This is a genomic window from Imperialibacter sp. EC-SDR9 (assembly GCF_902498805.1).
GTDB lineage: Bacteria > Bacteroidota > Bacteroidia > Cytophagales > Cyclobacteriaceae > Imperialibacter.
On the sequence record NZ_LR701574.1, the window covers coordinates 288358 to 346028 of the forward strand.

Annotated in this window: 41 protein-coding genes (2 of these 41 only partly in view); 13 read left to right on the forward strand and 28 right to left on the reverse strand. The window is 47.0% G+C overall.

What is annotated here, in order from left to right:
- Nucleotides 1-515, forward strand: the 3' portion of a protein-coding gene (locus tag GC130_RS02565) for a Maf family nucleotide pyrophosphatase (protein ID WP_370455729.1). It extends 40 nt beyond the left edge of the window; the window shows 515 of its 555 coding nt (coding positions 41-555); its start codon lies beyond the left edge, outside the window; the stop codon is at nucleotides 513-515.
- Nucleotides 516-531: 16 nt separating this feature from the next.
- Here the strand turns inward: GC130_RS02565 and GC130_RS02570 are convergent, their stop codons facing one another.
- The gene (locus tag GC130_RS02570) at nucleotides 532-1986 is read right to left on the reverse strand and encodes a gluconokinase (protein ID WP_151996689.1); all 1455 of its coding nucleotides are present in this window, start codon (nucleotides 1984-1986) and stop codon (nucleotides 532-534) included.
- Nucleotides 1987-2081: 95 nt separating this feature from the next.
- Here GC130_RS02570 and GC130_RS02575 point away from each other — a divergent pair, with 95 nt between their 5' ends.
- Nucleotides 2082-2657 (forward strand): 2'-5' RNA ligase family protein, encoded by a 576-nt coding sequence (locus GC130_RS02575; RefSeq protein WP_151996690.1) that lies wholly within the window; start codon nucleotides 2082-2084, stop codon nucleotides 2655-2657.
- A gap of 30 nt (nucleotides 2658-2687) precedes the next feature.
- On the opposite strand, the gene GC130_RS02580 is transcribed toward GC130_RS02575, so the two are convergent.
- Nucleotides 2688-3638, reverse strand: a complete 951-nt coding sequence (locus GC130_RS02580; protein ID WP_151996691.1) for a nitrilase family protein — start codon at nucleotides 3636-3638, stop codon at nucleotides 2688-2690.
- Nucleotides 3639-3669: 31 nt separating this feature from the next.
- Nucleotides 3670-5634: a glucosamine-6-phosphate deaminase gene (gene nagB, locus GC130_RS02585; protein ID WP_151996692.1), complete on the reverse strand. Its 1965-nt coding sequence runs from the start codon at nucleotides 5632-5634 to the stop codon at nucleotides 3670-3672.
- Between the two features lie 294 nt (nucleotides 5635-5928).
- Between nagB and GC130_RS02590 the strand changes: the two genes are divergently transcribed.
- Nucleotides 5929-7101, forward strand: a complete 1173-nt coding sequence (locus GC130_RS02590) for a cation:proton antiporter (protein ID WP_151996693.1) — start codon at nucleotides 5929-5931, stop codon at nucleotides 7099-7101.
- Nucleotides 7098-7349, forward strand: coding sequence for a glutaredoxin family protein (locus GC130_RS02595; RefSeq protein ID WP_151996694.1), 252 nt, complete (start codon nucleotides 7098-7100; stop codon nucleotides 7347-7349). The genes GC130_RS02590 and GC130_RS02595 overlap by 4 nt, the downstream gene beginning before the upstream one ends.
- Nucleotides 7350-7369: 20 nt before the next feature.
- Here GC130_RS02595 and GC130_RS02600 read toward each other — a convergent pair whose 3' ends face one another.
- Together GC130_RS02600 and GC130_RS02605 are read right to left on the reverse strand one after the other, a co-directional pair.
- A complete protein-coding gene (locus tag GC130_RS02600) occupies nucleotides 7370-10030 on the reverse strand; it encodes an ABC transporter permease (RefSeq protein WP_151996695.1) in 2661 nt (886 codons plus the stop codon).
- Nucleotides 10027-10359, reverse strand: coding sequence for a PadR family transcriptional regulator (locus GC130_RS02605; protein ID WP_151996696.1), 333 nt, complete (start codon nucleotides 10357-10359; stop codon nucleotides 10027-10029). The genes GC130_RS02600 and GC130_RS02605 overlap by 4 nt, the downstream gene beginning before the upstream one ends.
- A gap of 129 nt (nucleotides 10360-10488) precedes the next feature.
- Here GC130_RS02605 and ppgK point away from each other — a divergent pair, with 129 nt between their 5' ends.
- On the forward strand, nucleotides 10489-11229 hold the full coding sequence (gene ppgK, locus GC130_RS02610) for a polyphosphate--glucose phosphotransferase (protein ID WP_151996697.1): 741 nt from the start codon (nucleotides 10489-10491) through the stop codon (nucleotides 11227-11229).
- A gap of 111 nt (nucleotides 11230-11340) precedes the next feature.
- Nucleotides 11341-11505: a hypothetical protein gene (locus GC130_RS28510; protein ID WP_193217739.1), complete on the forward strand. Its 165-nt coding sequence runs from the start codon at nucleotides 11341-11343 to the stop codon at nucleotides 11503-11505.
- Between the two features lie 58 nt (nucleotides 11506-11563).
- On the opposite strand, the gene GC130_RS02615 is transcribed toward GC130_RS28510, so the two are convergent.
- Nucleotides 11564-12760: a C40 family peptidase gene (locus GC130_RS02615; protein WP_151996698.1), complete on the reverse strand. Its 1197-nt coding sequence runs from the start codon at nucleotides 12758-12760 to the stop codon at nucleotides 11564-11566.
- 135 nt (nucleotides 12761-12895) lie between these two features.
- Here GC130_RS02615 and GC130_RS02620 point away from each other — a divergent pair, with 135 nt between their 5' ends.
- The gene (locus GC130_RS02620; protein WP_151996699.1) at nucleotides 12896-14383 is read left to right on the forward strand and encodes a Na+/H+ antiporter NhaC family protein; all 1488 of its coding nucleotides are present in this window, start codon (nucleotides 12896-12898) and stop codon (nucleotides 14381-14383) included.
- A 194-nt stretch (nucleotides 14384-14577) separates the two neighbouring features.
- Here GC130_RS02620 and GC130_RS02625 read toward each other — a convergent pair whose 3' ends face one another.
- The 12 genes from GC130_RS02625 to GC130_RS02680 form a co-directional block, all read right to left on the reverse strand.
- Complete coding sequence (locus tag GC130_RS02625; protein ID WP_151996700.1) at nucleotides 14578-18747, reverse strand: hybrid sensor histidine kinase/response regulator; 4170 nt, start codon at nucleotides 18745-18747, stop codon at nucleotides 14578-14580.
- A gap of 51 nt (nucleotides 18748-18798) precedes the next feature.
- The gene (locus tag GC130_RS02630; protein ID WP_151996701.1) at nucleotides 18799-19164 is read right to left on the reverse strand and encodes a hypothetical protein; all 366 of its coding nucleotides are present in this window, start codon (nucleotides 19162-19164) and stop codon (nucleotides 18799-18801) included.
- A 392-nt stretch (nucleotides 19165-19556) separates the two neighbouring features.
- Nucleotides 19557-21059, reverse strand: coding sequence for a S10 family peptidase (locus GC130_RS02635; RefSeq protein ID WP_151996760.1), 1503 nt, complete (start codon nucleotides 21057-21059; stop codon nucleotides 19557-19559).
- Between the two features lie 214 nt (nucleotides 21060-21273).
- A complete protein-coding gene (locus GC130_RS02640; RefSeq protein ID WP_151996702.1) occupies nucleotides 21274-24321 on the reverse strand; it encodes a hypothetical protein in 3048 nt (1015 codons plus the stop codon).
- A gap of 110 nt (nucleotides 24322-24431) precedes the next feature.
- A complete protein-coding gene (locus GC130_RS02645) occupies nucleotides 24432-27317 on the reverse strand; it encodes a triple tyrosine motif-containing protein (protein ID WP_151996703.1) in 2886 nt (961 codons plus the stop codon).
- 109 nt (nucleotides 27318-27426) lie between these two features.
- A complete protein-coding gene (locus GC130_RS02650; protein ID WP_151996704.1) occupies nucleotides 27427-28371 on the reverse strand; it encodes a CPBP family intramembrane glutamic endopeptidase in 945 nt (314 codons plus the stop codon).
- 1 nt (nucleotide 28372) lies between these two features.
- Nucleotides 28373-29341, reverse strand: coding sequence for a lipid A deacylase LpxR family protein (locus GC130_RS02655; protein ID WP_151996705.1), 969 nt, complete (start codon nucleotides 29339-29341; stop codon nucleotides 28373-28375).
- A gap of 374 nt (nucleotides 29342-29715) precedes the next feature.
- Nucleotides 29716-32844 carry a glycosyl hydrolase gene (locus GC130_RS02660; protein ID WP_151996706.1) on the reverse strand — a complete coding sequence of 1043 codons (3129 nt, stop codon included), beginning with the start codon at nucleotides 32842-32844 and terminating at the stop codon, nucleotides 29716-29718.
- A 104-nt stretch (nucleotides 32845-32948) separates the two neighbouring features.
- Nucleotides 32949-33992, reverse strand: coding sequence for a polysaccharide deacetylase family protein (locus GC130_RS02665; RefSeq protein WP_193217740.1), 1044 nt, complete (start codon nucleotides 33990-33992; stop codon nucleotides 32949-32951).
- A complete protein-coding gene (locus GC130_RS02670; RefSeq protein WP_151996708.1) occupies nucleotides 33937-34827 on the reverse strand; it encodes a glucosaminidase domain-containing protein in 891 nt (296 codons plus the stop codon). The genes GC130_RS02665 and GC130_RS02670 overlap by 56 nt, the downstream gene beginning before the upstream one ends.
- Nucleotides 34828-34849: 22 nt before the next feature.
- Entirely contained in the window at nucleotides 34850-37864 is a 3015-nt protein-coding gene (locus GC130_RS02675) for a PVC-type heme-binding CxxCH protein (RefSeq protein WP_151996709.1), read from the reverse strand.
- A gap of 73 nt (nucleotides 37865-37937) precedes the next feature.
- A complete protein-coding gene (locus GC130_RS02680; RefSeq protein ID WP_151996710.1) occupies nucleotides 37938-38402 on the reverse strand; it encodes a nucleoside triphosphate pyrophosphohydrolase family protein in 465 nt (154 codons plus the stop codon).
- Nucleotides 38403-38470: 68 nt separating this feature from the next.
- On the opposite strand from GC130_RS02680, the gene GC130_RS02685 reads away from it, so the two are divergent.
- Nucleotides 38471-39232 (forward strand): pseudouridine synthase, encoded by a 762-nt coding sequence (locus GC130_RS02685; RefSeq protein WP_151996711.1) that lies wholly within the window; start codon nucleotides 38471-38473, stop codon nucleotides 39230-39232.
- A gap of 149 nt (nucleotides 39233-39381) precedes the next feature.
- Nucleotides 39382-39519 (forward strand): hypothetical protein, encoded by a 138-nt coding sequence (locus GC130_RS28515; protein WP_193217741.1) that lies wholly within the window; start codon nucleotides 39382-39384, stop codon nucleotides 39517-39519.
- Between the two features lie 117 nt (nucleotides 39520-39636).
- On the opposite strand, the gene GC130_RS02690 is transcribed toward GC130_RS28515, so the two are convergent.
- The 3 genes from GC130_RS02690 to GC130_RS02700 form a co-directional block, all read right to left on the reverse strand.
- The gene (locus GC130_RS02690; RefSeq protein WP_151996712.1) at nucleotides 39637-40782 is read right to left on the reverse strand and encodes a lactonase family protein; all 1146 of its coding nucleotides are present in this window, start codon (nucleotides 40780-40782) and stop codon (nucleotides 39637-39639) included.
- A gap of 85 nt (nucleotides 40783-40867) precedes the next feature.
- Nucleotides 40868-42019, reverse strand: a complete 1152-nt coding sequence (gene corA, locus GC130_RS02695; RefSeq protein ID WP_151996713.1) for a magnesium/cobalt transporter CorA — start codon at nucleotides 42017-42019, stop codon at nucleotides 40868-40870.
- A gap of 106 nt (nucleotides 42020-42125) precedes the next feature.
- Nucleotides 42126-42587 carry a hypothetical protein gene (locus GC130_RS02700; RefSeq protein WP_151996714.1) on the reverse strand — a complete coding sequence of 154 codons (462 nt, stop codon included), beginning with the start codon at nucleotides 42585-42587 and terminating at the stop codon, nucleotides 42126-42128.
- Between the two features lie 90 nt (nucleotides 42588-42677).
- Between GC130_RS02700 and GC130_RS02705 the strand changes: the two genes are divergently transcribed.
- Nucleotides 42678-43100 carry a winged helix-turn-helix domain-containing protein gene (locus GC130_RS02705; RefSeq protein ID WP_151996715.1) on the forward strand — a complete coding sequence of 141 codons (423 nt, stop codon included), beginning with the start codon at nucleotides 42678-42680 and terminating at the stop codon, nucleotides 43098-43100.
- A gap of 88 nt (nucleotides 43101-43188) precedes the next feature.
- On the opposite strand, the gene GC130_RS02710 is transcribed toward GC130_RS02705, so the two are convergent.
- Entirely contained in the window at nucleotides 43189-43380 is a 192-nt protein-coding gene (locus GC130_RS02710; RefSeq protein WP_151996716.1) for a cold-shock protein, read from the reverse strand.
- A gap of 430 nt (nucleotides 43381-43810) precedes the next feature.
- On the opposite strand from GC130_RS02710, the gene GC130_RS02715 reads away from it, so the two are divergent.
- The gene (locus GC130_RS02715) at nucleotides 43811-44686 is read left to right on the forward strand and encodes a cupin-like domain-containing protein (RefSeq protein ID WP_151996717.1); all 876 of its coding nucleotides are present in this window, start codon (nucleotides 43811-43813) and stop codon (nucleotides 44684-44686) included.
- Between the two features lie 100 nt (nucleotides 44687-44786).
- On the opposite strand, the gene GC130_RS02720 is transcribed toward GC130_RS02715, so the two are convergent.
- From GC130_RS02720 to GC130_RS02730, 3 genes are read right to left on the reverse strand one after another with little or no spacing between them, the layout of a single operon-like run.
- Nucleotides 44787-47201, reverse strand: a complete 2415-nt coding sequence (locus GC130_RS02720) for an FtsX-like permease family protein (RefSeq protein WP_151996718.1) — start codon at nucleotides 47199-47201, stop codon at nucleotides 44787-44789.
- Nucleotides 47202-47217: 16 nt separating this feature from the next.
- Nucleotides 47218-49656 carry an FtsX-like permease family protein gene (locus tag GC130_RS02725; RefSeq protein WP_151996719.1) on the reverse strand — a complete coding sequence of 813 codons (2439 nt, stop codon included), beginning with the start codon at nucleotides 49654-49656 and terminating at the stop codon, nucleotides 47218-47220.
- Between the two features lie 30 nt (nucleotides 49657-49686).
- A complete protein-coding gene (locus GC130_RS02730; protein WP_151996720.1) occupies nucleotides 49687-52131 on the reverse strand; it encodes an FtsX-like permease family protein in 2445 nt (814 codons plus the stop codon).
- Between the two features lie 265 nt (nucleotides 52132-52396).
- On the opposite strand from GC130_RS02730, the gene GC130_RS02735 reads away from it, so the two are divergent.
- Together GC130_RS02735 and GC130_RS02740 are read left to right on the forward strand one after the other, a co-directional pair.
- Nucleotides 52397-53770 carry a sigma-54 dependent transcriptional regulator gene (locus GC130_RS02735; RefSeq protein ID WP_151996721.1) on the forward strand — a complete coding sequence of 458 codons (1374 nt, stop codon included), beginning with the start codon at nucleotides 52397-52399 and terminating at the stop codon, nucleotides 53768-53770.
- Complete coding sequence (locus GC130_RS02740; RefSeq protein WP_151996722.1) at nucleotides 53757-55118, forward strand: PAS domain-containing sensor histidine kinase; 1362 nt, start codon at nucleotides 53757-53759, stop codon at nucleotides 55116-55118. The genes GC130_RS02735 and GC130_RS02740 overlap by 14 nt, the downstream gene beginning before the upstream one ends.
- A 539-nt stretch (nucleotides 55119-55657) precedes the next feature.
- On the opposite strand, the gene GC130_RS02745 is transcribed toward GC130_RS02740, so the two are convergent.
- From GC130_RS02745 to GC130_RS02755, 3 genes are all read right to left on the reverse strand, one after another.
- Nucleotides 55658-56116, reverse strand: coding sequence for a hypothetical protein (locus GC130_RS02745; RefSeq protein WP_151996723.1), 459 nt, complete (start codon nucleotides 56114-56116; stop codon nucleotides 55658-55660).
- Nucleotides 56117-56372: 256 nt separating this feature from the next.
- On the reverse strand, nucleotides 56373-57539 hold the full coding sequence (locus GC130_RS02750; protein ID WP_151996724.1) for a TlpA disulfide reductase family protein: 1167 nt from the start codon (nucleotides 57537-57539) through the stop codon (nucleotides 56373-56375).
- 114 nt (nucleotides 57540-57653) lie between these two features.
- On the reverse strand, nucleotides 57654-57671 hold the 3' portion of the coding sequence (locus GC130_RS02755; RefSeq protein ID WP_151996725.1) for a hypothetical protein. It continues 375 nt past the right edge of the window; the window shows 18 of its 393 coding nt (coding positions 376-393); its start codon lies off the right edge, out of view — the gene reads right to left on this strand; its stop codon occupies nucleotides 57654-57656.

Consider the following 57671-nt stretch of genomic DNA (forward strand, 5'->3'; position numbering starts at 1 on the left):
TGAGAGAAGCCGACTTTAGTTTTGAAGTCTACACCGAGCAGGTGGATGAAAGCTATCCGGATAGCATCGAAAAAACCGGTGTGGGTGAATACCTGGCCAGGAAAAAAAGTGCCTTTTACGGCAAAAAACTTTCCAATGCCATCATTGTCACAGCCGACACGACGGTTGTGCTGGATAACAAGCTTTTGGAAAAACCAGCCGACGAAAAAGAGGCTTTTGAAATGCTTACCAGGCTATCGGGCCGGTCACATGATGTAATTACTGGCGTCTGTATTGCTGCACCGGACGGCCTTGATTCTTTCTCGGTATCAACCCGGGTAACCTTCAAAGAGTTGGCCAATGATGAGATTGATTATTATATCAGTAACTATAAACCGTTCGACAAGGCAGGTGCCTATGGCATCCAGGAGTGGATTGGCATGATAGGTATCACGGGCATAGAAGGTTCTTATTTTAATGTGGTGGGCTTGCCCATTCAGGAAGTATACCGAAGGCTACTAAAGTACCGTTTGTGAGCGGCCCATTTGCACTTTAGTTGAACTCGTCTTTCAGACTGCTATAGATTCTCTTCGATTTTTCCAGGCCATTCCTGTACACCTCTGCCTCCGCTGGGTCGGGCAAAAACTCCTTTTCGAAATGCACCAGCCTTGACGCATCTTTCAAATCCTTCAGTTCACCGATGGAATGCATGCCAAGAATAGCGGCTCCAAATGCTGAACTTTCGGCAGAGTTGCATAGCCAGCAAGGCTTTTGAAGCACATTGGAAAGGGTTTGAATCAGGTAATCTGACTTGGCAAAGCCGCCGCTAACTACTACTTTTTCCACCTCTCCGGTTACCTGGTCAACAGTTTCTGCAATATGGTGAGCAGCCTGGAAAACACCTTCCCACACCGCCTTATAGAAATGATTTTTCGTGTGGTTCATCTGTACGCCGAAAAACACTCCCTTTGACTCCGGATCCCAAATTGGCGCTCTTTCGCCAAGCAGGTAAGGGAGAAAAATCAAACCATCGCTCCCGGGCCTTACAGATCGCAGCGCCTGTTCGTCAAACTCACCATCGCCAAATTCCTTTTCAAACCACTGGGCCACCACACCACCGTTGTTAGATGGCCCGCCAACAACGTACAAGTCACTTGTCAGGATGTAGTTGAATACACTTTGCTTTTCATCTCTGACAAATTTGTCTATTGTCTTGCGGTAGGCGCTGCTGGTACCAATAGTGAGCGAGGCGGTGGTTGCATCAAGCACTCCGGATCCCAGGTTGGCCAGGCAGCCATCACTGGCCCCGATAATCACCGGAGTATCCACTTCGACACCAAGCTGCTGAGCGATGCCAGCTTTGAGTTTCGGGAGAATTGTCGTTGTTGGAACTACAACCGGCAACTGCGCTTCCTTTATCCCGGCCACTTGCAATGCCAGGTCATTCCACTTTGTCTGCTCGTTATTGTATAAGCCGGTAGCTGAGGCCAGCGACTGATCTAGCAGGTACTCCCCTGTCCATCTGTGAATTATGTACTCTTTTATTGAGACAAACTTCTCGGCTCGCTGCATCAGGTCCGGGCGGTTCTTTTGCAGCCATAGCAGTTTGCACAGCGGCGACATGGGGTGAATGGGTGTGCCTGACGCAAAATAGATGGCAGCCCCCTCTTCACTGGCCTTTAGCTGTCTGGCTTCTTTGTCGCTTCTATTGTCGGCCCAGATAATAAGATTAGTGATAGGTTCCCCAATTTTGCCTATCAGCATTAGCCCGTGCATGGCCGACGAGATGCTTACAGCCATCGGTTTTTCACCCAACTGTTCAACAAGCGTTTTGAGCGCAGCTTCCGACGCATTGACAATTTGCCCTGGATCTTGTTCAAACCAACCTTCCTGCGGAGAAATAAGAGGGTAATTATTATTGACTACTTTGAGCTGCCTGCCATCAACGCCAAATGCTACTGCCTTTGTGCTGGTAGTGCCAATGTCTAAACCTACGAGGTACTGCATCCAATTGTGTTCGAAAAACTATGATCTGTAAACTTATGGCGAATTAAATCGTTTCTTTTTACTAATATGAAATCCAGGACTAAAATTTGATCCAGATGAGCGAAAGTTCTTCCTTATTCCCAGCCCAAAGGAGTCAGCAATTATTTGAGTACTTGTTTCTGATCCACTTGAAGGAAATAGAAAAAGATGTTGTTGAATTAAAGGAAAGGCTTTTTAATACCATGGGAAGCAGGTATGCCGGACACCACTCCACACCTCATATTTCACTTTTTAACATTTCCACTACCGATCAAATGGACCACATGCTGGAACTAATGAATATTAGCTGGATGCCGTCGTTTGAGGTAAACGTAAATGGCTTCGACTATTATTCACATGGCCAAAAAAGCAGAACGCTTTACGTGAATATTGAGAAAAAAGACAGCATTGTTTACCTGCAAAAATGGCTGGCCAATTTTTTCAAGCTGAGAAGGCACAGCTACGACCCACATATTACGCTGGGAAGGACAATTCCTGTCGATTTGTTTGAAAAGGCCTGGGACGACATAAAGAGCCTGCGTTTCCAAAAATCGTTTACCTGCGACCGGCTGGTTGTTCTGAAAAGAAAACAACAAAAGGAAGACCCTTTGAAATGGGGACCCTACCGGGAAATCATGCTGGCAAGCAATTAAAAACAGTCAGCTAGTCAGAGCCCGGCAATATTATGGTTTCAACCAGGTTGGCTGAGTGCTCGATTCGTGCTCTCTCCCAATAATGTCTTTATACAGTGCGGGCCTTCTTGCCTTTCTATAGCGGTAGCCACCAGCTAATGTCAGTTTTTCTGGGGTAATGGTAGCCACAGTTACCTCATCGTCAAAGCTTTTTATTTCTGTCAGAATTTCTCCATAAGGATCAAGAATAAGGGAATTGCCATTTTTCAGGTGCTCCCCGTCGTAGCCAATAGGGTTTGTGAAAACGTAGTACACACCATTGTCATAAGCCCTTGCCGGTAGCCAGCGGAGCAGCCAGGCCCTTCCTTTCGGACCATCAAACTCCATGCGAAGCGGCACAGGATCGGTGTCTCTCTTTTGCCATAGAGCGTCGTCAACATAGCCCCGGCCGGGCATAGCCGACGGTGTACACATAGTTACGTGTGGCGCAAAGATGATTTCAGCCCCCAGCAGTGCCGTGGCTCTCACATTCTCGACCACATTGTTGTCGTAGCAAATCAAAATGCCACATTTCCAGCCCAGCAGGTCGAAAACAACATATTCGTTGCCGGGACTCAGGTACTCACTAATAAATGGATGAAGCTTACGGAACCTGGCTATCACACCATCTTTTGTTGCACACACATAGGTGTTGTATACTTTGTCTCCGTCTAGCTCCACAAGGCCAGCCAACACTGCTATATTGTGTTTTCTGGAGATGCTTATCAACTGCTGACAGGCCGGGCCATCTGGAACCGACTCAGCCAGGGCAAATACGTCATCCTTTGAAAGGTTCTTGAAAAATGTGTAGGCTGTCACCGACATTTCATGAAAGCTGATGACGTCAGCACCCCTGTTGGCGGCTGCTTTGGCGAGCTTGTCAATGACCGAGAGGTTGTAAGCTTTGTCGCCATCCTTAGGTTGGAATTGGGCAACTGCAATCTTAATTGGCTTCTTTTCCATAAAAAATAAAGGGGCTTAGCGCCCCCTTTCGTTAAAAATAATACCTTCTGAATGCTTCAATGGCTTCATACTCAGCCAGGCCAAGTAAGTCGTAAATCCTGGCGGTGTCGTGGTTTCTGTCTTCAGCCCGTTGCCAAAACTCTCTGGCGTCGTTGCCAGGGAACACGGCAGCGTCCTTCTGCGACTGGTGTTTGAAGATGGCCTTTCGCTTCCTCATGAGTTCGTCAGGGCTAATAGGCACAGCCATGTCGATGTTCTCAATCTCCCATTCCTGCCACGCACCTCTGTAGAGCCAAACCCTGCAGTCATCCATCCATTTCTCACCCTTCATTCTGTCAACGGCCTGAATGATGGCATCAAGACATACCCTGTGTGTGCCGTGTGGATCCGACAAGTCACCCGCTGCGTAGATCTGGTGAGGCTTCACCTTTTCAAGCAAGTCCATGATGAGCTTAATGTCGTCTTCGCCAATGGGTTTCTTTCTTACTTTACCTGTTTCGTAGAACGGCATGTCCAGAAAGTGCATTTGCTCATCAGGAATGCCAACATACCTGGCACCCGCTTTGGCCTCTGAGCGCCTGATCAAAGCCTTTATCTTCATTACCTCAGCGGTGTCTACTTCCCCTGGCTTCTTTTTCTTCAACGCCTCCTTCACACCTTTGTAAAGATCTGTTTCCTGAGGGTTGGTGTAGCCAAATTCCTTCCTCAAGTCACGGAAGAAGTCGGCAAAACGAACCACATCATCGTCGAACACAGCAATATTGCCGGATGTCTGGTAAGCTACATGAACCTCATGTCCCTGGTCGACCAGCCTGATAAACGTACCGCCCATGCTGATTACATCATCGTCGGGGTGAGGACTGAAGATAATGGCACGTTTGGTAGCTGGCGTTGCCCTTTCCGGACGATGTGTATCGTCGGCATTGGGCTTGCCGCCCGGCCACCCTGTAATAGTGTGCTGCAGCTCGTTGAACAACCTGATGTTGATCTGGTAGGCGGGGCCATGCTCCGTGACCAGATCGCTCATGCCATGTTCTGCATAATCTCTGTCGGTGAGCTTGAGTACCGGCTTTTCCATCTTCTGGCAAAGCCAGATAATGGCCTTCTTCGATAAGTAATCATCCCAGGTGACCTCACCCACCAGCCATGGGGTTTTCACTCTTGTGAGCTCTGCTGAAGCAGAAATGTCGAGATAAAATTGGGTGTTTGAATGACGCTGGAGGTAAGTAGCAGGTACCTGCTCCGAAACTTCGCCCTCAATTGTTCTTGCTATAACTTTGGCTTTCCCTTCGCCCCAGGCCATCAGAATAATCTTTTTGGCTTTCATGATAGTGCCTACACCCATGGTGATGGCGTGGCGTGGAACGTTTTCCTGCGCAAAAAAGTCACTTGCAGCATCCACCCTTGTGATGTGGTCAAGGGTGATCATTCTTGTTGGAGAGGTTATTGAAGAACCTGGCTCGTTGAAACCGATGTGACCTGTGCGGCCAATGCCCAAAAGCTGAAGGTCAATGCCCCCTACGCTGTCAATTTTCGCCTCATAGTTCCGGCAGTATTCGTAAACGTTTTCTTTGGCTACGGTGCCGTCAGGTATATTTACGTTGGCCATGTCTATGTCCACATGGTCAAACAGGTACTCCTTCATGAACCGCACATAGCTCTGCAACTCATTTGGTTGCATAGGAAAGTACTCATCCAGGTTGAATGTGATCACATTTTTGAAGCTGAGCCCCTCTTCCTTATGCATTCTTACCAACTGGTTGTATACCTGCGTTGGTGTGGAACCGGTGGCAAGTCCCAGCGCACACTTTTCTCCTTTGGCAGCTTTGGACTTGATCAGCTCAGCAATTTCCCTGGCCACGGTCAGCGAAGCCAGCTGACTGGTAGGCAAAATCTCTGTGGGAATCCTCTCAAAACGTGTCAGTTCCTTTTTATCTACTGTTCTGATGTCAGGCACAGCGACGAAGTCGTATCCTTTGGCGGTTTTTGTTGTCATCTTGGTGTCGTTTGTTTCCAAATCTGTTGCAAGGTATAAAAAATGTGTGCGCACACAAAGCTATTTTAAAGCATTTTTTGTTTTTTTTTCAATCTTCGGGGGCTTCTACAGTCGTTGGCCCTAAGAGCAACCCTTCAATCCCGCTCCAGCACTGCCTTCTCCGATGGGCGTATCCTTTTATGTCCATTTCCCAGGTGTGAGCCTTTCAAATTACTACTTCTGTGATTGATTTTTGCTATTGTTGGAAATTTCATGAAATTTTAGCTAAAAGCATACGACCAACCCAGTTCCCTTATGCATCTTCCTATTTTACTTACTATAGGCATCATTTTCGGTATAACTATCCTGGTTGTACTTGTATGTAATTATTTTAGAATCCCCTACCTCGTTGGTTTTCTTCTCACAGGAATCATTGTAAGCCCCACCACCTTCGGTATCTTAAATGGTGCTACCGAGGTGGAAGTATTTGCGGAAATTGGTGTCATTCTACTTCTTTTTTCGGTTGGGCTCGAGTTTTCCATCAAGAACCTGTTGAAGATTAAAAAATATGTGCTAGTGGGAGGCACGCTTCAAGTGATATTCACAATTCTGCTTTCAACGCTTCTCTCCAGGCTCTTTGGTGTTTCATGGAATCAGGCAGTATTCCTTGGGTTTATTGTCACTTGCAGCAGCACTGCAATAGTGATCAAGCAGCTCCAGGACAGAATAGAAATTCCTACAAGCCACGGCAAGCTGATCCTTGCCATTCTGTTGTTTCAAGACATTGCTATCGTTCCCATGATGCTTTTGGTTCCTATCCTGTCGGGGCAGAGTAGCGATTGGGTCATGGACATAGCCATCCTGGTACTGAAACTTGCGGCACTTTTGGCAGGTGCTGTGCTGGCGGCCCGATACCTTATTCCACCGTTTTTAGTGATTGTGATGAAAACTAAAAGCCAGGAGGTGTTTCTGATTGCCACCATCTTTATTGTTTGCATGATAACCACGATCACTTCCTACCTTGGACTTTCGCTGGCACTGGGAGCATTTATTGCGGGTTTGATTGTGGCTGAAACCGACTATAATAAACTGGCCATTAGCTGCTTTTTGCCATTCAGGTATGTCTTTATCAGCTTCTTCTTTATTTCGCTTGGCATGCTCCTCGACTATCGCATATTTTTTGAAAGTCCACTGCTTGTGATGATGGGAGTATTTCTCGTTCTTATCCTTAAGTTTTTCGGTGGCTTTTTTGCTGGAAAGTCGCTGCAGGTACCCACGAAGACTGCAATCATTTCCTCTCTTATGATCATGCAGGTTGGGGAGTTTTCGTTTATCCTTGTGAAAGCTGGGTTCAATCAGGGGTTGATTTCAGAAACGAACTTTAAAGTTTTCATTCCGGTTGCTATCATAACAATGGCTATCACTCCACTGGTCATTCAAAATGCCGACAGGCTCTCTAACATTTTTGCTAAACCAGCTTCTGCATGAGCGAAAAACCAAAACTTTATGGTGCCGATTGGTGCCCCAAAACATCAGGGTTTCGTAATTATCTTCAAAGTGAGTGGGTGGACTTCGAATTTCTGGACATCGAAAAAGACGACAAGGCGATGGAGGAAGTGAAGGCGATGAACGGAGGGCTGGTCAAATTCCCGATGGTTGTGGTGGGTGACGACAAAATGAAAAACCCTCCCATAGAAAAACTACGGGAGAGCTTAAAAAGGAACAAGTTGGTCTGACCGCTTACCTGTCTGGCTTGCTATTCGTATTTCAGATTGTCAACCGGATTTGACCTGGCAGCCTTGAAGGATTGAAAGCTGACAGTGACCAACCCAACAAGGATGACTATCAGGCTGGACACAAAGAAAGTGCCCAGGCTCAAGCCAACTCTGTAAGCAAAATCGTCCAGCCAAAGGTTCATCGCATACCAGGCTAATGGAATGGCAACAATTATGGCTATCACCAGGAGGATAGAAAATTCGGTGAAGAGCAGCCTCACCAGCGAGAACACCTCAGCACCCAGCACTTTGCGAATACCAAGCTCCTTCTTTCTTCTTTCGGCAGTGTAGGCCGAGAGTCCAAAAAGCCCCAGGCAGCCTATAAAGATGGCTAGCCCTGAAAAAACGGCGAAGATAGTGCCTAGCTGGCTCTCCGACCGGTACTTTGCTTCGAACGACTGGTTCAGGAACTGATATTCGAAAGGAATGCCCCCGGCCACCTGACTCCATGTTTCTTCCAGGTCAGCCAGGGTCCTGGAAAGGTTGTCAGTCTTTAGTCTGACAGCCATGTGGTCAGCCGAGTATTTTGTGATGAATAGTAAAACAGGCACTACATTGTTTCTCAACGACTCGAAATGAAAATCTTTTACCACACCGAGAACGGTGAATTCCTTTTTGCCTTGTATGCCGAACTCACCAAGCACCTTGATTTTTTGGCCATGTGCCTGGTCAATCCCAAACCTTTTCGCAGCCGTCTCATTGATTACAACCCCGGAAGAATCACTTGGCATTTGGATATCGAAGTCCCGCCCGCTGAGAACCTCCATTTCAAAGGTCTTTAGGTAGTCAAAATCAACAGACCATACCTGGCACGAAACTGATTCTTCAATGCTGGTTGTGCCCTCGGGGAGAAACGGCTGGTCGGAGCGGAAGTCGCTCAGAGGATAAAAAGAGGATATAGAGGTATTCACAACAGAAGCATTCTTGGCTAGCTCGTTCCTGAGCACTTTGCTCTTGTCTCCTAGATTGCCAACATTTTCAAGTATTATTACCTGTTCCCTGTCGAAGCCCAGGTCCCGGTTTTGAGTGTAATTCAATTGACTGTACACCGTAAGTGACCCGATAATAAGGAACAACGAAGTGGCGAATTGAAAAACCACCAGCACGTTTCGAAACCAGCTAGCCCTGCTACCCGCCTGGTAAGTGCCTTTCAAAACCGCAGTCGGCTGATACTTCGACAGGTAAAAGGCTGGATAAAGCCCGGCCAATACACCAATGCCAAACACAGCGGCAACGAGATAAACCCAAACAATTGGCCGATCGAGTAGGATGTGCCCGACTTCTTTTCCGCTGAAACTGTTGAAAAGCGGCAGCAGCAATACCACGAGAAGAACAGCAACCACGGAAGCCAGAAAAGCGAACAGAATAGATTCTGTAAGAAATTGGCTGATGAGCTGCCCACGCACCGATCCGAGCACCTTTTTGACTCCCACCTCCTTGGCTCTCATGGCGGCTCTTGCTGTAGACAGGTTCATGAAATTGATGCAAGCAATGACCAAAATAAACAAAGCAATGGCGCTGAAAATGTAAACATATTCCATGCTTCCATTGGCTTCCACTTCAACGGCCAAATGAGAATTAAGATGAATGTCGGCCACTGGCTGAAGGTAATAGTTGATATGATCGCCACTTGCCATCATCTCCTTAAAGTCCACACCCACCATTTCCTTGAGCTGCGGAGCAAAATACTTTTCATACACCGAGGCAAATTTCGCTTCAAGGCCTGTTTCGTCATTCTGGGCATTCAGCAAAAAATAGGTGTAGTAGTTATTGCCCAGCCAAACATTGTCATTGCCCCGGTCGTTTTCTATCGAAATTAAGAGCTCCGGATGAAAATGGCTGTTTTCAGGCAGATCCTCATACACGCCGGAAACCTCTACGGTTAACCGTTCATCTATCTTAACGCTCTCCCCAACGGGGTTCATATCGCCGAATATCTTTTTAGCAGAAGAATGAGACAATACAATAGTATTGGGTTCGGTAATAGCATTCGCCAGGGAGCCATATACTGTGGAAAACCGAAAAATATCCAGCAGCCCCTGCGAAGCATAAAATATGTTCTTTTGTTTATAGAAAGCATCTCCTTTTTTAACGAGGCCAGTACCGTAGGTTCGCATTTTGCCGGCGATTTCAATCTCAGGGAAGTCCTTCAAAAATGACTCTGCCATGGGAGCAGGCGTGACAGGAAAATCGAATTGGTTGTTGCCAAATCTCAGGTCTGACGCCACCCTGTATATCCTTTTATAGTCGGGATGGAACTTGTCATAACTGAGCTCATCCATCACAAAAAGCATGATAAAAAGGCAGCTTGCCAACCCTATGGCGAGGCCGGAGATGTTCAGGAAAGAATAGAACCGGTAGCGGTTCAGGTTCCTGAGAGCAATCATTAGGTTGAAACGAATCATTGTTGTTGTATTTGAGTTTGACTTTAGCTTTTTTAATGCAAAAGGGCGCAGGAAGTTGATCACATGGTACCAATAGACGATACCCGCCTTCCTCTTTCCTTTCTGCTGATATATTCTGAAATAGTACTCGGCAAGATCACCCTGCACCTCTTCCAGCAACTCACCTTTACAGAAGAATTCCAGTAACCTGTCGGCCCAAATGGGTGGTCTTCCGATGTCTGGAGATGAATTGTTCATACTTTTCCAATATTCAAATCAGGCACCTGGCTCCACAAATTGACCCGCACATCCTTTGACTCAATCAGTGCCTTTTTTCCCAAACCAGTCATTTGAAAAACCCTTTTTCGTCTTCCTCCCCGCTCTTGCGTTCCTTCTGTCATACCAGACTCCACGTATCCCTTTTCTTGCAGCCTGTTGAGCGTGGCGTGCACTGCACCAATAGCAGCACTGCGCCCTGTTTGCTTTTCAAGCTCGTCTCTGATACCCAATCCATAGGCATCCTGGCCAAGCACCCCTACTATCAACAAGATGATTTCTTCAAACTCACCCAATACGTCGCCTTTCATAGTCACTCTATTTTGTAGAACTAATACGAAGGTAAGGGGATATTTGTTCTACAAAAGAGAGCAAAAGAATAATTTTTATATAGAAAGAGATATTATAGCTTAGCGGAAACATCCTTTAAACAGAGTACAATGGTGGTTTTAGGCATTGATATTGGTGGCACAGGCATGAAAGCAGCTCCCGTGGATACAAGAACAGGCTCCTTCATGGAAGATCGGTTCAGAATCCCTACACCCTCCCCAGCCACACCAGACGCAATGATTGCGACCGTTAAAGCCATTGTTGAACATTTTGACTGGAAAGGCATCATTGGCATTGGTTTCCCGGCTGCCATCAAGAAAGAAATTGTGATGACCGCCTCCAATATCGACGAAAAGTGGATTGGCCTCAATGCTGGTAAAGCCTTCGAAATGGCTACAGGCTGCCCTACCCACCTTATCAACGATGTGGATGCCGCTGGATTAGCCGAAGTGAAGTTTGGCGCTGGCAAAAAGGAAAAAGGATCCGTAATCATGGTGGCTGCAGGAACGGGCATAGGCACCTCCATCTTCTACAAGAAAAGGCTTTTTCCCAATACCGAGCTGGGGTATATCATGGTGAACAACACCTTCGGTGAGCACTATGCATCTGCCAGTGTGAAGGAAAAGCAAGAGCTTGACTGGGAAGTTTGGGGCAAAAGATTCAATGAATACCTCAAAAGGCTCGAATTTCTGCTGTGGCCCGATCTGATTGTCGTGGGCGGCGGCATCTCCAAAAAACACAAGGAATTTTTCAGGTACCTGGATCTTGACACCAAGGTGGTGCCTGCGAAGCTCAGGAATAATGCCGGTATTATTGGAGCAGCCCTCGCTGCAAAAAAAGAATTGACCTGACACTTGTCAAAAAAACTGACAAAAGTCTTTTTCGCCTGTTGACCGATCTCATTTTCTGGTTGAGAGCCTCGTGGTAATTTTACCACGTAGACACCATAAACCAGATAAATAATGAGCGAGATAACTGCACCGAAATCACCCATTAGTGATGCCGCAAGGTTTTTTCACCAAAGAAAAGGCCTCATTAGGTTTGAGGAAAAACCTGTCAGGTATTCAGTCAACCATCAGACAGAGAAAAAGAAGGGCGAAAAAAGGTACACAGTGACCGTTTCATAACCCTGGAGGATAATTATTTTAGATGCCATGGTTTAAGTGCCTAAGCCAACCGTTTGCATTAGAAAAGGACTTCATTTTTCATTTCAAGAATACTTCCCTCAAAGTTAGGCGCATACCTTCGGGCCCTCAAAAAACGATTGACATTGTATTCGTCGTAAAGCTCGTTGCCGGGGTCAACGCTGCTGACCCGCACCTGGCCTGACGCATGGATGAACTTTTTGTCACCAATCCACATCCCCACGTGTACTACCCGTTCGTTTTTCTCCGGAGTAGCTGGTGTTCCAAAAAACAACAAATCGCCTACTTCCAATTGATCAAATGGCTGCTCCGATTGAACCGGCTGCCCGGCATGCACCTGCTGCGAAGCGTCACGTGGAATCACCAGTCCATTCATGAAGTACACTGTCTTGGTAAAGCCACTGCAATCCATTCCTTTCGTGGATGTGCCACCCCATAGATAGGGAGCGCCCATCAGTTGAAAAGCAATATTTGTCAAATTATCGCCTGTGGGGTTTGCCTGTGCCAGCCAGCCTTCGACGGGCTTCGCTTCCTTCTTATTAACAAATGCCTCTCGTCCATCGGGATATTTCACCTGATAGAAATCTTTCTCTTCGCCCACCAGCTCCAGCACGCAACCCATTGCAAGGTCCGAAACCGGCTGAGCAGTTTCGCTGCCAGCTATGTATGAGAATCCGGCCACTCGGGTGTAAATGATTTTTTCGGCGCTTTTCCAGGTTTCGAAACCAGCCTTATCAAGCACAACAAGGCCACCATGGTCTACCCATGAAATATACTTGTCGGGCGTTTGCACCAGGTACCATTCCCCACTTTGCTTCAGCACGTTCAGGGGAGTGCCCAAAAGCGCCTGAGTGGCCAATTCACCGGAGTGGCGAGGATCCGAACGGATATTAGCGACAGAGTTATTGACCAATCCATAAATTTTTCCTTCCAATGCCGACGATGGCAACAACTCAATGCTGTCGGTGACAGTCAGGCCATGGTCTTTTAACGAATCAAGCAGTGCTGCTTTTGCCTCCGGTATATTTGTTTCACCAGTTAATACGACCTTTGATCCTTCATTTCGTGATGCTACCTGAAACAAAGCCACCCGTTTATCTGGAGCAAATTGCAGCCTGAGCTTAGCTATTTCTTCATCTGCAATGGGTTCTTTCTGATCTTTGCTGGCTTGTTCGCAACCTGCCAGGTACGCAGACAGCCCTACTATTATTATGAATGGCTTGATGTACTTTGTCATAGTTTTCGACGGTCTTTCAATGGCTAGACTGGCTCTTCCAGTTGAATTCAAAAACGATTTTACGCATTAATCATTTCAGCCACAATTTTTATAAAATCATTTAGTAGTTTTAGCTGACTACGATTAATTCAATACATGGATCACTACGGCTTTCTTTCGCTCCTCCCTCCTGTTATCGCCATTTTTCTCGCTATCCGCACCAAGCAGGTGTTTGTTGCGCTTATCATAGGCATTTGGCTGGGCTACGTCATTCTGGCGGGATGGAATCCTTTCATAGGGTCGCTGAATACTGTGCAGGCGATGGTGGACGTGTTCAAAGACGACGGAAACACCAGAACGGTGATATTCACCTTGTTTATCGGTGCCCTGATTGCCTTCATACAGCGGTCTGGCGGTGTGGAGGGCTTCATTGTGTATGTGAACAAAAAAATGGAGAGCGCCCACAAGGACAATGCAGAAAAAAAGGGCCTGTATGTAAGGCTGCTGGCGGGCATTACGGGGATGCTCATTTTCGTGGAGTCCAATATTTCAGTGCTTACTACAGGCACATTGTATAGACCACTCTTTGATCAGCTAAAGATTTCCAGAGAAAAACTGGCCTACATATGTGACTCCAGCTCAGCGCCGTCATGCATTTTGATTCCGTTCAATGCCTGGGGAGCCTATATCATGGGCTTGCTTCTTATGCAAGGCTTTGATCGGCCTTTTTCTACACTTTTTGCCTCGCTACCGTTTAACTTTTATCCATTGCTGGCCGTTGCTTTTCTCTTTTGGATCATCATTACCAACAAAGATTTCGGGCCGATGAAAAAGGCCGAAACCAGGGCTCGTGTGGAAGGCAAGGTAATTGCAGATGGTGCCACGCCGATGATATCAGAAGAAATCACCATCATAGCGCCCATTGAAGGCAAACCCCAGCGGGCCATCAACATGTTGGTACCAATCGCCACCATGGTGCTAACGATGCCCGTTTTTCTGGTTTATACCGGTTGGAGTAGCGTAAACTGGTCGCAGCAGCCCGGTATGTTTGACGCCGTCTTTGAGGCCATAGGTGGTGGCTCCGGCTCCGCTTCCGTTACTTATGCCGTGATCACATCGCTGGCTGTGGCGGCCACCATGTATGGCTTGCAGGGCATCATGACTGGAAAAGAGATGATTAACCTGACGCTAAAAGGCATGAGCGGCATGATCTCCATGGCACTGCTCATGGTGTTGGCTTTTGCCATTGGAAGCCTTTGTAAGACATTAGGGACTGGGTTTTATGTGGCTGAGGTAACAAAAAGCTGGTTGTCGCCTGCGCTGGTGCCGGCCATTGTGTTCGCAGTGAGCTGCTTCATTGCTTTTTCGACAGGCACCTCTTGGGGCACTTTTGCCATCATGATCTCCATTGCTGTGCCCATGGCGCAGTCGTTTGGCACCGATCCTCACGTGGCCATTGCCGCTGCACTGGGTGGCGGTGTGTTTGGCGACCACTGCTCTCCCATTTCCGACACGACCATGATTTCGTCTATGGCATCTGCTTCTGACCACATCGACCATGTGCGAACCCAGATGCCGTATGCCCTGTTAGCTGGCGGCATTACAGTAGTGCTGTACCTGATTGTGGGTTTTGTGACGCTTTAGTGGCATACTCCCCAATTCACCCTGGACATGCCAGCAGCACTTGCATCGGTTGGCGAGCTTGAGAAATTGGCGATAGACAAGCTAGTTTACTACCATGGCGGCTTGCTCTACAACGATGTCAATGCTAAGCTTCTAAAGCTGGAAAAAGGTATCAGGCAAGGCAGGAAAAGGCAAATACATTCTAATCGGCGTTATCAGGCTGTTACACTCGTAGTCGACACTTTCCTTAGCAACACAACGAGTTCTTCTACCTTTATCGGCTTGCTAATATAGTCGTCCATGCCCGCAGCAATGCAAATGTCGCTGTCGCCCTGCATGGCGTTTGCAGTCATGGCCACAATAACCGGCTGGTCGCCAGGTAAGGCCCGTATTTGTTTGGTGGCCTCAAGGCCATCGAGCACAGGCATCTGCACGTCCATAAACACAAGGTCAAAGCCGCCGCTGCGAACAGCATCCACGGCGTCCTGTCCATTTTGAACGATTACCGGACTGTACCCCAGCTTGCTCAGCACTCTCTCGGCTAGTTTTTGATTGACCAGATTGTCCTCGGCAATTAGCACTTTGAGTGCGTGCTTTTTCGAAAACTCTGCGTTCAACTGTTTAGATGTTGCTGGCTCCTCTTTTGGTTTATGCGTTTTCCCCTTTAGCTGGTCGATAATCGCCTTATAAAGCTCACTTTGACGAACTGGCTTCGTGAGTACTGCGGCAAACAGATCGGTGTATGTCTTGTGATGATCGTTGCCCAGGGAACTCAAGAGGATAATGGGCGTATCCTTATGCAGCTTTTTCAGGCCTTTTGCCAGCGTCACGCCGTCCATTTCCGGCATGTGCATGTCTGTGATAATGAGGTCGAAAGCACCTTCTCGTTTCACCAGTTCCAGGGCTTCGCTACCCGAAGTAGCGACTGAAGCAGCCAACTTCCATAGCTCAAGCTGATTACTCAAAATTTTCAAATTCGTTGAATTGTCATCAATTACAAGCACCTTCTTTCCCTCCAAACCTGCAACATTGAAATGCACGTAGGTTCGCAGCGCCTGCTGGCTGATGCCAACAACTATGTTGAAGGAAAATACCGTACCAATGCCAGGAGTGCTTTGCACTTCAATTTTTCCGCCCATCAGCCCAACAAGTCTTTCGCAGATCACCAGCCCAAGACCAGTTCCCCCATACTCACGGGTAGTTGAGCTATCGACCTGTGAAAATGGCTTAAAGAGGCGTTCAATCTTATCTTCCTGAATTCCTATGCCTGTATCGCTCACGTCAATTTGCAACCCCAGCGTTCCATTCGAGCCATGGCCCAGTTTTACATTGACGAAAATTTCCCCGTCTTTGGTGAATTTGATGGCATTACTAACAAGGTTTACCAATACTTGTTTCAAGCGGTGACTATCCCCCACTACTTGCGTAGGCACGTTGTAGCCAATCTGGTAGATGAGGTCAAGCCCGGCGACAGTCGCTCTGTTGGCGAACATGTCCAGCACTTCTTCGATGCAGTTTCTCAGATCAAAGTCCTTTTCTTCGAGCTCGATATTACCCGACTCAATTTTCGAGAAATCGAGAATATCGTTGATAACATTCAACAGGCCTTCACCGCAAATTTTGATCGTTTCGGAGTATTCCTTTTGTTCGTCGTCAAGTGGGGTTTCTGCCAAAAGAGAGGCCATTCCCAACACCCCATTCAATGGCGTTCGTATTTCGTGACTCATCGTTGCCAGAAACACACTTTTAGCTTTATTGGCTTTTTCTGCTTCCAACCTTGCCTGCCGCTCCTGATTCGTGGATTTCTCCAGCTGTTTGGTTCTTTCCTCTACCTGCTTTTCGAGTCTGAATTTCTGACTTTTTACTCTTCCCATCTTAATTCGGTAGTAACCTACCAGAAGCCCTGCCACAGCGAAGCTGGAAAATACTTTGAACCACCATGTAAGCCAAAATGGCGGCGATATCGATATTGCAAGGGATGCCTCATTTTGAGACCAGTGACCTTCGTTGTCAAGACCCCGAACCCGGAAAACATAGTCGGCGGGATCTAGATTGGTGTACGTAACGGCATTTTTTTCACCAATCTCGATCCAGTCCTCATCAAAGCCCTCCAACATGTACATATACCGCTTTCGAGACGGTTTCGTGAAATTCAACGAAGCAAACTCGATACTAAAAACTGTCTGGTCGTGACGGAGGAAAACCTCCGTGGCCTCACCGATGCTTATTTTTAAGCCCTCATCTGACAAACTATCGGTGCTGACGGCTAGCTCCTCATTGAACACTTTGAAGCTGGTGATTGCAATGGGAGGATCAAAGGCAGTATCAATAATACTGTCAGGCACGAATTGATTGAAGCCATCGTTGCCCCCAAAGTACATCGCTCCTGAGGTAGCTTTTAAAAATGCATGGTCTTTGAACTCTCCTTTGAGCAGGCCATCATTGGATGTGTAATTTTTGAATGTTTTGTTTGCTCTGTCAAATTTAGACAGTCCTTTATCAGTTCCGATCCACAGGTTATGATCGCTGTCTTCTAAGACACCGGCGACAATATTATTAAGCAGCCCGTCCCTTACCTGAAGAGCGCTGAAAGTATTTGTCTGTTTATCGAGAATATTGAGGCCATTATTGGTACTCAGCAGTATGTTGCCGCTGGAATCTTCCAACACGTTATAAATAACGTTGTTGCTTATCGACCCAGGGCCTTGTCCTTCTTTGAATACCGTAAAATTATCTGTGGCTGGGTTGAACTTGTTGAGTCCACCACCCTGCGTGCCTATCCAGAAATCTCCCCGGCTATCTTCAAGAAAAGACGTAACATTATTGGAGGACAAACTGGTTGAAACTTCAGGGTTGTTAAGATAATTTCGAAAACTTCCCTTTTCTCTTTGAAAAACGCTGACTCCTCCGCCGAATGTGCCCACCCAAATATTTCCTTTTTTGTCTTCATATATTCGCCAAACGTTGTTGCTTTTGAGGCTTCCAGGTTTGGTAGGATCATTTTTATAGTGGGTAAACTTATTTGTGATACGGTCGTAGACTGTCAGGCCGTCGGCCCAGGTGCCAAACCAAAGCTTGCCTTCGTGGTCTTCCATAATGGTTAACACATAGTCGCCGCATAAGCTGTTGGGGTTGCTGCTGTCATGGCGGTAGTGTGTGAAATTGCCCGTAGCCGGATCGAAAAGATTGGCACCGCCTCCATCCGTACCTATCCAAACAAGCCCGTCAGCATCTTCCATCATACATAATACCTTGTCGCTGCTGAGGCTATTGGCAGACGGGTTGTACTGAAAGTGGTTAAATTTATTGAAGTCGTTGTCGATGTAATTAATTCCCCCATTGAATGTACCGATCCAAATCGTTCCCTTTGAGTCTTCAATGATACTCCATACAGAATTGCTCGTCAGGCTAAACTGACTATCATTTTCTATATGATTTACAAAAGTATGGCCCTTTGGGTCGTACACAGACACACCGCCGTTTTCAAGACCAATCCAGATATTTCCGTCGGCATCTTCCTCCAATGCATATATGCTTTCTGTTACTAAGTCTCCTGGTGAATTCACTTTTCTAAAACCAGTTTCATGCTCTTTCATCAGGTTGAGCCCACCCTCTATAGCCCCGATCCAGATGTTTCCCTTCTCATCTTCCATGAGTACCCGAACAGAGTTGCTTGCAAGGGAGTTGGGATTGGCCGGATCATGCATAAACTTTATGAAAGATTTTCCGTTGGGGTTCAGCAAATAGAGGCCGTGGGCATAGGTTCCCACCCATACCCTGTCCTGGCTATCAACCATTACGGCTTCGACAGTCGATCCGCCCAGGCTTGTAGAGTCGCCTGGAATGTGAGCGAAATGTGTAAACGTTAGGGTGGTATTGTCAAAAAAGTCAAGAGTGCCATTTTCCATGCCGAGCCAAAGATTATCATCCTTATCGATCGCAAGCGTCTTTACCAGATTGCTGCTGATGCTGGTAGAGTCTGCGGCGCTATATTTGAACCGATAAAACCTACCCTTTCGCCGGTCGTACTTACTTAAACCGCCTCCCCAGGTTGCTACCCAAATATTACCCTGGCTGTCTTCAACCAACTGTTGAATGTAGTTGCTTCCAATCGTCGTGCTGTCGTCAGGCTCTTCGGTGTACACGGTAAACTTGTAACCGTCGTACTTATTGAGTCCATCACGGGTACCAAACCAGAGAAACCCCCGGCTATCTTGCAAAATGGAAATAACGTGACTGTGTGAAAGGCCATTGTCGGATCCGAAATGTTCGAACTTCAGGCGCTGATTTTGGGCCGCAACGGTAAAAACAAGTGCTAGTAACAAAAGAATTGACAATAAGACCGCAGCAATGCGCTGTTTCCGGATGTCTGCAAGGTTTTTCATAAGAGAGTGTTGGGTAAAATTTCTGGTCAATGTTCTCGCAGTAGATTGCGGCTATCTCATGGCGATCTCAGCTTCGATGTCTATGACCAATTGAAGAAGGGCGGCGCTCAGCCTGGATGTATACTGGGCGATCAGCAGTGGATGCTGGGCGTAAAATGCGTCCTTGACCTTCTCAATTAAGGTATTGACGTGGTGATCGTCAATCATATCGATGCTTACCGCAACTTTATGGCAAGTTGCAGAGAAAGTTGCCAGGTTTCCAGCTTGCACTGATTCCTGCAATGCAGCATGAAGCTCTTTAACATTGTCAACAAGGAGAAGACATAGTTCTTTTTTAAACTCCTGATCATCGTCGGTGTAAATGGAGAAATCGATATTCAGTGGCTTTGGCTGTTCGAGAGTTACTGCTGTATTCATATCATTTAATTTAAGAACGTCATACTATTTGAAGCTGGCACACTGAGACAAAAAAGCTTTAGCATCTGATTCATCTGATTATGTCCAACTTATATAAATGTAAATTTACGGGCACCTCAACGGGCAATTTTGGGTTTAGTCTGGAGTTTCTTACATCCGTAGTTAAATCGCCGTTATAGGAAAAATTGCAGAGTATCAGTAAAATACAAGGGATTTGGGCACGATTAGCGTTGTCAGGCACCCCTGAGTAATCCTACCCTGCCGGTATAAACTTTCAAATGGGGGTAGAAAGGTTACATCGTTTCGGAATTCCATAATTCCACGCAAATTACCTAAAGACTAAAAAAGCTGCCCCTTTCGAGGCAGCTCCACTCTATAAACTCACTGGGTAATTAATATTTTGCAGGCTTGCTGGGGCCTGGCAGCGATTTCTGAATAAAGTCTCTGATGTGGTCATTAGAAGTCACCAGATCTTCGGCTCTGAGATACATCATGTGGCCGCTTCTGTAGCCCTCCCACCTCAATCTGTCCTTCAGCTTACCACTGGGATCCATCTGCCACATGGAGTACTTGGCGTTGAAGTAGTCGGTGCCACCATCGTAGTAGCCTGACTGGATCATTACATGCATGTAAGGGTTCTGAGCCATGGCCTGGCGAAGGTTCTCACCGGTTTGATCGCCGCTTCTGTCCCATGGGTGCACTGGCCCGAAAAGATTGTATTGCAAATCAGTTTTGAATTTGAGCACGTCTCTCAGGTAATAGTTGATTGCCGGAGCAAACTCGTGGTTCCACATGGTCAGCGCAGGGTCGTAGTCACGACTGTCGCCGGCATCTTGCCTGTCAATTCCTTTGTAGCGGCTGTCGAGCCTGCCAATAGTCATTCCCTGGTCTCTTAGCAGCTCCTTCCAGTAAAAGTTGGTAGGTATCGCCAAATTGTGCTGAAGTAGCACCGACTCCTTTATGCCAGAGTATCTGGACATTTTAGCGGCCACCACTTTCCTTTTTGCTTCAGTGATAAACCCACCTCTGGTCATAGCTGGAATCACCTCGTCGATGGTGTATGCTTCAACTTCGGGTAAAATATCATCAAGGTCTTTGGCCTGTAAATCGGCGGGAAGCATTTTATGGTACCAGGCAGTAGCGGCATAGTAAGGCAGGTACAACGCATCATGCACGGGGCCATCACGGTCAATTCCAAGGCCTGTAGGCGATACAAGGATCACCCCATTAAAGTACATCCAATGTGCGTTTTGCAGCTCCAATGCCAAACCTGAAACCCTGGTGGTGCCGTAGCTCTCCCCAATAATGTATTTGGGCGATGACCATCTGCTTACTCTGGACACAAACACATCCAGCCAGTCGGCCAGGTATTTGATGTCTGCGTTCACACCAAAAAACACTGACTTCTCTGCTTTTGGATCCAGTATGCGGGAAAACCCAGTGTTTACAGGATCGATATAAACAATGTCGGCCACATCGAGAATCGAATTAGGGTTCTCCTTCACCCCATATGGCTGTAGAGGATAACCTTCACTGTCGATATTCAATACCACCGGACCAGTGTAAGCGATGTGCATCCACACCGATGCTGAGCCAGGCCCGCCGTTGAACGAAATCACGAGCGGTCTGTTGGCCTTGTTCGTGATGTCAGTTCTTTCATAATAAGTGTAAAACATGGAGGCTATTACTTTGCCATCCTCACTCCATACTGGCTGAGTACCCGCTGTAGCTTTGTATGGAATTCTCTTGCCTTTAATTGTTACCTCATGGGTGGTAGTGACCGCCGACTCTGCTGGCAAGGTTCTTTCCGGCATCGCTGTCGCTTTCTCCTGGGCTCTGGCCACGGAAACAGCACAGAAAATTAGCAGCAAACTTCTTAAAAGTATCTTTTTCATCATGATTGGTAAATGATAGTTGATTTAAGTCCCCGAAAAATAGACATATGTAAAGTTCGTTTGCTCAGAATCTTGATAGAAATCTCCTTGAGATGTTGAGTGGTAGCCACTGATGGAAGAATGTGCAACGGGCACTCAAAGAATGAAGTTGCCCCAAAAGCTCAAGTCGGTGTCTTGGCTTTTGGGGCACCTTTTCCTTCTTTGTCAGTACTTTCTACCTTTTACTGTTGATGTCGACCATTCCACTGTAATCAGCCTTGATTTTACTTAGCAGATCCGACAACTCCTCATATCTGTCGTAAGCATCTTTTCCTGGCATCTGGTCGGCCCTGTTCAACATGAAAGAAAGGTACCGGATTTGATCAACTAACATCGGCTGCATGTATATCCCTTCCGGGGTGGTCACCTGGTCCTGAAGCGACTGAAGCGCAGCCAATTTCTTCCTGGCATTTCCTGACTTGTTTCCGTCCAGGGCCTTTACCGCTTGCTTAATATCATCCTCCAAATGGCTAGCCTCTGACAATAAATCTCTTACCTGTAGTGCCAGCTTTTCCTGAGCCAGCAGCTCTTCCTGAGTAACGCCAGCGTCAGCAACTTTCGGATCGATCAGCACATCGAAGCTTTCGCTATAGGTATTACCAGCAATGGTAAACTTGGCTGTGTAAGTTCCGGGAGATATCATAGGGCCGTTGCTAAACGCTCTGCGTGTGTCAGCACTCCAGGCACCCACATGTGTCATATCCCATTGAAAGCGGTTGGTACCCACTTTGTTTGGCAGTCCTGGCTTGCCTCCTTTGGTAAAGAAGCCGGTGGCCATATCGGTGGTTCCTTTGTCAGTCTTGGGTCTGCTGGCGCTGGTGAACGAACTGACGGTGTTTCCGTCTTTATCGGTAATTTCCAAAATAATGTCCGACTCGGCTTTGTCTTTAAGGTAATAATCGATGGTGACGGCAGCGTCGGGATACTCTGGGTATTTCCCTTCTCCATTATATCTGTAGCGGAACCTATGAGCTACTTCGGGTTTGAACAAATGAGCTCCTTTTGATGAAACTGTCTTGATCGAATGCAGCGCACTAATATTGTCCATTATGTAGAATCCTCTTCCCATAGTAGAAAGTATCAGGTCATTGCGAAACACCTTGATATCGGTGATGGGTGTCACAGGAAGGTTTTGCTGAAACGACTCCCAGTTAGCTCCGTCATCGAAAGAAATGTACAGCCCAAATTCTGTGCCTGCATAAAGTACCCCCTCCTTTTCCGGGTCTTCCCGAATCGTTCTTGTTGGGTGATCGTCGGGAATGCCGTTGGTGATAGCTGTCCAGTTAGTACCGTAGTCAGTAGTTTTAAAAAGGTAAGGCTTCCAGTCACCCAGCTGATAGCGAAGCACAGCCACATACGCCTTTCCTTCCTGGTGCGGAGACGGCTCTACGCAGTCAACCCTGCCGCCCTTTGGCATCTTTGGCGTCACATTGGCCCAGGTTTTGCCTCCGTCTTTGGTTACGTGCACAGGGCCATCGTTGGCACCCACCCAAATCAAACCTTCTTTCAGCCGTGATTCATTGATATCATAAATAGTGCTGTAGTACTCTTCTCCAGTCACATCACGGGTAATGGGGCTTCCTGAAATCACCTGCTTGTCTGTTTCAAAAGCTGTGAGATCCGGTGAAATAATTTCCCATGTTTTGCCATCATCTACAGTCTTGTGGAGATACTGCGAACCATGATAAACCACTCCCGGTGTGTGGAATGAAGCGTGAACCGGCGCTACCCGCTGAAATCTGAATTTAAGGTCTTTGGGGTTGTGTCCGTAAATGTTTGAAGCGCCAACGTAGTACTGCTTTTCCTGGCCCGTCCGCTTGTCATACACTCCGAAGCGGCCTTTACAATTCGAATAGATAATGTTTGGATCACCTGGCTTTGGCACTGCCGGGCCTGTTTCGCAGCCTCCCACTGCCATCCAGTAGCCGACAGCTCCTGATGGGTGATCATAAGGTGGGGCACTAGGCACTGCTATCGTTGAATTGTCCTGCTGACCAGCATACAGCCAGTATGGATATTGGTCATCTACTTCCACCTGGTAGAGCTCTGCCGTTGGCTGATTGTTTTGTGTTGACCATGAGATACCTCCATTGAGGGTCACATTGGCGCCGCCGTCATTGGATTGTATCCAAATCATCGAATCATTTGGGTTGATCCAAAGGTCGTGGTTGTCTCCATGGGGAGGATTAAGCCTTGTCCAGGTTTTACCGCCATCTCTGGACCTGATGCCCGGGTTAGCCTGAGAGAAAACGTCAGATGCATTGAGCGGATTGACATCCACATTGATATAGTAAAATGGCCTGTTGACAAGGTCTTCGTTGTCGCTTACATGGACGAATGACTCTCCCTGGTCATCGGAGCGATAAAGCCCCTGCTCCTTTACTGGAGCTTCAACAATGGCATAGAGCCTGAGCGGGTCAGCCGCACTCACTCCAAGGTCTATTTTGCCTATAAGACCTTCAGGCAGACCTTTTGTCTTTTTTTCCCAGGTTTTGCCACCATCTTTCGATTTGTATATTCCACCCTCCTGGTATCCCCCACTGATGATTGTCCAGGGTGTTCTTTTGAATCTGTACATTGCTGCATAAACAATATTTGGGTTATTGGGTGCGAATTCAAGATCTACTGCACCTACCGAGTCGGAATCATAAAGCACCTTGTCCCAGGTAGTGCCGCCATCAGTCGATTTATAAACGCCCCGCTCTTCATTGTTTTGAAATGCCTGCCCCATGGCTGCCACAAAAACTATTTTTGGGTCGGTCGGATCAATCTCCACAGCGCCAATCTGCCCAACTTTCTCAAGGCCCAGGTGGCTCCAGGTTTTTCCTGCATCAGTTGATTTGTATACACCTTTTCCTGTGATCACATTGGAACGGATGCCGTCAGTGCCTGTGCCTACGTAGATAATATTTGGATCGGTGGCCGCTACTCTGATGGCACCGATTGAGCCAGTGGCAAAATACCCGTCCGATACGTTTTTCCAATTGATGCCATAGTCGGTAGTTTTCCAAACGCCACCACCAGTTGCTCCCATATAAAATGTGCCTGGCTCGCTTGGAACGCCCGTCACCGTAGTAACACGGCCACCCCGGGTTGGTCCAACATTCCGAAACTGAAAGGCCTGGTATATTTGTTTTTCGGACGGCTGAGCCTGCAAAGGAAAATTAGCCAAAAGAGCCAAAAAAACGGCACCGGCAGCATTTAGGAGGGCACTTTTTTTCATGAGTAAGGTCGCTTGTTCTAATGTCCCGAAGTTAGAAAAGTTGGTTCACAGGGTTAAGCCGTTTGTATAAAACTAGCTTACTGCGAAAACATATGACCAGATTGAGACCACTAACTCTGCTCCTCTGCCGTCTTCTTTCCCGACGATTGCTTACCCATGCCTCTGGTAAGCTTTGACACGTGACCCTGTACCATTCGGTCGACCTTTTCTCCTTTTCCTGACAGCTTACTTCTCATAAAGCTCTCAAGCGGCATGAGACAAAAAGCCACCGCTACCTGTAGAAAGAAGGATAAAACCGGCGAAGAATCTGTCTCAAAATTTGCCTCGACGATTGTCTGGATAAACTCAATGATCATGATGATTGTGAGGAAGGTAAGCAAGCGATTAAGCACCAGCACAACCATTCGGTCGCTTTTCGTAAGTCTTGAGCTCAAAAACAGTAGCATAGCGAAAAACAGAAACTCCGCTGCATAAAACCACGGCCGCTGCCAATAAGGTGGCACAACGGTAAAGAAAATGGACTCAAGTGGCTTCACGACCCCAAAGCTATTGCGGGTTTCTATCTGTAATTCGTACTTGTCTGACGGCAAATAGGAGAATTGTATTGTATTGTTATCCAGCGACCACTCGGACCATTGCTCATTCAAACCAAGCAATCGGTACCTGTACTCTATCTTAAGGATACCCGAATATTCCGTTTGATGGTAGAAAAAGCTCAGCGAGCTGTTCTCCTGCTCCACTCTCAATTTGGTACCAATTGGCAGTAGTTGATTATTGACCGACCTGATGTGCTTAAGAAATGGATTATAGTTGGCCTCAAATGCCTTGTTGTGGTCTATGCGATAGAAATTGTTATCAGCGGTAACCACCCACAAATCACCATCTTTTTCAAAGTCAATCGAAACAATATGGTCAAAAAGATTAAGAAAAGTAAAGGCGCCATTGGCCTCGGTTTTGGAGCCCATTTTATGCCAAAACCGTCCATCAGATACGAGCAAATGCCCGGCGGAACTTATGTAGCGGCTGGGTTCTGACATGCCCAGCCAGTCAAACTTCTCAAGTGTATCACCCGTCAGCTTGAAAAAGCCTTTTGCGTGCATAAATACCACGCCAAGGTTGGCATCGTCAATACCCATTACGGGGTCAAGGTAGTCGTTCTTGATGGGGACTTCCCCAGCCTCGACAAGGGTATTATTCTCAATCTTAGCCCAATAAAGCTTCTGCGAGGTACACAGCCAGATTTTGCCGGTTCTGTCTTTGAAAATGAATTGGATAAAGTCATCTACATTCTCAAGCAAGATGGTTTCTTTCCATTTTCCATCTTCGTTCACAACTGTTAGCAGCCCGCCCCGGTAGGTTGATATCAGAATAAGGTTCTGGGCATCGTCATAAAACACTCTCCTCACCGCCTCTGAATATATTTGAACTGCTGCGTCTTCCTTAACAATAAACACGCCTGCCAGACCAGCAGCCATCATTTCATCATCATTAATGGGCACTAGCTGGTTGATTCGGCCTTCTACTCCCTTTATTTTCTTATAAACATAAGTGATGCTTTGCAACTCCTTCTTCACCCTTCTCACCATGACCGGTTCTGCCGTAGTAACCTTCTTTTTCCCTCCAATTTGACTTCTTGCCTTGGCGATGGCGGAAGCGACAACGGCTTTCTTAGGTGCCTCCGGTTCTTTTTTCTCCTCTTCCTTGTCTTCTTCCCCCTTATTCTTTTTCAAAAAGGAAAACAAGCCACCCTTCTTCTTTTTTTCATCTTCCGGTTCTTCTTCGGCCACAGGCTCCTTTGTCGTCTCATCTACTTTCTCATCTTTCTTATTGAAACGCAAAAACGAAAAAAGGCCGTCGCTATCCTTTTTGTCTTCCTTTCTATCGTCGGCAACGGTTAGCTGCGTGTCGGGATTCTTTTTTATATAGTAGACGATCTCGTCAAAGTTCTTGACCTGATCCAGATAAAAGAGCCCCAGGTTGGTACCGGCAAATACTCTTTCGTCGAAATGCCGGGAAGTGTATAGCGTGCCATCAAGGCCCGGGTAGTAGTTGTAAGACTTGAACGGGATATTTGGTGACACTCTGGTGTATCCATAAGGATGCGCAACCCATAGGCCGGTGTCTTTGTCTCTAAATAATGTCTGGGTTTCGTTATCGGGCAGGCCGGTGTGGAAATTGACGATCTGATCCAGCTTTCTTCCCTTGACATCTACGAACACAACCCCACCTCGTAACGTACCCACTGCCACAAGGTCATCACTCATCCATGTCACGGAAAGAATCCTTGCTTCCTCCAGATACCCCTCATCGTCGAGTTTTAGCGGCACTAGTTGACCGCCGACGATCTGGTAGAGTTCATTTTTTCTATTGGCCCCAATCCATTGGTTACTGGCCGACTCACTCCACCCCAGCCAGGGGCCATTCTCTACAAATCTCGAAGGCAGCAGTCCCTGTCCCTTGATCAGAAAGGTAGTGTCTGCATTGAAAGCAATAAGCTTTGAGTCAAAAACACCAATTTGTGTGACAGGTAGTGCCGTAGCTATTTTTTCCAGTTTCTCTGATGCAGGACTATAAGTAAAAGCATTTTTTCCGTCAGTCATCACGAGCTCTTCGCCATAGCTAATGAGCTGTGTCATTGAGGACAGTTTGCTTAAAGAGTCGCCCAAATTTTTGAAAGCAAGATTTCCAAAACCGTCAGTAGTGAGCATGCCGAAGCCATACGTACCTGCCAGGTAAATTACGGAGTCGTTAAGAGATATGGAGAAGGTTGGCCCGGGGGTTTCAATCAAGTCCCAGCTGGTGCCGTCAAACTGTAAAAGGCCCTGTCTGTTGGCAAAGTAAAGTCGGCCAAAATCATCTTGCTGGATGCTATAATTGATTTGGTCCCTTTTGTTTTCTATGGGAGTGAAATGAGTTTGGTAGTAGTAGCCTGATTGGGCTACCGCCGTAGTTGTAATTGAAAGAAATAGAAGCAGGCCAACAAGTAAACGTCTCATATGGGATCAAGGTCGAACCCCTAAATTACAGAATTTCGGAATGCCAAGTAACTGCAAACGATTAAGAAGTTGTGAATACTTTTTGAAAGGCAGTATTGGAACTTCGGGCTTACTTGAATACCAACTGAAGCCAGCCGTAAAATTCCATTAGCCAGGCCACCCCAACATGAAGCACGACACCTCCCCATATGTTCCGACTGTTAAGGGAAATAATACCCAAAACATAGCCCCCAATAGCTGAGCTGATAGCTTCAGTCATGGGCTTGCCAAAGTGCAGAAAAACGTAAGACGGCACCATAACAAGCACGGCATAGGCCCCAAAATACCGATAGAAAGCCAGCACGAGCACACCTCTGTAGAATAGCTCAACCGACACGAAATCACTCCCGTACGCTATTTCGTAGATCAGCAAAGGCCACCATTGACTAATCCCAAGCTCAATAGCCAGCTCTGGCCCTTTGGTACGCATGTAGCGAGGATAGTAGGCCTGCAAGTCCTGAAAAAAAGAAGCAAGGCCGATCACTACCACCATACCCAGAAACAACAGTGCGTAAGGCTTCCAGTCCCAGTGAGTAGAACGCAATCCGTAAAATGATTTGTACTTGTCCCTCTCGAACAGCAGATATAAGATCACCACGGGCAGCAAAACATTAACGAGGCTGTCTGCCTTTCTAAATGTGTAGCTGGCAAAATAGTATTCGTTGCCATTAAGTCCGGTTACAAAACCATCAAATGGTTTCCAGTACTGCGACAAGCCCGACACCGCAAACACCACAACAGCCCGTAACCAAAAGCCAGTGTCTTTTACCCAGTCCTTTTCTCCCTTGAAATGATAAACAAGCAGCGCTGCAACGATGAAAGGAAACATATTGAATGCGGCAACTAACACCCAGCGTAACGCCGGACTATGACCTTTAATGACGTACTCATCGTAAAAGTCGAGGGAAAAGTTGAAACCAACACTGATACCAATGAACAGTAGTAGGCTCAGGTAGAGGCCTGGATGAAAATTGGCCTTTTGAAAATCTATCAACTGACGAACAAGTGCTTTCATATTAGAATCTATAGCTGATTTTTGCTCGCATATACCGGTGGCTTTCAGCGCCCTTCACTTCTCTGGAAGTAGTTTTAAATGATAACTCGAAGTCAGCCTTTTTGTAAGCCAGCACAGCACCGTAGGTTTGACGCAAAACCGCTTTTTCCGAGCTTTCATGGTACATGCTCTCCGGCCCAATAAAGTTACCATCGATGGTGGCATTATAAAGCACGTAACTTCCCCGCCAGCTTGCCACCAGGTACCACTCAATGAGCTTACCACTCCCCTTTGCTGCATTCAAAAGACTGTTGGTCAAATGACTTTTATTCAGGCTTCCTGGCAACCCATATCTCAATGTCACTTCTTGCGATACTTGATCGAGCACCGTGCCTACAGACATGGATGTGGAGCTCACCACGTCCAGTTTTTCACTAATCGCCCATTGCTTTAAATATGATGGTGTCAACATCAGCACCGGCGTGTTGTTGATCTGGTAGTCCCAACCCCTCGGAAGCCGTATGCCCAGACTGCCGTGCCACCAACGCATCAACTCCGCCGTTTTGATTGCCGGGCCGAGCCAACCCACATCAGCTTTCATGGTGAAAGCACTTGATGGTCTAAGATAATTCAGCTGAACTCCCAGGGTAGCCATCCCAGCATAAGGTCGATCAAGCTGCTCTAACTTATCCCAAAGGATGTTTTTAGGTGTATAGATGTAATGAGAGAAAACAACCTCGGAAGAGTATATGCTTCCTTCTTTCGGGCGACTGAAAGGTAGGCGCCTTTTCAAACTGCTGTATGACGCAAATATGCCGCTTGAGTAGTATCTGTCATAACTAGTGAAGAAGTATGCGTCGTTGTCAACGGCGAGTTGAACCTGCCTCAAAAAGGTGCTATCCGGATCGCTCTCAGCGATGGCATTAAACCCCCACGGCCACCCCTGAAATCCAAACACTAAACATAAAAGGAAGTTGATCTTTCGGGCCATCAAAAAGCGACTTTCAGGGCGTTCTTTTTTCGAAGGGCTGAAGTTAAGCTATTTTTCAGATTCGGTCATCCCATGCTTTGGGCAACTTCCGAAGCCGTGAGCACAAAAAATGGGTAGAAAAGCAAAGCCCCGATAATTATCGGGGCATGCTTAGTATATGAGTATTAGCACAGTAATGCCTAAATATCGAATAAAATTTGAATAAATCTTAATATTACCGTATTAAGGATTATGTCTCACTACATATATTTAACGAAAATAGTTGGGTGATCTATCAACAGCCTATCCCGTAAATCACCCCTATTTCCTCAAAAACCTATCCTCAAACTTCCTCCGGTTGCCGCACCAAACGTTGAGGCGTCCCTACTCATATACTAAATTTTTCTATCAAGCGTCACCTCCTGAAGATCGGACTTGCTCACCTTTTTATTGAAGGAGACAATGTCCTTTTCGAGGATGGTCCGATAAGATGTCATGTGCCCATCGAGCTCTCCTTTCAAGAGGTCAAATACCTCGTAAGAGCCCTTAGTTGGTTTTCCGTCGCCACTTTCTACACTCTTTCGCAGGTAGGCCAGCCTGTTGTTCAACCTTATCGGGAAATTCAACGGATCTTGCGAACTCTGATTTTTCACCTGATAAAGCGCTTCCTCAACGGTAGAAAGCTTAGACAAAAGCACCTCGGCGTCCTTTTTCAAGGCCTTGTTCTGCAACACCAGCGTGTCGATTTGCGCTTTCAACAAACGGATGTCTTTTACCGTCTGATTGGCCACGGAGGTAGCATTTTTTATCTTCATAGCCAGCTCAAACTGCTCTTTCACATCTGACTCTGTCACACCGGTAATCCTCGGATCAAGTGCTACCTCAATTTCTCTGGTTTGCACTTGTCCATTCACAGCTACACTCACTGTATACTTGCCGGGAGGTGCATAAGGGCCTAGCTGTGGCCTGGCAGACCATATAATCATGCCCTCAAAGTCGACAGCACCCGGATATCTTAAGTTCCACTCATACTTATTCAGCCCCTGGGCAGTAGTTGGTGCCGTAGGCAGGCTTCCATACCAACGAGCCGACTCATCTTCGTCCTTCTTTGGTTCGGGCAGCGTGCCTTTTTCTTCAAGAATTACAGTACCAGCGGCGTCCTTTATGGTGATAACGACTTCATCGGCTTGTTTCGGCAGGAAGTAGCTGATGGTAGCACTTTCCACTCGTCTAACAGCCCTATCAGGCTCAAAAAGTGTGTAGTTGGGATTACCAGAAAGTTTGGCATACTCTCTAAGCGGGCCAATATCATCCAAAATATAGACCGAGCGACCATGTGTACCCGCCACCAAATCTCGGTCGGTCACCATCAAGTCGGCGATTTGTGTGTCTGGCATGTTCAGCTGCAGGGCGTTCCAATTGGCACCATCATCAAACGAAACCCAAACGGTGTGCTCTCCACCTGCATACAGCAAGCCTGGCACTTTGATGTCCTCCCTGATAGTATGCAGGTAGTCATCTGCTCTGATGCCGCTGATGATTTTTGTCCATGTCTTGCCGTAATCGTGCGTTTTCCACAAATACGGAGCCCTGTCGTCCATTTGATAGCGTTTTGCAGCTACATACGCAGTGCCTGGGTGATGACGTGAAGCGTCGATGATACTCACTCGTGTGTCCTTTGGCATATCAGGAGGCGTGATATTGCTCCATGTCTTTCCGAAGTCTCTGGTAATATGCACCAAACCATCGTCAGAGCCAGCCCAAATAGTGTTGACATCATGGTAGCTTGGAGCCAAAGCAAACACAGTAGCATAAATCTCAGGCCCGTTCATGTCCATGGTGAGTGCACCGCCCGACATGCCTAAAGTGGCAGGGTCTGCATAAGTCAAATCCGGACTCATCTTTTGCCATGACTGGCCTTCATCGGCAGACACCCACACATGCTGCGAGCATGTAAAAAGGAGGTTGTTATCCACCGGAGAGAATACAATAGGAAATGTCCACTGCCAACGCTCAGGCAATGATGACGAAGGCTCACCTGAAAAGAAGCGTGGATAAACCTGCACGTCACGCTCATGTCCTGTAGCCCGGTCATAACGTGTTAAAAGTGCTCCCTGGCTTCCTGCGTAGAAAATATCTGGGTTCTTAGGATCCTGAGCGATGTAGCCGCTTTCTCCACCACCTGGTGAATAGTAGTACTCGGTTTTCGGCCCTCTGGCGGTCATAAAATCCCAACCGTCGCTTGGAATGCACATCGTGGAATTGTCTTGCTGAGCTCCACAAATGTGATATGGAAAGTCGTTAGTCACCATAATGTGATAAAACTGAGCCGTCGGGAAGTCCAGATCGGTCCAGGTTTTGCCACCGTTTACCGACACAGTGCCACCACCATCATTGGAAGCGATCATGCGCATGGGGTCGTTGGGATCAATCCAGAGATCGTGGTTATCACCATGTGGCGGTCTGATTGTGACGTCAAACTTTTCACCGCCATCGGTAGACTTATAAAAGCCCACGTTTAACCCATATACCGTATTCTCGTCTTTTGGATCGGCGTAAATACGGCTGTAGTAAAACGCTCTTTGCCTGAGCTTGCGTTCGTCGTTCACCTGCTTCCAGGTTTTGCCAGCGTCGTCAGAGCGAAACACACCGCCGTCGTTGGCTTCAACAACTGCCCACAGCCTGTTTGGATTAGCAGGCGAAACTGTCACGCCAATTTTACCGACAGGCCCTTTCGGTAATCCAGGGTTCCTGGTGAGTTCAGTCCATGTATCGCCTCCATCAATTGACTTATACAGGCCGCAGTCGGGACCACCACCCCACATTTTGTAGGGCGTGCGGTATACTTGCCAGATAGTGGCATAAACTACCTTTGGGTTTGTTCTGTCAATGATGATATCAACGCCGCCTGCCTTATCGCTTTTGTAAAGCACTTTTTTCCAGTTCTTACCGCCGTCGGTTGTTCTGAAAATGCCCCTTTCTTCATTATTTCCGTAAGGATGCCCCAGTGCAGCCACAAACACGATATCAGGATTCGTTGGGTCAACCCGCACCCTGGCAATCGCCTGGGTCTCTTTCAAACCAATGTTTTCCCAGGTTTTCCCAGCATCTACCGACTTGTAAACACCATCGCCCTGCATGATATTACCTCTGAACTGGGTTTCGCCGGTTCCTATATACACAATGTCGGGATTGGTTTCTGACACGGCCACGGCACCCACCGATGAGCTGGTCAGCTGGCCGTCGGTTACTGGTTTCCAGGTAGTGCCGCCATCAACAGTTTTCCAGAGGCCACCACCTACTGCCCCAAAGTAGTATTCGTTCGGCCGGGAGGGACTTCCTGACGCACCCAGCGACCTTCCTCCCCTGTTAGGTCCCACATTTCTCCATTCAAAGGCCTTGGTTAGCAAAGTATCAAGTGTAGTAATAGACTTCGTGGGATAGCCTTCCGGCAGTTGCCTTGCTTTGATTGTAAACGAGAGCAAAATGCCCGTAACAAGTAAATAGTATCTGTTTAACTTCATATAATAATTGATAAATTGAACGATAGGGTAATATAGGGAGCGAACCATTTCACAGGAAGCCGCTAATGGAAAAGCCTTTAAGACCCTGAAAAATCAGCTACTATTTACTCCTTCACACCAGGATTTACCCAAAGGTGACTGAACCAATGCCAATGACCATCGCTGTCTTTTATGGTAAGGGTGTACAGGGTTCTCCTGCTTCTCAGAGGACTGCCTGGTTTTGCTGTGACCTCTATTTTGTCACCACTCTTTTTCTTCTCAAGTACACATGATCCTCCCTGCACAAAACACTGAAGTTGCGATTCCATCAGGTTTGACTGATCGAAAGTGACTTGTAAAGTGGGTGATGGATCATTGGCGGTCATCAGGAAGCTCTCCGGCTTCTCAGCAGTGACCTTCAATGCACGCATATTGGTTTTGGACACAAATTTTTCCAGTGACGAAAAAGCCGATGCCATCGGGAACCTCGGTAGGCTAAATAAATTGCTTTCGGCATGCATCACACCGGAGTTTTGAGCCAGCCCTGCCACAAACCCCATTTCTTGCACCACTTCGGCCATTTTTGGATCGAATTCACCATAAGGATAGGCAAATACTTTGGGCGTAATACCTAGTCGCTCCTTTATCAGCGCTTGTGCTGTTTCCACATCGCTGCGAAATGCCTCATACCTCGCCGGTGCTGACTCATTCAAAAAGTAGGCATGAGAATGACTGTGATTTCCTATTTCTATTTTGTTCGACAGGCAATCTTCAAGCTGTTTCCAGTCCATGTAGGAGCTGCCCCCCACCGTTTCAGTATTGATGAACACGGTGGCAGGGAACCCATATTTCTTTAACAAGGGAAGACCATTTTTGTAAAAGCTTTCGTAACCGTCGTCTATGGTAATAACAGCCACCCGTTCCCGCTCGCCTGGCTTTTTCAGGCAATCAACCGCCTCAGAAATGGTCAATACCTTAAAATCATTTTGTTTGAGATAGTTGAGATGGGCGTCAAAGTTTTCGATGGAGATGTTGGTAGAGGGATACCGGCTATCCCCCACCCTGTGGTAGACAAAACCGACCACTTCCCGGTTCATCTGCCCAAGGAGGGTACTATTGGCGGTCGTCAACAATAACACCACCCACCACAACAACCGTATCGATAACATAGCCGAAAAGTTTAACGGTTCTTTCTTCAACAAAATACGCCGGATCGAGGCGATAATCATCATACTGCGTCATCCTATTCTGCCGGATGATAGTTGCCAATTGTTCCACATACTCCTCACGCCTCTCAGAATAGTATTTGAGGTAAGGAAGCAAAACGTTCACGTTGTCAGTGGTATCTCTCGCTTCTCTGAATCTCCGGTAAGCCCTGCTCCTGGCTACTAATCCAAAGTAACCATAAATAGAGGCCGACACATCGTCGTACTTTCTAAGGTAGATCGCCTGGCCGTTCCTTGAGTAGATGGACTTGATTCTCGGTTCGCCCGACCGGTACGACCAGATACCAAAGAGGTTATTGGCCTGTTGAAATATGCGTGAGGTGCCCCAGCCAGATTCTACTGCCGCCTGCGCCAGAATAATACTGTTAGGATGGGTTTTCATGCGGCGAAGCAACAACTCTCCGGAAGCAGTTTTATAAAACTCACTTTGTTCGAAATAAAAGGCACTGTCCTCCTGTAGCCAAATGGGCTTGTTCAGTATTTCCCTGATTTGATTTCGTTCGTCCTCTATCCTGTGCTTTGCCAAAAGAATGGAAGGCAACAGGGCGGAAATGAACTTTAGCTTGGCTTGATCCGGAGGCAGTTGGTCAATTCCTTCAATTTCGTGATACAGAATAGGTGCCACCAATGAATCGTCGAGTAGCGCTATGCTATCCGGGTGGTTGGCCAATACTTCCCTGGTTTTGATATAATGCGTCTTATCAATCGAAAAATTGACAAGTACAGCAGCAAAACCCACCAGGATGAGCAGAATGACAAAAATGATCGTCTTTCTCAAAAAGGGTGTTTAGTTGATCAATCTATCTTTTAAGATAAGCTATTAAATCGGACATTTGGTCAACGGAGATAGAATTTTCAAATCCCGCAGGCATCGCCGATATGTCCGAAGCTTTCAACGACGATATTTCATTTCGGTTTACGGTCGTTACATTACCAGCTGCATCTTTGATACTTAGCGATGAGGCTGTTTCTGACGCAATTACCCCTGTTACTTGCTCACCGTTCTTAGTTTTCAATTCCCAGGTTTCAAATCCGTCAGCGATAGATCGATTGGGGTTAATGATATCGGCCAGAATAAACGATGCATCCCTGTTTCTAATAGTGCCGAGATCAGGACCAAAACTACTCCCACCTTCTCCTCCTTTTTGATGGCACACAGCGCAATTGGCCTTAAATACAGCCGCCCCAGCCACCTGATCACCCTTCACATCAAGTGCCTGCTGATATTTTTTTACTAATTCTCCGGGAGACTCATTACTCGCCGCAAGCAGTCGCCTCGCCTTTTCCCGCACGCCGTCGGTATAGCTGTTCATCAGCCTTACCTTGCGTGGCCAGGCAATCGTAGCCTGGTCAATACTCCCCGCTTCCACTGCATCGAGCAATGAATGAGAGCCGGATTCGCTGTTGAGAAGATGTCCCATAGCATGATCTCTTACGCCGGGGGTAAGGCTGCCCCAGCGTTTCACAATGAGCTGAGAGGCGGCCGGGCTGTTGATAGCGACTATGGCGTTGATAGCACCCTCTTGCACGGCATCTGGCTCCTGCGCAGACACCAGCGTAGATAATCTTTCTACATAGGCCCCATTGCCAGACTTGGTTAACAAAAGTAACGCATCAGTTCTTAAGCCCGGACTGGCTCCATTGTTCAGTGCCAGTTGCAACGCCTTCTCCTGAACATCCGCCAAATCCGATGCCTCAATGCCAGGCAAGTGGGTAAGCAGTTTCATACTGGCTGTCCTGATTTCGGCTGGCGTGCCGGCACTTAATTGAGCCTTTAGAAGTTTTATCTCGGCTTTAGCACTTCCAGCCTCAAGTCCACTTCTTCTTACAACTTTTTCAATTCCATCAAGTACGGCAGACTTCCACCAGGCATCCCGCTGCATTTGGTTGCCAGAGAGTACCTTCCCAAGGATCTTTGACGTGGCGGCTTTATCCCCGGAGAGCGCCACAACAGCGGCACAATTGGAGAAAAACATGGCCGTTCCCTCCGAGGGAGTATCCGTCAACGTTCTCATAGCCTCCGACAGCAACTCACTTTCTTTCCCGTAGCTCGCACTCAGTGCGGCTACCTGTACCCATCGATCACCAATGTCCTTCCGAAGCAGTTCATTACGAGCCTCAGTGGCCTCTTCGGTCTCAACAAAGCCCAGCGTACATAAAAGCTGAAACCGCACCCTGGCGTCAGCATCGCCGGACATACCGATCAGGGTTGTAGCCAATTTTGGCCATGCAGTCAGGTGTATTTCGGCCAACCTGATGGCATTTTCCCTCACACCAGCCTCCTGGTGTTTCAATCCCCTCTCTATGAGCTCATCAGTCAATTGACCTCTGCCTTCCAGTGCCCAAAGCCCATGCAAAAAGCCAACTGCACTCTCATTGCTGGCCACATAATTAGTCAGTGCGTCATCTGAAACCAGCACTGGGTTGCCCACTATCAGGCGCTGTGCGTTTCTCCGCCACCATATATTGTCGCTGCCCAGCAACGCCACAATTTCATCTGGGTTCATCGCTGGAATATCTATGCTTCCTGCCCAGTTCATGGGAGGCGTTCCTTTGGGCGATATTCTATAAATTCTGCCTTGATTCGAGCCATTGTACAGTGCTCCCGAATTGTTTACCTCTTCCGACATCCACTCAGGGTGTTCCACAATCTGTCGATAATAGTCGATCATGTACAAAGCACCGTCGGGCCCCACATAAAACTGAACGGGACGAAACCAGGCATCTGTAGACGCCAGAAACTCCTTGTTCTCAACCAACCTGCTTGCATTGAACGACGCACCTTTGGCAGTAACCCTATCCGCATGTACAAGATTATGCACTGGCTCCGCCACAATAGTCACATTCTCAAAGCCCTTGATCAAACCGCCCTGGTACCACGTAACGCCACACGAGGAAGTAATAACGCCGATATCGGTCAACAGCTGATGAGCAGGATTTTGTGTGATGGGAAATACCTCGGCTGCACTACCATGGTCTGGTATGTTCTCCATGGCATCGGCAACAACCAGGTTGGGGTTCCGGGCCAGGTACCTGGCAGGAATCACCTCAGTGAAAAGATGGTCAGCATTGCTGGTGCCAAAATGGCGGCCCCAGGCGTCGAAAGTTTGCCCGTATTGCGACTCGCCTGAAAGCATCTCTAATTGGAAGGAATCAGGCATAAACCTTACGTTCCGGCCATTGGCGTCAATTGGCAACTTTGGTGCGCTATCATTGGCTGGAAAATGCACTTCACTCCCCTCGTCGCTAAATTCTTTAACGCTTACTTTGGGCGTCACCATTCCTTGATGCGCTACATAAATCCAATTGTCGAGGCCATACACGGGTGTGTTGGCAATGTGCTGCGGATTAGTCACGGCAAATCCGGTCAAGACTACTTCTCTCTTATCAGCCTTTCCATCACCGTTTGTATCTTCGAGGTAGAGTACATCCGGCACGTCTACAACGATCAGCCCATTCTTCCATCTCATGAGGCCGGTGGGTAATTTAAGCCCGTCGGCAAACACGACGGCTTCGTCAAACTGCCCGTCGGCATCGGTGTCCAGCAGTTGTTTTATCACGCCGCTGCCGGACAAGTCCAGGGGGTACCCATGCATTTCCAGCACATAGGTTCTTCCCATCTCATCCACTTCCATTGCCACCGGATCGGCCACAAGCGGCTCCGACGCAATAAGTTCGATTTGGAGGCCCTCGTATAGTTCGAAAGAAGCCAGGGCCTCTTTTGCTAACTGCTCAGCTTCTTCTTTGTCCCGCTGCGAAGCGCAAGAAGACAAGACGACCACAAGAGAGAAAAGGAAGGTTTGCTTAAATGTCATAAGGTAGGTTCGGGTGTGTTACGACAACAATTTATCAAAAACGCACCTAATCCTTTAACCCGCCAACATAAAATTAGCTGAGAATAAACTTAAGGTCGGCCGGAGAGTATTTCACAGACTTCAGGGTTTTTCTGTCCCCGGTTCTGAACACGAGGTACAGTCCGTCCGCTTCCTCATAGTGGCATTCAACACCTTGTGCCTTATAGTGATTCACTGTGGCTTCAGCTTCTTCAATTGTCTTGCAGGTTTTGCTCATATTGGAGCGCTGCACCTCATCAAAAAGCTCTTTGAATTGCCCACCCAAGCCAAATTCAAGCACAGCACCACTGAGTACATACTGCAAGTCGCACAAAGCGTCAGCTATTTCCACGATGTCCTTTGCCTGAATAGCTTCTTCAAGTTCCTTCAGTTCCTCAGCCAGAAGATTCACTCTGAGAGCGCACCGGTCGGCCGAAGGCACGGTGGCCTCCGGCAGTATCGGGTGGCCAAAAGTTCGGTGGAATTTTGCTACATCATTAAGAGAATCAGGCGATTGCATAAAGTGGGGTTTTAGTCTGCATAAATAATCGGATTCTAAAATCCGCCGTTTTACTTTTACAGTCAACCATGAGTGAAGAAAAACTTATCCACAACGAGCCCGAACGGTTCGGAAAACTTAGCATCATTTATCAGGATGAGCATTTAGTGGCCATCAACAAGCCGAATCGGCTGCTCGTTCACAAAACCAGAATTGCAGAGGAAAAGCATTTTTTTGCGAATAGACTGCTGGCCGACCAAATAGGCTGCGAGGTATATCCGGTGCATCGAATCGACAGGGCCACGTCTGGAGTATTGCTTTTCGCCTATTCTCCTCAGGGCGTTGCCATGACCCAATCGCTCTTTATGAAAGGCGAAGTAATGAAGGAATACCTGGCAGTGGTTCGGGGCTTTGTAGCAGAAACAGGATCGACAAACGAGTCATTGGTTAAACATGAAACGGGGGTTGAGCAGACCGCTTTGACTGACTATGAAAGGCTAAACACTGTCGAAGTCGCCATTTCGGTAAACAAATACCCAACCTCAAGGTATTCCCTCGTGAGAATGCTGCCAAGAACAGGCCGCACCCACCAACTCCGACGTCACTTCAATCACATGGGGCATCCGATAGTTGGCGACACCAAGTATGGAGACCTCAGACACAACAGGATGTTCGAAAGAGAATGGGGGATTACCTCACTCCTCCTTCATGCCCACAAACTCACTTTTATTCACCCGTTTTCAACCCAAGAGGTAAGGCTTCAAGCCCCGCTGTCGCCTGATTTTGTGAAAGCAATGGACACGTTCGCCTGGGTAAACAATTATAAAAACTTTAACCCAGGGCTTTCATAATTCGTATTGGATGATGCAAAACCAGACTAAGCCTTTATTTAATACAATTCCTTTAATTTTTTGAATTATTCAGTTAATCATTGTTAACCTAATATTAATTAATTAATTTTGACTTAACAATTTGGTAACATTAAAAGAAAGGAGCCATTATGAAAGGATTGTATGAGCGCAGGTTCAAGTATAGTCTGGACTATTTGGTGCTGGGTAAGCCTAAGAGAAAAGAGCGAGTGATCAATTGGTTGATTCTGGGTTTGGTAGCTCTTTTGGGCATTGTGCTTTCCATTTGAAATAGTCAAAAAAACAGATATACTTACCGAATGCGTTGGGCTCACAGCCCACTAAAAAGCAAAGGTCTCCTTTATCGGAGACCTTTTTTATTGATAGACAGTGCTTTGGTTCGCTACTTAAAACTTAAGGCAAACTGGCTTAGATACAGAAAACTCTTTGCCAGTAGCAGCCAACAGGCCTGTTTCTTTGTTTCTCGTGAACACAACTATGTTGTTGGTATCCTGGTTAGCAACCAGCAGGAATTTTTCATCTGGCGACAGCGTAAAATTACGGGGAGTCTTGCCTCCTACCGGTTCATTACCCAAACTGGTCAGGCTTCCGTCATCCACTACTGCGTACATAGCTATGCTATGGTGTCCTCTATTGGAAGCATAAAGAAATTTCCCGTCTGAAGTAATATGTATGTCGGCATCGGAGTTCCTTTCGGTGAAGTCATCAGGTATTGTGCTTTTTCTGTCAATTGCCTCAAACGTGCCCTTTTCAAAATCGGCTTTCATTGAAACAACCGAGCTCGATAACTCATTGACTACGAAAGCCATCGGCTTCGTTGGGTGAAATATCAGGTGTCTCGGGCCATCTCCTGGCTGCAATTCAAAAGCAACATGGGCTTCGCCCAGGGTGCCATCGGCAGCAAACGGATAAGCAAGAACTTTGTCGATGCCAAGATCCACTGCATACAGGTATCCGCCCTTGAAAATGCTGCAATGTGCATGCGGGCCCTTCTGGTTGGGCACCACGGGCCCACTACCTTCATGCTGACGAATCTGTGGAGAAGCTTGCAAAGCAAGCCCCTCACCGAGTTGGTACACAGCCAGGTTACCAGAGCTATAGTTGGCCACTGCTATCTGCCTGCCCGACGGGCTGATGTCAACATAGCAAGGGTGTGCCCCTTCGGTTGAAAGCTTACTCACCTCAACAAGTTGGTTATTTTCATGATCCCAGCTAAAAGAACTAACGCCGCCTTCCTGGGTTTCATTCACACTGAAAACACTCTGTCTGTCTTTGCTGATTGCCAGGTAAGATGGGTTTGTAGTCTTCACCAACAGAAGACTGTCGCTCAATTCACCGGTTGCTGTGTTGAATTGTAGCTGGTAAATACCGTTGCTTCCACCACCTGTATACACCCCAACGAGAAGGTCGATGGTTTGTGCTTCCATTTTATCATCTTGTCCTTCAGTTTCCTGGGGCTTTTGCTGAGTGCATCCGGCCATAAAGGCGACCAAAGCGATGAGCACTCCAAATAGCTTACTTCTTAGTTCCATAATATATTAGGTTAGTAACACGAATATAGCAGTAAAAGACGAAACCCGGACAGGCAATGAAATCACCTGTTTAGCAGGGTATTTTTCAAAGCCACTTCTTGCGTTTGAAGTAGAGCAACATAAGAATAAGCACCACCCCCATCACTCCCCAAACCACAAAGTAGCCATAGCGGTACTTGAGCTCGGGCATATATTCGAAATTCATTCCATAAATGCCCGCAATAAAAGTGAGTGGGATGAAAATGGTGGCCACCGTGGTCAGCACCTTCATCGTCTCGTTCATTTTCTGACTGAGAGACGAAAAGTAGATATTAGCAAGGCTTTCCAGGCTTTTACTGGTAGACTCTATCTCGTCCATAGCATTTTTGCAGCTATTGAGCAGGTCATGAAAATACTTCTCATTCTCATTTTCAATGAAGTTGGTACGGCCGTTAAGAATATTGGTTAAAGCCTCTTTGAAAGGCATCAGCGATTTTTTGATCAGCTGCGTGTCCTTCTTGTACTTCTCCAGCTTGAGTAGTGTGCTCTGCGTCGGATCCTTTAGCACTTCTTTTTCCAGTTCAGCCACTATCAAATTGAATGCGTCGATGGTTTCAAAATAGTTATCCAGCACGGCGTCGAGCAACTGCACCAGTAAAAAGTCGCTTTTCCGGTGGCGAACCATGCCCAACTTCTCTCTGATCTTGTACCTGATGTGGTCAAAATGATCCCCTTCCTCTTCCTGCAGCGAAATGATGTAGTTCTTCCCCAGGATAAAGCTGATCTGTTCAATGTTTAGCTCTTGTTGCTCGGTTTGCAGGATCGATTTCACACTGAAAAACAGGTACTTATCATATTCCTCTACTTTGGGCCGCTGGGTGGTATCGAGCATTTGTCGCACCATCAGGCGGTCAAAAGACATTGCTTTCGACAGGTCTTCGTAAAGCGACACCTCGTGCAGACCATGGAAATTCAACCAATAAGATTTTTTCGGATCAGGTGACTGGAGTGCTGAAAAGTCTTCTGGTTGATCCAGCTCCATGCAGTCGTCAGGGGTGTATTCAAATAGCTGAATGGCCACCTTCTCCAGCTTTTTCTTACCAATAAAAACTGTTTGGGCTTTACCTTTGGATTCACTTTTCAGCGTCGAATACAGGTTGAAGGTAAGGTTGTCGCCTATGGTCCCAAGCGTCCGCAAACCCGCCATGAGGATTTTGTCGGGCCTGGTAATATCAAATTGCGCTTTTTCTTTTCTCATATCGCTCCATGTCGAAACATTTGAAGCTCCATGTTAGCCATTAATATAAAACTATCAAAAAGCGATGAATAGATATCTTACCGCTCACCTGTCTCTAAAAAACTTCCTATTGCGAAACAGTCTCACGTTTCACAAAATTGATCAACTGCCTGGCGCACCATGTGCAAACAAGAAAGGTAAGAACCCCGGTAACTTCAAACAACCAGTCGTTAGGCAGTTCATACTTCGGCGGAGGATAGTAGATCAAAAGGGTGGCTTCAGGCACTCCAGCAAAATACACGATATTCTTAACCATATGATTGTAAAAGCCTTCGTATAAACCAATTGCGCCTACGAAGAAGAATCCTGTGGTGGCGGTGAAGAGCCAAAGAATCAACCGTCTATTCCAAGCTTTGTAGGCAACGATAAGCGCTATCGAGAGCCCCAGCCAAAACAGACCAGATGTAGCGATATGGGTTCGCCATGGAGTGCTGTATAAAATCGCCCCATAGATGTGGTGCCCGGCTGTAGTGAAATAAACTGTCAGCACGCTCAGCATCATTGGAAATGTATCTTTGATGTTTTTCATCTCTGCCATTTTTATTGGTTTTCGGTAACCAAGAATCGTTGCTTGGAGTCAAACACCAAAGGAAATCCACCTTGAGAAAACCTTTAGATTATGAAAAGAGCCCTAATCAACCATAAGTACGTCATCGATTTTCAGAAAAACGAAATGTACAACCGGACAACCGGGGAGGTCAATCGACTTGAGCCCAGGCTGGCTAAACTGCTTGTTATTCTACTTGAAACTCCTCACAGCGTAGTTCCAAGGAGCGTTTTGGTTAACAGGCTCTGGGGTAACTACGGTTCTGGTGAAGAGCTACTTACTCAAAGTATTTCTACTTTGCGAACGCAATTCAAAGGTGAACAACTAATAAAAACAGTGCCTAAAGTTGGCTATCTGTTTGACGGCAATCTTCAGGCGAAACACCTGACGACCAAATCGTTCCTACTTCCTTTTATTACCAACAGGTGGCTGCTAGCATTTCTTTGTGTGGTAGTGATTATAACTATCAAGGCTATCATTTGGCCTCATCACTAGGGTAAAAATAAGGCATAAAAAAAACCACCCGAAGGTGGTTTCTTATAGTGTCTTTTAATAAAAAAAGTATATCTATCGATTCCTTTTACTATCGCACTACTTCGACATTAACGGCGTTCATGCCTTTTTTGCCTTGCTCAACTTCAAAAGTCACTTCGTCGTTCTCACGAACTTCGTCAACTAGACCTGAAACGTGAACGAAGATGTCTTCACCGCCATTTGATGGCTTAATGAAACCAAAACCTTTTGAATTGTTGAAAAATTTTACTGTTCCTTCCATTGTTATTATTAATTGATTGTAATAAATGCTATGCTATTGGCATTTTTGTAATTGTAGAAATCTGACTTGAGGGTAATTAATTAAGAAATTTGTGGGATGCAAAGTTGAGAATTAACGACCTGTGGCCAGGCATATTTTACTATTACTGATTTAAATGCTGTGCAAGGTGGCAAAAAGTGCGATTCAAAGCAAATAAATATTTATTTTTTATTGTTGTCAACCAAAATGACAGCCTGTTTTCTCCTCATTCTTTCTGGCATGAAATCTGAGCAAGTGTGGGGTGACTTAATTGACTAGTCAAGGTTTTGTTTGAATTTTTTTAATTGAGTTAATAATTTAAACCAACCTTACTGTTAGTTTTGCGTCTGTAAAGGCGGTTGTTAATCGTTGATAAATATTCATTTACAGATTAAGAATTTTTATTCACGCTATGAGTGTCAAAATCCAGCAGAACATTGATGTGGTGCATAATATCACCAGAAAGGAATTCGAGCAAAATTACTATTACCCTCAAAAACCGGTAGTCCTCAAAGGACTTGTGGATGGCTACCCGGCCAGTAAGAAATGGAATTTCCAGTTCTTTAAGGACGAAATGGGCGATATGGAGGTGGGCGTGTTCGATGGGGCACTGGAACGAGCTGATCGTTCTTTCAAAAAGCCAGACTATCACTTGAAGTTCAGGGAGTACCTGGACGAAATAGAAAAAGGGCCAACAAAGAAGCGTTTGTTCCTTTTCAACCCCTTTAAGCAGAATAAGCGCCTGTTCGAAGACTTCGAATTCCCTAAGATATGCTCCGGGTTCTTAAGGTCTTTTCCTTTCATGTTTTTTGGTGGAGATGGATCAGTAACCCGCATTCATCAGGACATGGATATGTCATGCGTTTTCCTTACCCAGTTCACCGGAAAGAAAAGAGTAGTGCTGTTTGATCCTAAGTACTCAACTTTACTATACAGATTTCCCTACAATGTGCACACCGCTGTTAACATTGAAAAACCCGACTACGACAAGTACCCGGGGTTGAAATATGTTGAAGGAAGAGAGGCCGTGCTGGAATTTGGCGACACCATCTTTATTCCATCCGGCTGGTGGCACCATATAGAATATGTAGGTAGTGGCTTTAGTATGAGCCTTAGGTGCCTGAGCCCACGGGTGAAAGACCGTGTGCAAGGTGGCTGGAACGTGACAGTTGCTACCCACCTCGACGAATTGCTTCTTAAAATGAGGGGAGACAAGTGGTTTAAGCACAAGGAGAAAGTAGCCATCAACAATGCTAACAAAGAGATTGAAAAGCTTATAGCACAATAGCATTGCCTTTTCAGAAGTGAGGTTGTGCTTTTGAAAAATACAAAACCCGGTCAAATAGTGTTGTTATACTACTTGACCGGGTTTTTAGTTGAGCCACCGCCTACTCTGAGCGCAGTGAATCCACCGGATTGGAGCTGGCCGCCTGCATCGACCGGTAGCCGGTGCTAACCAGCGCTACCAGCAGAGAAACAGCAAAGACCGATACAAACACGGGGAACCCAATGTCTATCTGATAGGCGAAGTCATTAAGCCAGCCTTTCATAAGCGCATAGACAAGCGGCGAAGCAATCACAAACGCAATGAGTAACAGCCCTGCAATCTCCCTCCAAAACATCAGAAGCATTTGGAGGGTACCAGCGCCTAATATCTTCCTCACTCCTATCTCTTTGGTTCGCTCGTTGGCCATAAAGGAAATGAGACCGTACAACCCCAGTGCGCCGATCATTACAGCGATGCTTGCAAAAAGCATAAACAAAGTAGCCAGATTTCGCTCCGCCTCATACTTGGCGGCAATAGAAGCATCCAGGAAACGGTAATCGAAAATAAACTCAGGGAACGTTTCACTCCAAATGCTTTGCACGTCCCTGATCGTTTCGCTGGCTACTGCGGCTGAGCTCCCGGCAGAAAACTTGATCGCCACGGTGAAGAATTCCGGCTGATAATAAAGTAACACCACTTTTTCCATGCTTTCATGCAAAGTATGAGCATGGAAATCTTTTACTACACCTACGATCTCTCTCAAATTGCCATCGTAACCGGTCCTGATTTTGACACCGATAGCTTCCTGCGGGAGTTGAAAACCCAAGCTGCGAATCGTCTGCTCAGTGGCAATGACGGCCGAAGCTGAGTCGGCCCGGCGAAGGTTTCTGCCCGCCAGTAGTTCGATATTAAAAAGAGCGAGGTAGTTTTCGTCAACAGCCTTAAAATTGGCGTTGAGGTCTCCCCTTTGCTCCTTTGGCACAGTAGGCAAGTAAAAGTTAGCGCTGGAATTTGATGATGATAGAGGTGCGCCAATGCAAAATGACACATTGTCTACTCCGTTGACAGCCCGGATACGCTCCCTAAGAGCGGTGATCGCCGACTGGTCGGGCACCCAGGTGGTAATGATAGCGTCTTTCTCGAAGCCAAGTGGCTGATCCTGAAGAAACCTGGTTTGCTGGAGCACCACCAATGTGCCAAACACTAATACCTGGCTGATCATGAACTGAAACACTACGAGCGCTTTTCTTAGAGAAAAGCCTCGCAGTCCTTTGCTATGGGCACTTTTGCCTCGTAAAGCCATTACGGGGCTCATCTTAGAAAGCACCAGCGATGGATAGAGCCCGGCTGCCAGCGTAACAAGAATGATAACAGCGAGTAGATAAACCAGCAACCATGGTTCATCGGCAATACTTACCGACAGTCGATAGCCAAGCATATCCTGCAACTCGAGCAACATCACTTCCGCCAGCGCCAGGGAAAGAAAGCTGGCCAGTACGGTGATGAAGAAGGTCTCCATAAGAAACTGCCTTCGCAACTGTCCTTTGTGGCCACCCATTGCTTTGCGGATGCCAATCTCCCTGGCTCTCTTGGAAGCCTGGGCTGTAGAAAGGTTGATGAAATTGATGCAGGCGGCGATCAGGAGGAAAAAGGCAATGGTAATTAAGGCAACAAGCAGCCGGTAGTCCATCACTCTGTCGCGGAAATTGCCATAAGCTGGATTAAAATGCACGTCAGACAAAGGCTGAAGTCCAAAACGGTCGCCGGCATCACCCTCTCCATAATACTTCTTTGCAAACTCCGGCAGTGCCGCTATTAATTGGTTCTTATGCGATTCATCTTTCAACAACACATAACAATTGGTACTGCTGCTAGTGGCATCCCAGTCCTGTCCATCCCCGTAGTCGGGGTCAAAATCGCCAAGATTGTCGTAATGTACCACCAGCTGAAAAGGCAGATCGGTAGTAGCTGGAGGTGCCTTAAATACTCCTTTCACCACTACGCTGAGTGTGGAATTGATGGTCATCCTCTTTCCGATTACCTTGTCAAAGCTTTCATCTTTGACATCGAAGTATTTGATGGCCCACTGATCCGAAATCACCGCCGAGTTGGGATCGGACACAGCATCGCTCAGGTTGCCAGCCAATGCTGGAACCGAAAACACATCAAAAACACCAGGTGAAGCGAACACAAGGCCCTCGTCCTCTTCCATCTTCTTTAGTTGTGTATCTCCTTCCCAAGATGCTATTATACCGCCGTACTCGTAATCAATTTTGGCGACAGCGTCTACAAAAGCGTAATCTGCTGCCAGCGCATCGCCTATGGGGTGCGGCATGGAAGCACTTCCGCCATTGGTTACCCTGTAAATGCGCTCAAAATTGGCATGATGCTTCTCGTAGCTCAGCTCGTAGTTGACAATAAGGTAGATGACTACCGAACAGCCTATACCGAGTGCGAGCCCCAGCATATTGAGCAGCAGAAAGCTGGGATGCCTCTTGAAAGTTCGGTAAACGGTGACAAGATAGTTTTTGAGCATGGCGGTTATTTTTTTGTTATTCCGACCTCAGAGAGTCCACCGGATTGGAGCTGGCCGCCCTAAGCGCCCGATAACCTGTACTGATCAATGCGATGATCAGTGTAAGGCCAAGGCCTGCAGCAAGAATCAGTATATTGAAATCCATGCGGTAAACAAAGTTCTGAAGCCAGTCATTCATCAACCAGAACGCAATAGGAGTGGAAATGACAAAAGCGACCGCCAGCAGCAGGACGGTTTCCTTGCTAAAAATAAAGAGTATCTGAAGGATACTGGCGCCCAACACTTTTCTCACACCAATCTCTTTCACCCGCTGGTTGGCTACAAATGATATCAGGCCAAACAACCCAAGAGACCCTATAAATATGGCTATACAGGAGAAAATAGTAAACAGCTTACTCAGGTTCCTCTCGGACTTGTAGCGAGCGGCGATGTCTTCTTCCAGAAAGGTGTAGTCGAAAATTGATTCTGGATATACCTCTATCCAGGCTTTGCCAATCTCATCAATGGTAGTTGCCATACTGGCCAACGTAGAAGCTGAAGCACTTAATTTGACGTCAACAGCATAGAAGCCATAGGGATAGTAAATTAGAAATACCGACCCCAGGGCTTCATGCATACTTTCTACATGAAAATCCTTCACCACCCCAACAATTTCCTTTGGTCCGCCCCACCCTGTGTTGATGGTTTTACCAATGGCCTCGCCAGGACTTTCAATACCGGCAATTTTCAGCACCTGCTCATTCACCACCGCCCTCTTCAGAGAATCGGATGGACGGATATTTCTACCAGCCAAAAGCTGAAGTCCAAAAAAATTCACATAATGCTCGTCCACTACCTTAAAGTTCGCACTATAAGACTCCGTTACGCCGCCATCCGGGTAACTGAAATCACTCCCCGAATTGTTCCTGTCGATTGGCGAGCCCATGCCAAAAGTAATGGCGTCCACACCGCTGATGCTGCTGATATTCTGGCGAAGGTTATCGATGTCTTTCGGATCTGGGTTGCGCAAATAGGTGGTTACAATGGCTTCCGTGTCAAAACCGAGGGGCAAATCTTCCATGTACCTCACCTGCAAGAACACCACCAGCGTGCCAATGATTAAGGCCTGGCTGATGACGAACTGCACCACCACCAGCCCTCTTCTGAGGGACAAGCCGCCAGCATGTTTGCCAGATATCTTGTTTTTTATCGCCAGAATAGGGTTCATTCGGGACAGTACAAACGAAGGATACAGTCCCGCCATCAGGGAAACCAAAAAGATGACTCCACCAAGGAATAAAATGGCATCCGGGTGATTTGCCAAATCGACCGATAGGCGATAACCGAGTATGTCCTGCAATTGAATAAGGAATACCTCCGCAACAGCCAGCGCTAAAAATCCAGAAAAAAGTGTAATAAGCAGTGTTTCGGCATAAAACTGAAAAACCAGTTGCCCTTTACGACTACCCATCACCTTTCTAATACCAATCTCCTTGGAGCGTCTGACCGCCTGAGCGGTGGCAAGGTTAGTGAAATTGATACAGGCAGTAACAATAAGAAAAACAGCAATGGCTACCAGGGCCCAAAGCCGGTCGTGGTCAACGGTGCGATTAGAGTAGTTACCGTAGTCAGCATTGAAATGCACGTCGGAAAGCGGTTGCAGAGCAAATGAAGTCTTTAATGCCTCTTCTTCAGAGTGATGCTTCGCCCAAAGATTTGGCAATTGGGTGAGCAGGTTGTCCTTTTCCGTTTCGTCCCTGATTAGCACATAGCAGCTAGTAGAACTGCTCATGCTGTTCCATGTTTTTCCTTCGTTGTAATAGTCGCTCACATCACCAATATTATCGTAGTGCATCAGCAAGTGAAAAGGAAAATCGCTTGTCTTTGGTGGTGCTTGAAAAACGCCTTTGATGGTTAGATTAAGCCGGGAATTGATAGAAATAACTTTACCAATCACGCTTTCCCAATCCTCGTTTCTCACATCGAAATACTTTTTGGCCCACTCATCGGAAATAACGCCAGAGTTGATTTCCTCCACCCCTTTGGCGAGATCCCCGCTTAATGAAGGAAAGCTAAACGTTTTGAAAAAAGAAGGTGTTACAAATGCCATGTGCTCTTCTTCACTAAGCTTTTTCATTTGCTTATCACCGGCCCAGGAAACCACCACTCCGCCGTACTGATAATGAATCTTCACTACTTCGTCGATGGAGGGGTACTCATCCCTCAGCGCCTGTCCGAAAGGGTGAGGCATTTCTGCCGCATAAGAGAGTTTGTTGGGCTCCTGGAACGTGCGGGTTACCCTGTAAATCTGGTCATAATGTGCATGGTGCTTGTCAAAGCTTAGCTCATAAGCCACAATGGAATAAACAACCAGTGCGCAACCTATGCCGAGCGCCAGGCCCAGAATGTTCAGGAACATGTAACCAGGGTTTCTCCGGAAAGTGCGCAGCGTAGTAATGATATAATTTCTGATCATATCCTTGGCTTTTAAGAGATGAAAAAATGACTACTCTGACCTCAACGATTCGACCGGATTGACCCTGGCGGCGAGAAACGATCGGTAGCCAGTGCTTGCCAGTGCAATAACAAGAGATACGCTGATGGCCAATACAAAGAATACCGGACTGAAAGGCGTGCTGTAGGCAAAGTCATCGAGCCAACCCCGCATGACCCAGTAGGTAAGCGGTGCTGCGACCACAAAAGCCACACCCAGCAGCACAACCACTTCTTTGCTGAAAATGAAGATGATTTCGCCCATGCTGGCACCCAGCACCTTACGAACACCAATTTCTTTGACCCGCTGGTTAGCCAGGAAGGAGATCAAGCCGTAAAGCCCCAGCCCCCCAATGAAAATAGCGATGCCTGAAAAGATGAGGAACAGCTGGCTGACGTTTTTCTCTGTTTGATAGCGGTCGGCAATCTGCTTGTCGAGGAACTCGTAATCGAAAATGAAGTCGGGATAGGTTTCGCTCCATACCTTGTCAACTTCAGCTACCAGGTTATCTATTTTAGCCACCGCATCACCGGCGGTAGAAAGCTTCACTCCCATTTCATAAAATGCATTGGGGTAATAGATAATCATGGCTGGCCTAAGCTCGGAGTGAAGTGAGAAAATGTGAAAGTCTTTTACCACACCCACTACTTCTTTGTCTCCACCAAAGCCCGTTCTAAGCTTTTTACCAATTGCTTCAGCTGGGTTATCGATGCCCATGATGTGCATGACCTGCTCATTGATAACGACGGCATTAAGCGAATCAGAAGGCCGTGTGCTTCTGCCTTCCAACAACTGTAGACCGTAAAAGTCGATATAGTTTTCGTCAGCCACCTTAAAATTGGCACTGTACTGATCGGTAACTCCGCCATCAGGATAGCTGAAATTAGAGTTGGAGTTGCTGCCAGCCAGCGGTGCGCCCAGTGAGAAAGTAACGTCTTCAATCCCACTCACACCCAGCAGCCTGTTTCGCATGGTCTCAAGTGTTTGAGGATGCTCCTGGTCAGGGATATATACATTAATGATGGCGTCTTTCTCGAACCCCAAAGGCTGGCTTTGTATAAAACGCATCTGCATCAGTACTACAATGGTGCCTATGATAAGCGCCTGACTGATGGCAAACTGAATGACGACCAGTGCCCGGCGCAAGGAAAGCCCCCCGGTGTGTCTGTCGGAAGTAATTTTATTTTTGATTGCCAGCACCGGATTCATTCTTGATAGTATCAGTGAGGGATAGAATCCGGCGAGCAGGGTGACAGCAAAAACCGCTGCGATAAGAAACGCCAGCATTTCAGTATTTGACAGCAAGTCAATCGACAATCTGTAACCCAGTATTTCTTCAAGTTGAATAAGGAACAACTCAGCAATAGCCAGGGAGATCAGTGCAGCAATGGCCGTGATGATAAAGGTTTCGCTGTAAAACTGAAGCAAAAGCTGCCCACGGTGGCCACCCATTACCTTACGGATGCCGATCTCTTTAGACCTTTTTACCGCCTGAGCCGTCGCAAGGTTGGTGAAATTGATGCAGGCTGTGATAATCAGAAACAAACCTACCACGCCAAGCGCCATGATCAGTCGCATGTCCATGGTGCGGTCGCCGTAGTTTTCGTACTCGCCATTGAAGTGTACGTCGGCCAGCGGCTGCAAACCAAACTCCAGCTCTTCCACAGCGTCTTCGTCGTAGTACTTTTTAACGAACTCAGGAAAAGACGCCAGCAGTTGTGCCTTATCGGTTTCGTTCTTAATCAACACATAACAGTTAGTAGAGCTGCTGGTACTGTTCCACCTCGTGCCATCCTCGTAGTAAGGATTCATGTCCTTGAGGTTGTGGTAGTGAATCATGAGTTTGAACGGGAAGTCGCTGTTTTTGGGAGGCGCCTTAAATATGCCCTTAATGGTGACCGACAACTTGGAATTAATCGTCAACCTTTTGCCTATAACACTTTCGACTGTAGCATCCGTCAGATCGAAATACTTCTTTGCCCACTCATCTGATATGACTGCCGAATTGAGGTCTTCCACTCCTTTGGCCAGGTCGCCTGACACCGACTCGAAACTGAATACCTTGAAAACTTCAGGCATTACATAGGCTATCCCAACATCTTCGCTGAGTCTTCTCAACTGCTGATCGCCTTCCCAGGAAGCTACAATGGCCCCATACTGGTAATCAACTCTGGCCACTTCATCAATGAAGGAATAGTCTTCACGCAGCGCCTTGCCCAACGGATGCGGCACTCCAGAACCATGTTCGACCTTGTCAGGCTGGTGGTCGGCACGTGTAATTCTATAGATGTGTTCGAAGTTCTCGTGGTGCTTATCGTAGCTGAGCTCGTAGGTGATCACCCGATAGATCACAAGGGAACAGCCAATGCCGAGGGCAAGGCCAAAAACGTTGAGCAGCATGTAGCTGATGTTTCTGCGGAAGCTTCTAATGGTGGTGATGAGATAGTTTCTGAACATGGTGCTAAAGTTAATAGTATGCCAGCCAGTTAAGAAAATGTTGTGCCATTAACTTTAAGTTACTTATTATCAGAATGTTACGAATAGTGTATGAAAATATAGTTGGCTTAGGTGTTTGGTTTTGCTACAAAAAAGTGTTTGTTTTTGATACAGTTTTAACGAAGTACGTCGATCTAAACTGAGATGCCTGCCTTCGCAGGCATGACGTCGCTCTTGTGACGATCAGGCTGTCAACAAACAAAATTGATTAATCAGATAAATAAACATGCCCCTTTATCCCTCCAAAATACTCATTGTCGACGACGACCGTGACGTGCTCACCACGGCCCGGATGCTACTCAAGCACCACTATGAAGGTGTAAAGACCAGCGTGCATCCCAGTGAGGCCCTCGACCTGATGGAGCAGTTCAATCCAGACGTGGTGCTACTCGACATGAACTTTCAGCGGGGAGAGAACTCAGGCGAGGAAGGGCTACGGGCTTTGACCAATCTGTTGGCCAAAGACCCATCCCTCAAGGTCATTTTGCTCACTGCTTACGGCGACATCAACCTGGCGGTGGAAGGCATGAAAGCCGGTGCAGCTGACTTTGTGGTGAAGCCCTGGTCAAATGAGAAATTGCTGGCCACCATCCAGAATGCCCTGAAGCTAAAATCAGCAGAAAAAAATGCAGAGAGGTACAAGGCGATTAGCACCGACATCACAGAGAGCGGCAAGCTGCTGGAGGAAGAACTCATTGGTCACTCGCCTGCCTTCAAGCAAGTGCTGGCGACCGTCAAAAAGGTAGCACCGACAGACGCCAACGTGCTATTACTCGGAGAGAACGGCACAGGCAAAGATGTAATGGCCCGCTACCTGCACAGCCTCAGCACCCGTAACAACCAGGTGTTTTTCAGGGTAGACACAGGTTCCTTGCACGAAAAGCTGTTTGAAAGTGAATTGTTCGGCCACGTGAAAGGTGCCTTTACAGATGCAAAAGAAGACAAGCCCGGCAAGTTTGAGTTGGCCGAAGGTGGCACCCTCTTTCTCGATGAAATCGGCAACCTCTCCCCTGCTTCCCAGGCCAAAATCCTGACTGCCCTACAGCAGAAAACCATCACGAGATTGGGCTCCAACAAACCCATCCCTATCGACTTCCGGCTGATCAGCGCCACCAACCAGCCGTTGGCACAAATGGTTGCCGACGGGGAGTTTCGGCAAGACCTGCTCTTTCGCATCAATACCATTGAAATTACCCTGCCCACGCTAAGAGAAAGGCGGGACGACATCCTTCTGCTCGCCATCCATTTCATAGGCCACTTTGCTAAGAAATACAGAAAGACTCCCCCTGAGCTGACAGACCTGGCGAGCAAGCAGTTGACCGACCATCACTGGCCCGGCAACATCAGGGAGCTGATGCACACCATGGAGCGGGCCGTGATTATGGCCGAGGGTTCGACCATCAACTATTTTGACCTGAGCCCATCCAAAACAGCTGCTACCAACTCGCCACCGGAAACGCTGAACTTGCAGGAAAACGAGCTGAAGCTCATCAACGAAGCACTTAAAAAACACCAGGGTAATGTGACCCGGGCAGCCCGTGAGTTGGGTATCGACCGGCTGGCACTTTACCGCAGAATGGAGAAGTATGGTATTAAATAGATTCCTTCTGTGGCTCACCATCCGCACTTGCCTTGTACTGGCGACACTTGTGGCGATCGCCTATTCGTGGACGCAATTCGAGCTGGTTTATACGCCGGTAGTGCTTGTAGTCGTGCTCATCTTTCAAGTCAACGACCTGTGGCGGTTTATCCGGCGAACGAATGATAACCTCACCCGTTTTTTGCAGGCCATTGAAACCAGGGACTTTACCGTCGGTTTCCGCCAGGACAAAATTGACCCGTCGGAAAAACGCCTGCACAAGGCCTTTCACCTGATTCTCGACACGATACAAGAGTCGGAACTTTCCCGTCAAGCGCAGTACTTGTATCTACAGGGCATTGTAGAGCATATCCCCACGGGCATTATTGCGCTGAACGAAAGAGAGCATATAGACCTGATTAACCCGGAAGGGCAAAGCCTGCTCGATATCCCCAACGTGGCCAACTGGAAAAACCTGAAGACGGAAAACTCCGAGGCGATGGCGCAGCTGCTGCAGCTTAGCCACGGCGAAAGCCGACTGCTGGAGATCACCATCAGTGGGAACAAGAAATACCTGAGTGTGTCGCTGTATGCCTTCAAGCTGATTGACAAAAGCATCAGGCTGTTCACCATCAAGGACATTGCCAACGAGATTGACCAGAAGGAGCTGGAAGCATGGATCAAGCTGACCCGGGTGCTGACACATGAGATCATGAACTCAGTGACGCCCCTCTTGTCGCTGACGGAAACCATGATTATGGTGTTGAAGCAACCTAATGGAAAAGCCAAAAAAGTGGCTGACCTGACGGACGAAACCATCAGCGACATGGTGGAGTCGCTGGAAACGATACAGCTGCGCAGCAAGGGCCTGCTACAGTTTGTGGAAGACTACCGCCGCTTTACGAGAGTGCCAGAACTACAACCGGCACCTATTGAGGTGCAGAGCATGATCAGCTCCATCAACCTGCTGATGGCCTCAGAGCTACAAAAGGCGGGCATTCAGGTGCAAATGCCGGAGCAAAGTGCGGAGCTGACCATACAAGGAGACCGCAAGCTACTGGAGCAGGTGTTCATCAACCTGCTGACGAACGCCATCCATGCTCTGGAGGGAAACGAAGCCCCGCTCATTACCTGGCGTTTTGAACCGGGAGACAGATGGGTGGACATTGCCATCAAAGACAACGGCAGCGGCATAGACCCCGATAAGCTGGAGCAAATCTTCATCCCGTTCTTCTCTACCAAAAAGGACGGTTCGGGTATTGGCCTTAGCCTGAGCCGACAGATCATTTATCGCCACAAGGGTCGTATTAGTGTTTATTCCGAGAAAGGGGTGTTTACAGAGATGGTGGTGAGGCTGCCGGTAGGGTGAGTGGTAGCAGGGTAGCTTTTCTGGCTACGGCTAAACGCAGGCTAAAAAAATGGATTTCAGCTGTTTCGGTTAAATCAAGGGCTAAACTTGCGCCAGCGAATGGGGTTAAGTATCAGCTTGTTTCACAAAAATCCTAGGAGTTTGAACAAAGTTGCCTCATACTCACTTCTAATTTTGATTGTTATGGATCAATAACGACTAGTGCCAATGGGAGCGACATTAGTTATTTAAGAAGCTTACCTTTTTTCTGTGGTATTGTGCTTTCCTCTTTCATACTGAGCGTCAGCCGATTGCTTTAATCAAACCTTCCGATTCTGTATATTTTTGATGTAGTGCTCTTTTCTAGCTCTCCTATCCAGTTCGACTGCGATAAGTCCAATTAGCTCCTTCAAGTGGCCGATGTGAAAGTCTTCAAATAGACGGCTCGCATGGGCTTGGTCGTTTCCCAGCCAAGTCGCTCGTTTAAGAATTTCCTGAAGTTCACCGTCGTAGTACTTATCGATAACTTGCCCCAGCCACATTTTCTGAATGGAATCACTTTATTCTGGGTGATGGTACCTGACAAAATCTTTAACCAGGTATTCGATTGCTTTACGATAACCTATTCCAGCTATTTCGCTTAGACCATGCTGTTCAGCTAACAGTGACTGACTATAGGCGGCCAAGAATCTTGTATCCAGATGTTCACCTGATTTACCAGCTGAAAACTGCAACGATCTAATTGCATCCGGCCATTCTGGCACTAGTGGACTGCCATCTAAAATTCGATCAATTGCCAATATATCAGCAACCTGATCGTAAATGGAAACTATCGTTTTCCCACAATCATCGTACATACACCTCCAGACTATTAATCGCTCTTGCTTTCCCTCCTCTGACCGCTTATGAAGAAAGTGCGCTAAAAGTTCTGGTTGGGTTGCAACATGACAATGAGGGCAGATGGTTGGGCGTTCAACAACAGTGTCTTGCCCGTCGATTCGGAAACTAATAAATGCCATTCGCTTGCGACTTTAGGTTTATCATATTAAGCATCAAGATATCAACAATTAGCGTAATACATATTCACTAAATAGACCCGAGCATCGTCGTTAAGTATTAAACCTGGACAATTTTCTTCAGAATAACTATTTCCGACCAACAAGAAAATATCCTCTTCAGCAAGTTAGCCTCAAAATCTCGAACCGGTTGCGAATATCGCTCCATGATCTGAAACCTTTGCGACCCTAGCGCAATCTGAGCAAGCCGTCAAAGCCCTCACAAATTCCCCTCAATCGCCTTGATGATCTCCTCCTTATCGAAGCCTTCCCTGATATAAACGAACCTGCCTTTTCTGTCCAGCAACATGAAGGTGGGGGCTACACGGGCTTCGTATTCCCTGGCCACTAATTTGCCATTGTATAATGTGGGAGGTTCGATGTTATACTTTTTTATGTAGCGGATTAATTTGTCGTAGCTGGAATTGAGCGTTTCAATGCCATACACCCTCAATCCATTCTTTTTATACTTTTCTTGAAGAGCGTTTATATCTGGTACAGCTTCCACGCAGCCTTTACAATAGGGAAACCAAAATTCGAGCAGCACCAAGTTGCCTTTTTGGCTTGACAAGCTCGCAGAATCACCGTCAACCATTGGGAGTTTCCATTCAGGAGCCATGCTGCCGATTTTTGTCGTCATTTTAGTTGCCTCGGCTGCATCAAATTCCTCGTAGGTCTGTCTTGAAAATGCTGCCGGATATCGCTCATACGTCCAAATATTATCAGGCCTACTGGCGTTGGTGTTGATGTGCTTGAAAGTAACCAGTTGAAATCCTTGATTTCCAGGAACTATCGTTCGATAGCTATAAGGCAGATAGGTCTCTTTGTCAATCAGCAACTCTTGCTCAAGTACTGTCCCCTTTTGCTCCACTATATCTATTCCATCTCTAATTCTCCTGTTTTTTAACTCAATGGTGAGCTTGTAATAAGACCGGCCATCTACCACCTCATCCTTTTGCTGCACAATGACAACAGAAGGGTCCTTCATCATTTGTGGCAATAAGCTCCTGAGAGACAGCATGGAGTTTCGGACCCAAAAAGACCCGCCTAAATGGCCTTTTGTTGGTGTGTTAGAAAACAGAATCCTACGCTCTTGAATATGGCAATTGTATTCAGTCGTTCCGTTAAAGACCTCTTCTCCGAAGCTTGATTGAAAATGGTACCTCGCCCCTACTAGGCTGTCGCCAGCAGTAAAGTCAAAGAAACAAACGGCACTATCCAGGCTGGATTTTGTCTCATTCTTGTCTACTCTTTGAGACAGGTGTTGGTACTCAATGGTTTTCAGAGTTTTGAGCGTCGAAATTGTTTTGAGCAGGATGCCGTTATCCTCTAAACGAGCACCTGAAAACAAGCTGATAAATGTGAAAAGTAAAGGTAGTGGTATCATTGTGTTTGCTTCAATGCATTTCACGGATAAGAAGAAGAAAACAATCGAAAATACGCATTTGTAGAACTTCTACTTAGTTAGCCCGAAGCGCCCCGCCATCAGCTTTCCATTCCATCATTTCGCTTCTCTAAC

Coding starts and splice junctions, on each gene's coding strand:
- GC130_RS02645 (WP_151996703.1), bottom strand. CDS start 27,317: ATGAGACGTTTACTTGTTGGCCTGCTTCTATTTCTTTCAATTACAACT.
- GC130_RS02710 (WP_151996716.1), bottom strand. CDS start 43,380: ATGGAAGGAACAGTAAAATTTTTCAACAATTCAAAAGGTTTTGGTTTC.
- GC130_RS02575 (WP_151996690.1), top strand. CDS start 2,082: ATGAGCGAAAGTTCTTCCTTATTCCCAGCCCAAAGGAGTCAGCAATTA.
- GC130_RS02690 (WP_151996712.1), bottom strand. CDS start 40,782: ATGGAACTAAGAAGTAAGCTATTTGGAGTGCTCATCGCTTTGGTCGCC.
- GC130_RS02750 (WP_151996724.1), bottom strand. CDS start 57,539: ATGATACCACTACCTTTACTTTTCACATTTATCAGCTTGTTTTCAGGT.
- GC130_RS02680 (WP_151996710.1), bottom strand. CDS start 38,402: ATGCAATCGCCTGATTCTCTTAATGATGTAGCAAAATTCCACCGAACT.
- GC130_RS02640 (WP_151996702.1), bottom strand. CDS start 24,321: ATGAAAAAAAGTGCCCTCCTAAATGCTGCCGGTGCCGTTTTTTTGGCT.
- GC130_RS02725 (WP_151996719.1), bottom strand. CDS start 49,656: ATGATCAGAAATTATATCATTACTACGCTGCGCACTTTCCGGAGAAAC.
- GC130_RS02660 (WP_151996706.1), bottom strand. CDS start 32,844: ATGAAGTTAAACAGATACTATTTACTTGTTACGGGCATTTTGCTCTCG.
- GC130_RS02675 (WP_151996709.1), bottom strand. CDS start 37,864: ATGACATTTAAGCAAACCTTCCTTTTCTCTCTTGTGGTCGTCTTGTCT.
- corA (WP_151996713.1), bottom strand. CDS start 42,019: ATGAGAAAAGAAAAAGCGCAATTTGATATTACCAGGCCCGACAAAATC.
- GC130_RS02650 (WP_151996704.1), bottom strand. CDS start 28,371: ATGAAAGCACTTGTTCGTCAGTTGATAGATTTTCAAAAGGCCAATTTT.
- GC130_RS02665 (WP_193217740.1), bottom strand. CDS start 33,992: ATGTTATCGATACGGTTGTTGTGGTGGGTGGTGTTATTGTTGACGACC.
- GC130_RS02705 (WP_151996715.1), top strand. CDS start 42,678: ATGAAAAGAGCCCTAATCAACCATAAGTACGTCATCGATTTTCAGAAA.
- GC130_RS02740 (WP_151996722.1), top strand. CDS start 53,757: ATGGTATTAAATAGATTCCTTCTGTGGCTCACCATCCGCACTTGCCTT.
- GC130_RS02685 (WP_151996711.1), top strand. CDS start 38,471: ATGAGTGAAGAAAAACTTATCCACAACGAGCCCGAACGGTTCGGAAAA.
- GC130_RS02735 (WP_151996721.1), top strand. CDS start 52,397: ATGCCCCTTTATCCCTCCAAAATACTCATTGTCGACGACGACCGTGAC.
- GC130_RS02635 (WP_151996760.1), bottom strand. CDS start 21,059: ATGAAAAAGATACTTTTAAGAAGTTTGCTGCTAATTTTCTGTGCTGTT.
- GC130_RS02590 (WP_151996693.1), top strand. CDS start 5,929: ATGCATCTTCCTATTTTACTTACTATAGGCATCATTTTCGGTATAACT.
- GC130_RS02700 (WP_151996714.1), bottom strand. CDS start 42,587: ATGAAAAACATCAAAGATACATTTCCAATGATGCTGAGCGTGCTGACA.
- GC130_RS02570 (WP_151996689.1), bottom strand. CDS start 1,986: ATGCAGTACCTCGTAGGTTTAGACATTGGCACTACCAGCACAAAGGCA.
- GC130_RS02615 (WP_151996698.1), bottom strand. CDS start 12,760: ATGACAAAGTACATCAAGCCATTCATAATAATAGTAGGGCTGTCTGCG.
- GC130_RS02600 (WP_151996695.1), bottom strand. CDS start 10,030: ATGAACAATTCATCTCCAGACATCGGAAGACCACCCATTTGGGCCGAC.
- GC130_RS28515 (WP_193217741.1), top strand. CDS start 39,382: ATGAAAGGATTGTATGAGCGCAGGTTCAAGTATAGTCTGGACTATTTG.
- ppgK (WP_151996697.1), top strand. CDS start 10,489: ATGGTGGTTTTAGGCATTGATATTGGTGGCACAGGCATGAAAGCAGCT.
- GC130_RS02655 (WP_151996705.1), bottom strand. CDS start 29,341: ATGGCCCGAAAGATCAACTTCCTTTTATGTTTAGTGTTTGGATTTCAG.
- GC130_RS02720 (WP_151996718.1), bottom strand. CDS start 47,201: ATGCTCAAAAACTATCTTGTCACCGTTTACCGAACTTTCAAGAGGCAT.
- GC130_RS02595 (WP_151996694.1), top strand. CDS start 7,098: ATGAGCGAAAAACCAAAACTTTATGGTGCCGATTGGTGCCCCAAAACA.
- nagB (WP_151996692.1), bottom strand. CDS start 5,634: ATGACAACAAAAACCGCCAAAGGATACGACTTCGTCGCTGTGCCTGAC.
- GC130_RS02630 (WP_151996701.1), bottom strand. CDS start 19,164: ATGAATACAGCAGTAACTCTCGAACAGCCAAAGCCACTGAATATCGAT.
- GC130_RS02605 (WP_151996696.1), bottom strand. CDS start 10,359: ATGAAAGGCGACGTATTGGGTGAGTTTGAAGAAATCATCTTGTTGATA.
- GC130_RS02620 (WP_151996699.1), top strand. CDS start 12,896: ATGGATCACTACGGCTTTCTTTCGCTCCTCCCTCCTGTTATCGCCATT.
- GC130_RS02580 (WP_151996691.1), bottom strand. CDS start 3,638: ATGGAAAAGAAGCCAATTAAGATTGCAGTTGCCCAATTCCAACCTAAG.
- GC130_RS02625 (WP_151996700.1), bottom strand. CDS start 18,747: ATGAAAAACCTTGCAGACATCCGGAAACAGCGCATTGCTGCGGTCTTA.
- GC130_RS02730 (WP_151996720.1), bottom strand. CDS start 52,131: ATGTTCAGAAACTATCTCATCACCACCATTAGAAGCTTCCGCAGAAAC.
- GC130_RS02745 (WP_151996723.1), bottom strand. CDS start 56,116: ATGGCATTTATTAGTTTCCGAATCGACGGGCAAGACACTGTTGTTGAA.
- GC130_RS28510 (WP_193217739.1), top strand. CDS start 11,341: ATGAGCGAGATAACTGCACCGAAATCACCCATTAGTGATGCCGCAAGG.
- GC130_RS02715 (WP_151996717.1), top strand. CDS start 43,811: ATGAGTGTCAAAATCCAGCAGAACATTGATGTGGTGCATAATATCACC.